This is a genomic window from Enterobacter sp. RIT418, assembly GCF_003057745.1.
Classification (GTDB): domain Bacteria; phylum Pseudomonadota; class Gammaproteobacteria; order Enterobacterales; family Enterobacteriaceae; genus Enterobacter.
The window spans coordinates 56,451-111,535 of record NZ_QBJD02000017.1 but is presented as its reverse complement, the minus strand read 5'-3'; the positions used below and the strand labels follow the sequence as shown (position 1 = coordinate 111,535).

The window sequence follows — 55,085 nt, the reverse complement described above, 5'->3', positions numbered from 1 at the left end:
AACAAATCACTCTGTTTATTTAGAATCAATTAAAACCATCTTCATATACTCCTTCCGTAAGCTGAAAAATAGTATATGATTCACATCTTCAAATTAGGCTAAATCTGACGCTGATAGGCATTTTAACGCGTACCGTTAAAAAAATTGCGGAACATCCTTGTCCGCCAATAAAGCAATGTCCTCACGCTACATGAATAGTCACTTCATTTCGGAGTCGAACCTGTCGTAAACCGTGATTCCATTTCCCCCCGACTCAATCCATGGCCAAAATTTAACATATATCCAGGAAACCACTCTATCAAAAAACGCCACTTAGCCCGTCAGTACTGCGTCAGAATCATCGTTGCCGATGCGGAAAATGATCCGGTAGTAATATTCTCGTAGCTGACCGAAGCCGGTTTCACCGGCGTAAAGCTTAGCGGCACGCTTATACTCCCATTCGTAACGCTGATCTTCTGGCTATCGCCGTTGGCGACCGCATTTCCATTCCAGCGCATTTCCACGGCCAGATTATCATTATTGGTTTTAATCGCCTTATTATTCCACGAAGGAGACATCAGGCTCATCTTGACATCAAAATCCACAGCGTGCGCCGCGTCACAAACAATATTGAAATCTTTTCTCACCGTTTGCGATGACGTCCCGCCTGAGACAATATCCCCGCGCTCAATCTGCCCTAAATCGACGTTAAAGGTCGAACCAGACATCACGCTGCAGGTTGAGGTATTAATATCCGCATCGTTCGACGCGTAGAGGGTCCAGGTATAGTTATGGCGTTCGCCTTTATTATTGGTCTGCACGAATCGCAGGCTCCCCAGCTTATCGCCGGTTTTGATGTGAATCTCCTCCCCGAGCGACGTCAGCTCAAAATAGAGCACCACCGGTAATTGTCTGGATTCACCGTTGTTCAGATCGAAGATTTTCGTTTCGGCTACCGGCGCAGGATGATCGGTTCCCGAAATCGTGACGCCATATTTGAGGTTTTTAAAAATACCGCTTTCAAGCTTTACCCCGTCGGCCCCCATCCACATGGTGTCGATCCAGCCGTCCTGCCCCGCCGTATTCTTGCAGGTAATTTGGGGCGCCAGATCGACGATGCTGTTTTTACCGGTATTCACATCGGAGCTGACGTTAATATGGATATCGGCGTCGCCGCCGTGCCAGCCAATCGTGTCGCATTCATAGGCCGACGCCGCCACGCTTTTCAGCAGCAGAAGCGCCAGTAGCGGCATTGTTATCTTCATAAGATTTTCCCTAAGGATAATTAAGCTCAAACGTCGCCAGCGCGCTAAACTCGCCGCGGCGCAGGGTTTTGTTGGCGAGCGCGCCCGGCTCACCCATCACGTACCCCTCCAGCGTCAGCTCGCTGGTGCCGCTCTGGAGTGAAAAGGCAGGCACCGTCTGGTTAAACGGTAAAGGCGTGCCGTCCGGCAGCGACATGCCGATGGCCAGGCCGCTATCGGCGGGAGACGTCACGGCCAGCAGGCCGGGAAGCTCCCCGCTCTCCGCGCCCTTAAAGGTCACCTCAACCTGGTTGCCCAGCGTCAGGTCGCACTCTTTAAGCCTGATAACGAACGGCTGCGCGTGGGTGCGGGTATGTAAATAGAGGTACGTGTCGATTACCGTACCAAAATCGAGGGTAATGGCCGCGGAGGCGGGATCGAGCTCGCAGGGATCGGCCACCAGCTGGCCGTCAAACCGCAGATTGTTATTCACCTCTTCTAGGCCGCCCTCCGCCGCGTAGGCGGCGTGGGTGGCGATGAGCAACAGTAATCCCAGCGCCCCGCGCCGCGTGTAGAGTGTGTTCATGCTGTTTCCTTACAGGTATTCCGCCAGCAGCGTCGCGGTTGCGCTAAACGCGCCTTCGCTCAGCTCGCTGACGTTCGGATCTTTTACCGGCACCGCCTCCAGGGTTGGCGGATTTTGATAGGTAATATCCAGCGCCTTGTTGATCTCAAACGGCTGCCCGTTCTGCAGGATCTTGATCCCCAGCCCCGGGGCGTTGGTGCTGAGCGCGCTGGCGTCAAAGGAGGCGGCGCTGCCCTTCACAATCATGGTCAAACGCCAGGTCGGATCGATGTCATCGCAAACCAGCTGGTAGCCAATGGTCTGCCTGTAGCGCTGACCGTCCACCTTGTGGATACCGACATTGTCGAAATGAATGCTCAGGTCACGGTCGTTATTGATGTGGCAGGGGTGGATTTTCAGCGTGCCGTGAAACGCGATGTCGCTGCTGTCTCCGGTCGCGGCGGCGAAAGCAGGCCCGCAGGCACAGAGGGCCAGGGTAAAAATTGCGCCGCGCAGACGCGTCCGGCTGCGAATAAAGGGGGTGTGAATCATCGTCTCGCCTCAGTTGTAGGCCACTTTCAGGGTTGCCGTGGCGTTAAACGCCTGGCCGTCCTGAAACCGGGCGCCGCTCGCTTTTTCCAGCACCGCATACAGCGAGGGCGGGCTGCTGCTGTCAAAATCGATCCAGCGATTAAGCGGCAGGGTCGCGCTGCCGTTTTGGATCTTTATCGTCAGCCCGCTGGCATCGGTTTGCAGCCTGCTGGTATCGCCGCCCGCGGCCGTGCCGGATACCTGCATCTGCACCGTTTTGCCGTCCGGGTCGCCCTTGCAGTTCACCTGATACGGGATCGCCTGGCGATACGCGGTCCCCACGATCTCATTGATGTACACATCGCCAAATTCGACCCTAATCGGCTCGCTGCTGGAGAAGGTACAGGACGCGGTCGCAATCACCTCGCCGGTAATGGCGATGTCCACGTTGCTGGCCCCCGGCCCGGCGGTCGCGCCGGCGGCGGCCAGCAGCATCAGCGCGCTCGCGACGCGGCTTAGACGTTTCATGAGGCGCTCCTTAGTCATAGTCCAGTTCAAATCCTACCGTCGCGCGCCACTCGCCGGACGACAGCGCCTGCGCCGTGCGTTCCGGCTGCACGCGGTACAGCAGCGCACCGTTTCCCGGCACGATGAAATGCGGCACGCCGCGCTGGCCGAGACGAACGTCGCGGCCCTCGCTGTCGGTGATGCGCAGGCCCATCCCGCTTACGCCGTTGACCTTGACCAGCTCGGGCGTATCCGAATCGGCGGGAGCAGTAAAGGTCACGCTGACCATTGGCTGCACGCGATCCCAGTAGCGGTTGCCCGTGCGCATATCAAGCATGTTACCGCCGACGTGGACGCAGTCGCGCAGCCGCAGGATAAACGCCTGCGCTTCCCCGCGCGCGCCGGTCTTTTGCAGCAGCGACGTGGTGATGCGCCCCATATCGATCTCCTGATTTTGCGAGACCATATCGAGGCGGCAGGCGCCCTCTACAAACTCGCCATAGACGTGCAGCTCGCCGTGCTGCCCTTCCACATCCCAGCCGTCCGCATCGGCGAAGGCCGGCATTGCCGGGCCGAGGGCGCTGGCGAAAAGCAGCACCGCGGCGCGTGTTGTCGTTTCATTCATCGTGCTTATCCTGCCCTGCTGTCCACAACCCGGCAAACGTCGTGCGCGCAGCTGAACATCAGCTTTGGCCGACCGCCGTAGTCATTAATCCAGGTCATGATGGGCTTACTGCCGAGCTCTCCCGCCTTCACGGTGAGCGGCGATTCAGAAAACGGGGCAATCATCACCGGATCAAACCCGGCAATGGGCGCGCCGCCCGGCTGTTTGTACGCTGCAGCCAGCGTCACGTAGTACGGACTGGGGTTGCTGACGCGGTAGCCTTCACCGTGACGGGTCAGGACCAGCTTTTTCTGCCAGAGATCCGGGGCCTTATCGCGGTCAAGCTGCAGCGCGGCCGGGCGGTAGAAAAGCTTGATGCGCGTTTGCAGCGCAATCTGCAGGGTATTGGCCTTGCTGCTTTTGGGCGGAATTTCGCGCAGGTTAAAGTAGAAGATGGATTCCCTGTCCTGCGGCAGCGACCGGGCATCGTCGGTAAGCTGCAGCTTTACCTGCCCCTTCCCCACGGGCTCTACCCGCTGCAGCGGCGGCAGCGCCGCCAGCGGCCCGCTGATTTTGTTCCCCTTTTCGTCCTCAATCCACGCCTGCGCCAGGTAGGGCAGCGCCTTGTTCTGGTTGGTGATGTTCAGGCTCATCGATCGGTTTGCGCCGTTGAACACGGCCCGCGTGCGGTCGAGCGTAACGGCCGCCTGCACGCTCTGGCAAAGCAGCCCGGAGATCAGCACTGCACCAATCCCCGTGAGCGATAAATGATGATTCATATGGATATACTTGCTGTTGTTGAGCCATCGCAAAGTACGGTGGCCCGGTTGTTTTTCCCGCGGTCGCGGAGGGCTGAAATGCTATATCTGCTGCGGTTGGCAGGTTAACGGCAGAATGCGGACGTCGGTCGGCAGGGGCTTCGGCAGCGTCACGACGCACTGCGTTTGCCCATCCCACATCACCCGCATCGACTCTCCGCTGACCATCCCCGTGAGCCATACCATGCCGTCATCGTCGACGATCCCGGCCTGGCCCTCGCGATGGCTGAGCACCGTCGCGCCGAACGGTGGAACGCTGCCGTTCGCAAGACGCAGCCGCACCATCGCCTTTTCGCCGGCAATCATGCCAAAGCGGCGATAGCCGATGGCCCCTTCCGTCAGCGTCCCCTGCACTACCGACCGCGTTGCCTCGACGTTGTCGGCCAGGTTGTTCACGTCCACGCTGACGCTGCTGCGGTAGCCATTGCTGATATCCGCCACCACCGCCTTGCCAAAGCGGTTCGTCTGCGTTTCCGCGCCGTATCCGCGGACGGGGACCCCGGCAATGCCCGCCGTATCAACCATCATGCGCGTCCCGCCCATGCTGCTCACCCGGTGCATCGCCACGCCCTCCGGCGTCGCCGTCAGGCCGCCCTGAATCGCGCCGCCCCAGGAACGATATCGCCCCTCTTCATAGGTGGTATTGGCGGTCATCTCGGCAACGTCGCCCTTGTGCGTAAAGTACCCGCTGCTGACCGCCCGGCCCTGCCGTGCAACCCCGGCCTTAATCCGGTAGGTATTGTTTGCGTCAATGGTGTCGAAATAGCCGACCGTCGCCCCGTTGCCTGAACTGCCCGCCTGACCGTCGACGTTGAGCGTGCCCCCGTTGCCCCACGGCACCGAGAGGCTAAGATAGGCGCCATCGTCGCGCGTGTGGTTATAAAGGGTGCGGTAGGCCGACAGGGTCAGGCCAAGGTTTTTAAGCTCTCCGGCATCGAAAAAGCGCGATAGCGAGAGGTTGTAGGTATCGTTATCCGGGCGGTCCCAGTAGGTCTGGTGGCTGTAGTTCACGTAGGCGCTCAGCCCCAGCTGCCGAAACTGCTTGTTAAACGCAATGGTGTAGAGCTCTTTGTTGTTATTCCCCGCGATGCCGTGATAGCGCGCGTTTAAATACTCGGCCATGTTCATAAAGTTACGCTGCGAGAAGCGATAGCCCGCAAAGGTGACCTGGCTGTCGTATTCGTCAAAGCGCTTGGAGTAGCTGAGGCGCCAGGAGCCGCCGGACCGGCTGCCGGTCTGCGGCAACACCGCACGCGACTCGGTGAAGTCAAACGAGACCGCCCCCAGGGCCAGCAGGTCACGCCCGACGCCGGTCGCCAGCGCGTTATAGTCGCCCGCCAGCAGGCTGCCGCCGTAGAGCGACCAGCCGTTGTTGATCCCCCACGAAAACTCCCCCGTGGCAAATCCTGGCCCCACGCTGTTGTGGCGGTAGTCCGACGGCTTGCCCAGCGCCAGCTTGTAACGCACCATCCCCGGACGCGTCAGGTAGGGAATATTGGCGGTATCCATCTGGAAATGGCGAACGGTGCCGTCCTGCTCCTGTATCTCCACGTCCAGCGTACCGGAAACCGCCGTGTTCAAATCCTGAATGCGAAACGGACCTGCCGCCACGGTCGTTTCGTGCAGCACGCGTCCCTGCTGGCTAATCGTGACCTTCGCGTTAGTCTTCGCCACGCCGACCACCTCCGGCGCATAGCCGCGCAGGTTGGGCGGCAGCATATTGTCATCCGACTCCAGGCTGCTTCCCGTGTAGCGGAAACTGTCAAACAGCCCCGAGTTGAGATAGTTCTCCCCCATCATCAGCTTCGACTTCAGCGACGGCAGCGCCCGCCACGCGTAGTAGCGACTCCACGCCCACTCGCGCTGGTTGTCCTGATACATCCCGTCGCTATGGCTATAGCGCGCCTGCCAGTCCGCGCGCACCCGCCAGCCGCCGACGTTAAATCCGGTCGTGCCGTTGCCCGTTAGCGATTTCATCTCGCGGCGGCTCCCCGTCGCATACCGCGAGGACTGGCCGTTGAGGTTATAGTCAAAAATGGCCCCGCCAATCCCCTCATCCCAGCTGCCGGGAGGATCCCAATTCTCGGCGGTGTATTCGAGGTAGGCCTGAGGAATGCTCAGGTAAAGGGTGTTTGATCCCAGGTCCGCGCGCTGGCTGGCCCCCGGCAGGCTCGCCAGCTGCAGGCAGGTGCCGTCATGCCACCAGGTGAGCGAACTTTGCAGCGTGGATTTAAGCCCAAGCTGCGCCACGAGGTCGCGCGTCAGGCACGCCTCGCTGCCCTTTGGGTCATCGTCCGGCGCCAGAAAACCGAGCGGCTGTTCGGGCAGCTCGGTTTTGTTCAGGCGAACCACCATCTGGTACTTTCCCGGCATAATAAAACCGGCGCGGGAAAACTGACTCAGGTCGATATGCGCCCGATCGCTGACGTCCAGCACGTCGGTATTAAACTGAATGCTTTGCGCCGCATACCCCTTAGTCATTCCTCCCTGCAGAGCCAGGCTGACCACCACCGCAATGCCCGAAAAGTTAAAAACGTGCCTCATCAAAAATAATCCAGTTTGAAACGCACCGTCGTCTGGTACGCACCCGCGCGCAGCTTCTGGTGGTTACCCACCAGCCGCAGGCTGTAATCAAGGCGCATGGTGCCAGGCTGTAGCTGCCCCGACGAAGAGGCGATACCCGGCTGCATGCGGTTGCCTGCGGCGTCCAGAATTTCCAGACCGATCCCGCGGGCCTCGCCGCGAAGCGCGAAGAGCGAGCCATCGGTGATGGCCCCGTCGAAGGTGACGCGAAAATGTGACCAGTCAGGATGGTTTGGCAGCATCGGCTCCAGCGCGCAGTTCTCGAGGTGAATGCTGAACGGCTTTGATGGCCCGACCCCGGCATTGATGATCTGATCCAACGGCATCGTGATGAGGTCGATCGCCTGATCGCGGCTATCGACCTTGATCGCGCAGGGCGTATCGATAATCGCCCCCTGCATGCTGACCTTGCCATGCCCCTGGCCGGTGGCGTTCGCCGCCGCTGCGCCCGCGCAGACGAAGGGCAACGTCAGCCACAGCAGCCGCACAGGCGTGACAAATGAAGCGCTACGTTTCATAGATTTCCCGCAAAAAACCGAACCAGACGGCCGCTAGGCCAACGTCGTCTTACTGGTAAGCCAGGGTGAAGTTGGCAACCGAGGTAAACTCGCCCGGCACCACGGAGGACGTGGCGCCGTTCCCCTGCAGGTAAGCGGCATAGGTCAGGGTGTTATCACCCTGCTGGGTTTTGGTAGCCGAGCTCGGCGTGCCAAGCGGGATATTGGTGCCATTGTCATTGGTAATGCCGATGGCCGCGCCGCTGGCCGTGCCCACCAGCGCCAGGTAGCCCGGCTGGGCGCTGGATTCTGAACCGGTGAAGGTGATGGTGACCGTTTTATCCGTCAGGCCAGCGAGATCGCAGCTTTCCAGCTTGATATCAAACGGACGCGGACGCGATTTCCCGCCGTTCGCCAGCGCTTTGTTGGAAATTTCACCCAGGTCTACGGTCTGTTCAATGGTATCGGGGGTAATTGAACAAGGGGCGTCGATAATAGCGCCGGTAAATGTGACCTTGCCGTGACCCTGATCGGCCGCCTGCACCTGTCCGGCGAGTACGGTGGTCGTCATGCCGAGCGCCCAGGCCCATTTGGTTAATTGCATCGTTGTTCATTCCTGTAAAAGTTAATAGATAACACCAACACACACGTTATCCGCATAGAGTTAGTGGCTTTAATCTACTTAATTTTTACCGGCACAACTTTCAAAAAACGACACCGTAAAAATAGGCCCTTTTCAGTAAAAAGCGTTTTTTGCAAGAAGCTTGCAATAGCGCATGACACTATACATCCCGTTAGCTAAACCGCTCCTGTGAACGGTTTTATATTTTGATTTAATGCCAAGCGAGGAAATTATGTCGTTAACCGTACGTGAAACAAATCGATTTATTGCTGCCCTTGATAGCCTGGGAACTTCAGAACGGGTGCATAAAAGCGATCTTAAAACCATTAATAAAACGCTGGATAAAATGGGCGGCGTGGCGAACAGTAAAGAATTACTCGCCAGCCTGAGCGATCGAATGAGTAAAAACTTCGACATTAAAGATTCTAAAAACGTCGAGTCATTCATTGAAAATGTTAAGGTCAAGCTTGAGAAGCAGGAATCAAAGATCCACGACAAGAAGCTCGCCCAGCTGAACAATATTGGCGACCGTATTTTCCAGGCTAGCCAAAACATTGAGGTTGAACACCTTAGCAAAGAGATTGCATACAAGACGAAAGCGGCAAACAGCCAGGTTGAAAGCGCCAAATCTGATAAAAACCTGGTGCATGAAATGATTGATAAACGAAATGAAGCAAAAGATTTCGTGGCTGTTGAGAAGCAGAAATTAGAGCAGATCACTCCACAGCAAATTAGCGAAGATCAGGAAAAACGCATTGATAAATTAACCCAAAAAATGAACAGCGACATTGACAGGCTGAAGGTAGACATTCGCAGAATTAATAAACGCGAGCCTGAGCTTGTTAATTTCCTGACTAAACATGGAAAAACCGATGTATTAAATGATTTGGCCAAAGCGCAAACCAATAAATTCCTTAAGGAAAAAATGGCTACGTCTGCGTATGCTGAAAAGATGTTTGGCACCAAGACCATTGTGGTAGAGGGTCGACGCACCTATTCCGCTACGACCACAAAAGAGGTGCTAAGCGATAGCGGCGCAACGTTCCTTACCCGCATTAAGAAATATAATAATGCGCAACATGAGGTCGCGAACATTAAGCATGACATTCGCCGCCTGGAATCATCCCGAGACGCGCAGATCGCGGCCATTAAGGCTGAAGAGCGTTCGCCGCTACAGTCAAAATATGACGCACGAATTGCGCAATATCAGGAAGGTTTCCAGGAGATGGGTGAAACCGGTAACCGCGCGCTGAACACGTTAGCGAAGCGAATTAATTTTATCGATAGCACAATTAATAATGCAGCCGCGCTTAAGAAGGATATCGAAGAAAAAGCCGAGCGTATGGCCGACCCTGAAGTTAAACAGTCAGCTGCGCGTCATGATGACAGCATCAGCAGGCTGGTCGTCAAGAAAGAGAAGCTGGAAAACAGCTACCAGCGACTCCTTGAGGCGGCAAAAACCGGTAATAACTACGTCAGCGACGTTGAGTCCGACAGCGGTAGCGATTACGAAAGCCACGTCTAACCGCGCCTGACCCTCTCCACGAGAGTCACGTTTAAAATCCACGCCCCGGCGTGGATTTTTTTTGTTAATTCCCCTGCGCTCTTATTAAGCGCTAAAGCCTGGACACCCGCTGCTTTTCGGCCTCCCCGCGCCAGTCGAGCAGAAGCGAATACGGCTGGCGCGACATCGCCCTAAAGCCGCCAATCAGCATTGAGTCACACACATCTTTATACCGCGGCGCGCTGGCCAGCGTACGCAGCGCATCGCGCAGGATCGCCAGCGTTTCAGGCGACGTTTTCCCGGAAGTAATCAGCGGCAGCCCCGGCGCGAGCGGCGTTTGCCCCATCACCGCCAGTCCCTCAAGCAGCTGCGGCTCATGCCGCGCCAGCAGCGCCCAGGTGACGCAGTCTACGGCGGCGATATCCCCTCGCCCGCTAATTACGTCGATCAGCGACTGACGGTGGCTGCCGCTGAAGTGAAGGCGTTCGAAAAACCGCCCCTTCACCGCAAGCGGCGCGATCGTCTTCAGCAGCGCGTTGTAGCCGGACTGGGAGTCCGCCGAGTTGCACACCGCCCGCCGCCCGCGAAAGTCGGCAAGCGCGAGGCGCTTATCCTCCTCGCGCACCGCCAGCAGGCTCCGGTAGTCAACGCCCTCGCAGCCGGGCGCGGTGTATTCAAAGCAGCCCACGACCTGAACGTCCGGCAGCGCGGTCACCAGCGGATAGCCGCAGGTCTGGCTCAGGATCAGATCCGGCTGACGCCAGTGGCTCAGCAGGTCGCCCTCCGGCCAGGCCGGGGAGCGCTCGGGAATGATTACGCCGCGCGCCTGCAGCAGGGCGAAAACCGCCTGCCGCAGCGCCAGCGTCTCACTGCGGTTCACCGCGTACATGGGAAAGGCGAGCACGCTACTCATGGTGGTCTTTTTTCACTCTGGGATGAACGGTGACGTCAATGGGTTTTCCCCAGAACTGGCGCAGCCATTCGCTGTAGCCGTTGACGACAAAACCGTGGTTTTGCCGCCGGTACGCTTCACGATTTTGCTCATAAACCGTCTTAAGCCCGTACCAGGGCACGCCGGGGAGATCGTGATGTACTGAATGGTAGTTGAGATTCAGAAAGAGAACGCGCCAGAACGCGCCCGCCTCGTTGATCGCCGATCGTGCCAGCGGATCGTCCGCCGCGCGGTGTTCCATGAAGGATCGGATCTTGGTCAGCGCCAGCGCGGGGTAGCTTACCGCCAGCAGATACCAGACCGGCGAAAAGCCAAGGTGCACCATTCCGGCGAGCAACAGCGCCAGCAGCCCGAGGTGGATCAGCCACATCGCGATGCTCCGCCCGTCGCGCTGGCGAAACGCTGCCGCCGCGCTGCCCAGCGTCTGGATAATATCCAGCAGCGGCGCCAGCAGCAGGCGTCCGGGGAAGGTATTGCGCGCGCGAATGAGCCGCTTGCGCCAGGGGGAAAACCCCGCCCAGCTCCGCTCGGTGAAGTAGTAGGATTCGGGATCGTCCTCTGGGACGGTAAGCGTTTCATTGCGATGGTGCGCCAGGTGGGAATCGCGGTACAGCCCGTAGGGATACCACACCGCCAGCGGCAGCGTGCCGAACAGCTGGTTCAAACGAGGATATCGCGTCGGATGACCGTGGATCAGCTCGTGCTGGAGCGCCATATACCAGGCGGTAAGAACGATCAACAGCAGCGTGGCGGGCAGCAGCCCCAGCGTTTCCCAAACGGCGAGCGTGGCAAACCAGCCGCCGTAAACGGTGAGAATCACGCCCCAGGTCGGCAGCTCCGTGCGCCACAGGAAGCGGCGGGAAAGTCGGTGGATCTGGTTGCGCTGCTGCTCGTCTAAATAGTGGCTCATTCCTTCAGGTGCCCTTCCCGTCAGTGACAATAGCCTCTGACGATCCGGGAACGCGCCTGAATGCACAACGAACTTATATCGCGTTGCTTTGCCGAAAAGCGGTGAAGCCGCGCGTGTGAAGTACCTCAGCCCTTTGGCCCGGCCCCTTTAGCGACCGGGCCAGCCGTTTACGCCGCTTTGACCTTTACGCCCATAAAGACGATGATCATTGCGGTGACCAGCAGCAGGCCGCTTCCGGCAAACACGCCGCTGGCACCGTTGAGGTCGAACACCACACCGCCGCCCGCCGCGCCCGCGCTTATCGCCAGCTGGATAGACGCCACCAGCAGGCCGCCCGCGCTTTCAGCCTCGTCCGGCACGGTGGTCGCAAGCCACGTCGACCAGCCCACCGGCACCAGGCCAAAGGCAAAGCCCCACATCGCCACCAGCAGCCCGTCGAGCATCGCCAGATGACCGAACGCCACCATCATCAGCGCCAGCACGCCCATGGCGAACGGCACCAGCGCCAGCGTCAGGCGCAGGTTGCGCGCCAGCAGATGCCCGGCGATTGAGGTGCCGACAAAGTTTGCTACGCCAAAGCCCAGCAGGATCAGCGAGATGGTTTCGACGCTGGCCTGCCCCACCGTTTCGAGGAACGGGCGCAGATAGGTAAAGAAGGCGAAATGGCCGCTGAAGATCAAAATGGTCGCCAGCATCCCGCCGATCATTCCCGGACGGCGCAGCACGCGGAACAGCGTCGCCAGCCCGCCGCTGCTCTCCGGCTTCATCGACGGCAAAACCCACAGCTGCCACAGCAGTGCCACCATGCTCGGCACGATGCAGAGGATAAAGACGTTGCGCCAGCCGATCAGGCTCCCGAGATAGCTGCCGAGCGGCGCGGCGACCACCGTAGCAATGGAGACGCTGGAGAAAATCACCGCCAGCGCCTTCGGCACCTTATCGGCGGGCACCAGGCGCATCGCCGTTGCGGTAGACATGGCCCAGAAACCACCGATAGCGACGCCCAGCAGCAGACGTCCTAACAGCAGTACGTGCAGCGTCGGCGCAAAGGCCACCAGCAGGCTGGAGATGATTTGCAGCACCGAAAAGAACATCAGCACCCAGCGGCGGTCGATGCTTTTGGTCGCCGAGGTGATAAGCAGCCCCGTGACCAGCGCCACCAGCGCCGTGGCGGTTACCGCCTGCCCGGCCATGCCTTCCGATACGCCCAGGCTTGCGGCCATCGGCGTCAGCAGGCTGGCGGGCAGAAACTCGGCGGTGATCAGGCCAAACACGCCCAGCCCCAGTGAATAGACGGCCCGCCAGGCGGGCTTTGCAGGCGCAATCGCCTCGCTCGCCGCGACACATTGATTCATCTGTTGTACTCCCGTTATAAAAATGTGACTAATGTCGCAAAAGCATAGAGCGTTACCCGTGGACGATCTATGACATATAATCTTCACTTATTGATAATTCGTCCGGAGTTACCTTCATGACCGCCCATTCCCCCGATTTAATTAGCGAACTTCTGCGCGGCATGCGCCTGTCGGGGGTGAAATACCGGCGGATCGAGGCCAGCGCACCGTTTGGCGTGGCGTTTCACCAGTCGCCCGGCAAGGCGCAGTTTCACTTCGTGAGCCGCGGCACGGCGCTGCTGCGCATGGAGAGCGGCGCGACCTTTGCGCTCGGCGGCGGCGACGCGCTGTTTATCCCCAACGCTAACGCTCACGTGCTGCTCTCGGACGAACAGGCCGAGGTGACGCCGGTCAACGCCTTTCCCAGCGAAGCCATCTGCAATACGGTCTGCGCCATCTCCTGCAAGCCGTGCCCGGAGCGCGAGAACACGGTGATTTTCAGCGGCTGCATGGACTTTGAGCTAGGCGGCATGCAGCCGTTAATCAAGGCGATGCCGGAGGTGATGATGGTCAGCCGGTTAATGTCAACCTGGCCGGAGATCCACCCGCTGCTGGCCGCGATGGAGCGCGAGTCCATGACGCGCCAGGTGGGCTATGCGGGCATCCTCGCGCGCCTCGCGGACGTGGTGGCGGCGCTTATCGTGCGCGGCTGGGTAGAGGCGGGATGCGGCAAAGCGACCGGCTGGGTGCAGGTGCTGCGCGATCCGCGCCTGAGCCGGGCGATTTACGCCATGCACCAGCAGCCCGGCGTCAGCTGGAGCGTGGCGGACCTGGCCAGGGAGGCCGGAACATCGCGCTCGGTCTTTGCGGAGCGTTTCCTCTCCGCCACGGGCACCACTCCGGCGAAATACCTTAGCGAGCTGAGAATGCGCCTCGCGGTGCAGTACATTCGCCACGAGCATCAGCCCATCGAAACCGTGGCGCTGCGCCTGGGCTACGGATCGCTGGCCGCGTTTAGCCGGGCGTTTAAACGGATTGTCGGGCACGCGCCGGGCGCGCTGCGGGAATCGATCCCATCCGCGGAGGAAATCTGACCGGGAAATCGTCTGGTTATGTGCAAAATGGGAGATGGAACACGCGAAGCCGCGCAAATTCGTCTAAGGTTTTCAGGTGATTGACAACAGTGGCCACGCTGCTCATCGAATACAGGAGAATAACCGATGACAAGACCTCATACACTCCGCCCCGCGCTTTTGCATCTTGCACTGGGAGGCGCTCTACTGGGATTTTCCGCGTGGGGTTACGCAGACGATCTGCCCGCGGGGCAGAAAAATTCCCCCGACGTTCTGCTCGGTCCCCTCTTTAATGACGTGCAGAGCGCGAAGCTGTTCCCGGATCAAAAAACCTTCGCCGACGCCGTGCCGAACAGCGATCCGCTGATGATCCTCGCGGACTACCGCATGCAGCGCGTCCAGTCCGGTTTCGATCTTCGCCGCTTTGTTGACCTGAACTTCACCCTGCCGAAAGAGGGTGAGAAATACGTCCCGCCCGCGGGCCAAACCCTGCGCGAACATATTGACGACCTCTGGCCCGTGCTGACCCGCACAACCGACAAGGCCGAGAAGTGGGATTCTCTCCTGCCTCTGCCAAAACCGTACGTTGTGCCGGGCGGACGCTTCCGCGAGGTTTACTACTGGGACAGCTACTTCACCATGCTGGGGCTGGCCGAGAGCGGCCACTGGGATAAAATCAGCGATATGGTGGACAACTTCGCCTATGAAATCGACACCTACGGGCATATTCCCAACGGTAACCGCAGCTACTATTTAAGCCGCTCCCAGCCGCCGTTCTTCTCGCTGATGGTTGAGCTGCTGGCAACCCACGACGAGGGCGCGCTGAAAAAATACCGTCCGCAGATGGAAAAAGAGTACGCCTACTGGATGGACGGCGCAGACGCCCTGCAGCCCGGACAGGCTAACAAGCGCGTGGTCAAGCTGGACGACGGCACGATCCTCAACCGCTACTGGGACGACAGCGACACGCCGCGCCCGGAGTCGTGGCTTGACGACGTGACGACAGCAAAAAGCAACCCGAACCGCCCGGCCACGGAGATTTACCGCGACCTGCGCTCCGCCGCCGCGTCCGGCTGGGACTTTAGCTCCCGCTGGATGGACGATCCGCAAAAGCTCGGCACCATCCGCACCACCAGCATTGTTCCCGTGGACCTGAACGCGCTGATGTTCAAAATGGAGAAGCTGCTGGCGCGCGCCAGCCAGGATGAAGGCGATGCCGCCAGCGCCAGCAAATACGACGCGGCGGCAAGCGCGCGGCAAAAGGCGATTGAAAGCCACCTGTGGAACAGCAAGGAAGGCTGGTACGCCGATTACGATCTCAAGAGCAAAAAGGTGCGCAATCAGCTGACGGCCGCGGCGCTGTTCCCGCTTTACGTGAAGGCCGCGGCGCAGGATCGTGCGGATAAGGTTGCGGCGGTTGCCTCCTCGCGCCTGCTCAAGCCCGGCGGCATTTCGACCACCACGGTCAACAGCGGACAGCAGTGGGACGCGCCGAACGGCTGGGCGCCGCTGCAGTGGGTGGCGGTAGAGGGGCTGCAAAACTACGGGCAGGACAAGGTGGCGATGGACGTAACCTGGCGCTTCCTGAAAAACGTGCAGCACACCTATGACCGTGAGAAAAAGCTGGTGGAGAAATACGATGTCTCCTCCACCGGGACGGGCGGCGGCGGCGGTGAGTATCCGCTGCAGGACGGCTTTGGCTGGAGCAACGGCGTGACGCTCAAAATGCTGGACCTGGTCTGCCCGAAAGAGAAGCCGTGCGACAGCGTGCCGGAGAATCAGCCTGCGGCGAATGACGAGGCTGCACCGCAGAAAAGTGCGGCGCAGTAAGCGAGCACTGCCGGGTGGCGGCTACGCCCTACCCGGCCTGCGCTGAACGTTCAGGCCCGGTAGGCATTAGCGCCACCGGGCTTTTTTTTAGAAGCTGTAGCTCGCCCCGAGCTGATACGTCCGGTCGCGCCCGATCCAGCAGTTGGTCGCGTCGTAGCAGGTTAGCGTCTCCTTGTTGGTGACGTTCTGCGCGCTGGCCTTGAGCGTCAGCCCCTTGAGCGAAGGCGAGATTTCCCCCATCTGATACGACGCCGCAAGATCGTACTGCGTCGTTCCGCCCAGCCTGCCCGCGTCGTTGGTCGGCGATATTTCCATCGGCCCGGTGTAGCGCGCGCCCGCGCCCAGGGTCAGCCCCTTCAGCGGCGTGCTGTCGAAGGCGTAGTCTCCCCACAGGTTGAACGCATTTTCCGGCACCTGCGTTGGGCGTTTGCCCTGATACTTATCGTCCTGCGTGTTGATGGCGTGGGTATAGGCGTAGTTAGCAATCAGCGTCAGGCTGTCCGTCGGGCGGCTCACTGCCGACAGCTCAGCCCCTTTCGATTCCACTTCCCCGGTCTGACGGTAGTTCAGGAAGCCCGGATCGGACGTCACCACGTTCTTCTGGCGAATGTTAAACACCGAGGCGGTGAAGGTCGTCGCGTAGTCGGCCAGCAGGTATTTCACCCCGCCCTCCACCTGTTTGCTGGTGGTTGGCTTGACGTCTTTTGCCGTCAGGGTGCCCTGCGGCGAGACGGGCGCAAAGCCTTCCGAATAGCTGATGAACGGGGACAGGCCGTTGTCGAACGCGTAGAGCGCGCCCAGACGCTTGGTCACGCGGTCCTGAGAGACCCACGCCTTGTCGCCGTTTTTCAGGTAGTCGGTCGTGACGGAGCGATAGTCGTCGTAGCGCAGGCTGGCCAGCAGGTTTAATCCGCCAAACTCAATCTGATCCTGAACGTAGTAGCCGTTTTGCTGGTAGCTAAGGCGGTTTTTCTGCGCCGTGTACAGCCCCAGCGCCCCCTCGTCAATCTGTGAATAGTCCGGATTGCGCATATCGATGCCCGGCGTCGCGGCCGACGCGTAGCGGTAGTGGAAGTGCGAATCCATCTTCTGGTAGTCAAAACCGGCCAGCAGGTGGTGCTGCCACTCGCCCAGCGCCACGGTCTTCGTCACCTGGTTATCAATATTGAAGCTCTTAAGATCCTCATCCGTGGTGTAGGCAAAGCGGTTCAGCTCATAAACCTCGCTGCCGGTGCCCGTGGCGTACACGCTGCGCTGGTGGGTATCGACGTCAAAGTAGCGCGCCTTCTGGCTGAATCCCCAGCCGCTGTCGAACTCGTGCTCAAAGCTGTAGCCCAGCATCCACTGGCGCTGCTTAAAGCCGCTCCACTCATCCCCGGCGAAAGCGCGGCGATCGGCGTACTGCGAGCGCAGGTATGACAGCGGCAGCGGGTTAGACGGCGACAGGCTCGGGGTGTTTTGCGCCAGCGCGTCGACGGTGAGCCGCGTTTTGCCGTCCGGCTGCCAGGTTACGGACGGAGCCACCAGATAGTTTTCGTAGCGCGTGGTGTGCGGCTGGTCGTCGTTCTCCGTCGCTTTGCCCAGCAGGCGGTAGCTCCAGTCGCTGTCGGCAATCTGGCCGGTGGAGTCGAGATAGCCCTCCTTCAGATTGCGGTTTCCGGTGGTAAAGCCCAGCTCGGTTTTCGCCGCCTTCTGCGGCTTTTTACTTTGAATATTGACCAGGCCGCCCGGCGAGCCGCCGCCGTACAGCACCGAGGAAGGCCCTTTGAGGATATCGACGCTCTCAATCAGCAGCGGATCAATGCGCGCCTTGGTGTTGCCCGTGACGTTATACGGCAGCTGCAGCCCGTTATAGAACTCTTGGTCGACCGTGAACCCGCGGATTTTGTATTCGCTCATGTAGGAGGTGTTGCCGCGCACTTCTGTCGATACGCCCGGCGCGTAGCGGAGGATCTCGTTCACGGAGCTGGCGTGGCGCTGCTCGATTTGCGGGGCAGAGACGGTATTGATCACCTGCGGCGTTTTACTTTCGGCCACCGCGGACTTGGTGGCGCTGTTGGTCCAGGCGGGCAGGTCGCTTCCCTGCTCTGCGCCGGTAACCAGAATGGTGGATTCTTCAGCGAACGCGGGAATCTGCAATGCCAGCGCTACGGCTCCTGCCAGCGCGCCTGACGCGAAACGAGTGGTATTCATAGTGTCGTCTTGTTATATATAATATTGTGAACGACAATTATTATCATTTCGATTAGCAAATCAAGACAAAACAAAAAAACGGCCCTCCGAAGAGAGCCGCCTGAGATTTTTTATGCGCGCCTGAGCAGCCGAAACACGATCAGGACCACGACGGCACCGACCACGGCCACCAGGAAGCTGTGCAGGTTGAAGCCGCTGATGCTCCCTCCTACGCCGAACATCGTCGCCAGCCAGCCGCCAACAACCGCACCCACGACACCCAGGACACAGGTCAAGATAAAGCCGCCGCCGTCGCGCCCCGGCATAAGCAGTTTGGCGATAGCGCCGGCAATAAGACCAAAAACAATCCAGGCGATAATACCCATAGCGATGCCCTCTTGCAGATGAATGCATGCACAGAAGCCCTTCTGCGCAGGTTACTTAAGTATAGGCCATCGGCAGAAAATCAGTTTCAACTCACCGACTTAAATTGGCCTGCGCATAAAAAAAATCATCGGTTTGTATTAAGTTTCACCCCGCGCTGCCGATAACCCACAGACAGTCCGTCACCTAACGAGGAGCCATCTGGCGTGAGTCATTACAGTGAGCAGTTCCTGAAACAAAATCCGCTGGCTGTGCTAGGCGTGCTGCGCGACCTGCAAAAAGGCGACGTGCCGCTGCGCATCAGCTGGGCCAGCAGCCAGTTCATCAGCAAAATTCTGGACGCCTCGCCGGACGCGCTGATTATCGACCTGGGCAGCCAGGAGCAGGAAAACCGCGCCGCCCTGCGCGCCGAGAACATTTCGGTTACGGCGGAAACCCAGGGCGCAAAAGTCGAGTTCGTCCTGCCGCGTCTTGAGCCGAGCGTCTTTCAGGGGCTGCCCGCCTTTACCTCTTCGTTACCCACTAACCTGTGGTTTATTCAGCGCCGGGAATATTTTCGCATCAGCGCGCCTCTGCATCCCGCCTACTTCTGCAAAGCCAAAATGCCGAACAAAAATGAGATCCGCTTTCGGCTTTTCGACCTGTCTTTAGGCGGCATGGGCGCGCTGTTGGACACGCCCAAGCCCGACGGGCTGGTCGAGGGCATGCGCTTCTCGCAGATTGAGCTGGATATGGGGGGATTTGGCCGCTACTGGTTCGACGCCCAGCTGATTGCCATCAGCGAGCGCAAGGTGGTGGACGGTAAAAATGAGACCATTACCACCCCGCGATTGAGCTTCCGCTTTCTGAACGTGGGGCCTGCGGCCGAGCGTGAGCTTCAGCGCATCATCTTCTCGCTGGAGCGCGAGGCGCGCGAGCGCGCTAATAAGGTTCTGTAAGGCGCGTCGGGCAGGATGGCCGCCCGACGGCGGCATTACATAGCGTCCATCGCTTTCTGCACTTTCCAGATGTAGCGAGGCGCCTGCGGTGCCGGGTGGTTTTTCGCGACGTGCTCGACGAACTCGTCTTTGTCCATGTCGTTAATCTCCTCGATGGCTTCCTTACGATCGGACGAGAAGGTGCGCAGCAGCGCCCCTGCCCCGTTGACGTAGGAGACCACCAGCGCGTACTGCATCACCTCGGGATCTTCAATCCCCTTCAGCACGCCGTGTTCAAGTATGCTCAGATACGCCGTACCCATAGAGATGTTACGCTCCGGGTTTTTCAGCTCGCTGGTCGACGGCTGCCCGCTCCAGCCCATATAGCGGTAAACCTCTCTGCCCGCCGTTGACGCCTTAATCTGCATCAGGCCCACCGCGTTCGATTTGCTCACCAGCGTAGGGTTACCACCGGACTCCACGGCGATGATCGCCGTGATCAGGCGCGGGCTGACGCCCCAGGCTTTCCCGGCCTGCTCGCTGATCGGCATCCACTGCATGGCGCGTTTCACCGGCACCTCAGGATTCCAGGGGGGATTTTTGTAATCCTGCTTTGAACTACAGCCAGCCAGCAGCACAATCAAAAAAGCAAACCATCTCAATTTCACGTCATCTATCCTTATAGCCGGTGATCGCGGTACGCCCCCCTTGAAGCGGGCAGCGGATAAGCGGCATGATATAGACTATTCGCTTCTCATTCAGCAAGGAATTGCCATGTCTCAGATTCATCTTATCGCCCCCTCCGGCTACTGCATCAATCAGGAGGCAGCGCAGCGGGGCGTCCAGCGCCTGCGCGAATCCGGCCACCGGGTGGAAAATCAGGCAATCCTTCCCCGCCGCGCCCAGCGGTTTGCCGGGACGGAAGCGCAAAGGCTGAACGATATCAACGGCCTGGTGAATCTTGAGGGCGCGAACAACATCGTGCTGGCGGTGCGCGGCGGCTACGGCGCCAGCCGCCTGCTGGAGAGCATCGACTGGCAGGGGCTGGCCGCGCGCCAGCAGCGCGATCCGCTGCTGATCTGCGGGCACAGCGATTTCACCGCCATCCAGCTTGGGCTGCTGGCAACGCATAACGTCATCACCTTTAGCGGCCCGATGCTGGCCGGGAACTTCGGCGCGCCGGAGCTTAACGCGTTCACCGAGGAGCACTTCTGGCGAGCGCTGCAAAACCCAACCTTCAGCGTGGAGTGGCAGGGCAGCGGGCCGCAGTGGGCGTGCGAGGGCCAGCTGTGGGGCGGAAACCTGGCGATGCTGGTCTCGCTTCTCGGCACGCCGTGGCTGCCGCAGATTGAGGACGGGATCCTGGTGCTGGAAGACATCAACGAACACCCGTTCCGCGTCGAGCGCATGCTGCTGCAGCTCTATTACGCCGGGGTTCTGGCGAAACAGTCGGCGATTATTTTAGGCAGCTTCAGCGGCTCAGAACCTAATGATTATGACGACGGCTATACGCTGGAAACGATGGTTGATTTTATCCGCTCGCGCCTGGATATTCCGGTCATTACCGGGCTGAATTTCGGCCACGAGCAGCAAACCGTCACCCTGCCGCTCGGCGCGCAGGCCTCCTTTGTGCACGATAATTCCGGCTGCAGATTAACGTTAAGCGGACATCCGGTCATAAAGGCATAAAAAACCAATCATTCCGCCTTAATTAAACGCTGTTCGTGCCGTTAATATGTTAGGGTTTTAATAGAGACAGCTTGATTAAGGTGGGAGTAAAACAACATTGGATGCCGCAGCAATAATTAGCCTTTTCATTATCGGTTCGGTCCTCGTGACCTTTAGCATTTTATTAAGTTCTTTCTCATCGCGCCTCGGCATACCCATCCTTGTGATTTTTCTCGCTATCGGCATGCTCGCCGGTATTGACGGCATCGGCGGAATTCCGTTCGATAATTATCCCTTTGCCTATATGGTGAGTAACCTCGCGCTGGCGGTGATCCTGCTGGACGGCGGAATGCGCACCCAGGCCAGCTCGTTTCGCGTCGCGCTCGGTCCGGCACTGTCGCTGGCAACCGTGGGCGTGCTGATCACCTCCGGCCTGACCGGCATGATGGCGGCGTGGCTGTTTCATCTGGACATCATGGAAGGCCTGCTGATCGGGGCCATCGTCGGCTCGACGGATGCGGCAGCGGTGTTTTCACTGCTCGGGGGCAAAGGGCTGAACGAGCGCGTCGGATCTACGCTCGAAATTGAGTCCGGCAGCAACGATCCGATGGCGGTCTTTCTGACCATCACCCTGATTGAGATGATTCAACAGCACGAAACCGGGCTGAGCTGGCTCTTTGCCTGGCATATCCTGCAGCAGTTTGGGCTGGGGATTATCCTCGGCCTCGGCGGCGGCTACCTGCTGCAGCAGATGATCAACCGCATCTCCCTCCCGGCGGGCCTCTATCCCCTGCTGGCGCTGAGCGGCGGGATCTTGATTTTCGCGCTGACGACCGCGCTCGACGGCAGCGGCATTCTGGCGGTGTATCTCTGCGGCTTCCTGCTCGGCAATCGCCCTATTCGCAACCGCCACGCCATTCTGCAAAACTTCGACGGGCTGGCCTGGCTGGCGCAAATCGCCATGTTCCTGGTCCTCGGCCTGCTGGTGACGCCGTCCGACCTGCTGCCGATTGCCATCCCGGCGCTGATCCTCTCCGCATGGATGATCTTCTTCGCCCGCCCGCTGTCGGTGTTTGCGGGGCTTCTGCCGTTTCGCGGGTTTAACCTGCGCGAGCGCGTCTTTATCAGCTGGGTCGGACTGCGCGGCGCGGTGCCGATCATCCTTGCCGTTTTCCCGATGATGGCCGGGCTCGAAAACGCCAGGCTGTTCTTCAACGTCGCGTTCTTCGTGGTGCTGATCTCGCTGCTGTTCCAGGGCACCTCGCTCGGCTGGGCGGCGAAAAAGGCGAAGGTTGTCGTGCCGCCGGTTGGCCTGCCCGTTTCGCGCGTGGGGCTGGATATTCACCCGGAAAACCCGTGGGAACAGTTTGTTTATCAGCTTAGCGCGGACAAATGGTGCGTGGGCGCATCGCTGCGCGATCTGCATATGCCTGCCGAAACGCGCATTGCCGCCCTGTTCCGCGACAACGTCCTGCTGCATCCAACCGGCAGCACGCGCCTGCGCGAAGGGGATATACTGTGCGTTATCGGGCGCGAGGCGGATCTTCCCGCGCTGGGCAAGCTGTTCAGCCAGTCTCCGCCCGTCGCGCTGGACCAGCGCTTCTTCGGCGATTTCATTCTGGAAGCCAGCGCCAAGTTCGCCGACGTAGCGCTGATCTACGGCCTGGACGAGGGGCTAGAGTACCGCGATAAGCAGCAGACGCTGGGCGAGATCGTTCAGCAGCTGCTGGGCGCAGCCCCCGTCGTGGGCGACCAGGTTGAATTCGCCGGAATGGTCTGGACGGTGGCGGAGAAAGAGGATAACGCGGTGCGGAAAGTCGGCGTGAAGCCGATGGACGAGGAGTCGGAGTAGCTCTTTATTGCCGGGTGGCGCTTACGCTTACCCGGCAGAACCGATGTTACACCGTCACAACCGGCACCCGTGGTGCCAGCGCGGTCAACAGCTCGTACCCGACCGTTCCCGCCGCGGATGCCACATCGTCAATCTTAATTTCATTGCCCCACAGCTCGACCGGCGAACCGATCCCCGCCTGCGGGCACGGCGTTAAGTCAACGGCCAGCATGTCCATTGATACCGTACCGACCGTCCCGGTCCTCACGCCGTCAACCCATACCGGCGTGCCGGTAGGCGCGATGCGCGGATAGCCGTCCGCATACCCGCCCGCCACGATCCCAATGCGCTGCTCGCCCGATGCGCGATAGCGGCTGCCGTAGCCAACCGTGTCTCCCGCCTTCAGCGTCTGCACGCCGATGATTTCGCTGCGCAGGGTCATGACCGGCCTGAGGCCGCTGTTGGCAACGTCCTGCCACTGGCCGGACGGGGATGCGCCGTAAAGGATTATGCCGGGGCGTACCCAGTCGTAATGGGCTTCCGGGTGCCACAGCGTTGCGGCGGAGTTGGAGAGCGAGCGCGGGCAGTCCAGCCCTTCCGCGGCCTGCTCCACCCGCACCATTGCATCGACTATGCCATCCGGCTTTTCCGCATCGGCAAAGTGGGCCATCAGCGTCATTTCGCCCACGTTCTTTAGCCCGCGCAGCTGCTGCCAGACCGTGTGCACCCGCTCGGGCTGAAAGCCCAGGCGATTCATGCCGCTATTGACCTTAAGGTAGATATCCAGCGGCGCATGCAGCTTCGCATCCTGGAGGGCTTTCACCTGCCAGTTGCTGTGCACGCTGGTGGTGAGCCGGTATTTATCCAGCAGCGGAAGGTCGCCCGCGTGGAAGAACCCTTCCAGCAGCAGAATCGGCCCCTTCCAGCCGCGCTCGCGCAGCAGAATGGCCTCCTCAAGATTCAGCAGGGCAAAACCGTCGGTGGCGCCGAGCGCGCTCCAGATGCGGTCGATACCGTGACCGTAGGCATTCGCTTTCACCACCGACCAGACGCGGGAACCCGGCGCGGCGCGGCGGACAATTTGCAGGTTATCCTTCAGGGCTTGCAGGTCCAGCTGAGCCAGAACAGGACGGGACATGACGACTCCTTAGCTATGCGCGCCGTGAAGATGCCGGGCGCGCGAAGGGGTAAACCCCGATTGATAGCGCGCGACGCTGAGATCGTCAAACGGAATTGCCGGCGTGCGTCCGGAAATGAGGTCGCTCAGCAGCTGGCCGGAACCGCAGGCCATCGTCCAGCCGAGCGTGCCGTGTCCGGTGTTGGTCCACAGGTTTTTAAACGGCGTGCGCCCGACGATCGGCGTGCCGTCCGGCGTCATCGGACGTAGCCCGGTCCAGAAGGTCGCCTCCTCAACGGTGCCGCCGCGCGGGAAGAGATCGCCCACCACCATCTCCAGCGTTTCGCGTCGCGGCTGCAGCAGCTCGGTGTTAAAGCCCACGATCTCCGCCATGCCGCCCACGCGAATGCGGTTATCAAAGCGGGTGATCGCGATTTTGTAGGTTTCATCCAGAATGGTGGAGACCGGCGCGCCGCTGTCCTCTTTAACCGGCAGCGTCAGCGAGTAGCCCTTCAGCGGGTAGACGGGAATATCGAGAATGCCCTTCAGCATTGCGGTGGAGTAAGAGCCAAAGGCCATCACGTAGGCGTCGGCCTTAATCACCTCTTCCCCGCACTTCACGCCGTAGATGTTTTGCCCTTCTGACAGCAGCTTGTCCACGGCGGTGTTAAAGCGGAACGTTACGCCCGCCTGCTCGCACATCTGCGCCAGGCGCTGGGTAAAGAGCTGGCAGTCGCCGGTTTCATCGTTCGGCAGGCGCAGGCCGCCGGTCAGCTTGTGCGCCACTTCCGCGAGCGCGGGTTCAACCTGGCCTAGCTGGCTCGCCTCAAGAAGCTGGTACGGGACGCCCGCGTCTTCGAGAACGGCGATATCGCGGGTGGCGTTTTCATACTGCTGCGCGGTGCGGAAAAGCTGAAGCGTTCCGCCCTGGCGGCCTTCGTAGGCGATGCCGGTGGCGGCCCGCAGCGCCTTCAGGCAGTCGCGGCTGTACTCCGCCAGGCGCACCATCCGCCCCTTGTTTTCCATGTAGTGACGGGTGTCGCAGTTGCGCAGCATCTGCCACATCCATTTCAGCTGAAACTGGGTGCCGTCGAGGCTGATAGCCAGCGGCGCGTGGCGCTGAAACATCCATTTGATCGCCTTCAGCGGCACGCCCGGCGCCGCCCACGGAGCGGCATAGCCGGGAGAGATTTGCCCGGCGTTCGCCGCGCTGGTTTCCAGCGCGGGGCCCGGTTCACGATCGATGACGGTAACCTCATGCCCCGCCTGACTTAAATACCAGGCGCTGGTTACGCCAACCACACCACTTCCCAGTATGACAACACGCATAGCCACTCCGTCAATGAGCAAAAGAACAATCTTCTAATTACAGATTGATAACCTAGATGAAAATATTATTCAACATACGGCTTTTTTATGGTGACATACCTCACATCTCTCCCTGCGGGCGGGGATAGCGGTTATTTGGAATCTCCTGCTGCGCGTTATTTTTAACCAGAATAATATTCTGTCGACACGGCGTTATTTGCGGTATCGAAAACGCGAAATCGCAAAGAAAAAATTTCTGCTTAAGCACGCTTTTCAACGCGTTGTTCTATGCTTGAAAAGAGGTTCTCCAGTCAGAGAGAGCCATCCACAATGAGGGCGCGCTAATGGCTACTATTGATTCCATATCCAAGGACAACACTCGTCTGAGCGATGGACCCGACTGGACCTTCGAGCTGCTGGACGTCTACCTCGCCGAGATCGACCGGGTCGCCAAACTCTACCGCCTCGATACCTATCCGCATCAAATCGAAGTCATCACCTCCGAGCAGATGATGGATGCCTATTCCAGCGTCGGGATGCCGATTAACTACCCGCACTGGTCGTTCGGTAAGAAATTCATTGAGACCGAGCGGCTCTACAAGCACGGCCAGCAGGGGCTGGCGTATGAGATCGTCATTAACTCTAATCCGTGCATTGCCTATTTAATGGAAGAGAACACCATTACCATGCAGGCGCTGGTGATGGCGCACGCCTGCTACGGACATAACTCCTTCTTTAAAAACAACTACCTGTTCCGCAGCTGGACGGACGCCAGCTCTATCGTCGATTACCTGATTTTCGCCCGTAAATACATCACCGACTGCGAGGAGCGCTACGGCGTGGACGAGGTGGAAAAGCTGCTCGACTCCTGCCACGCGCTGATGAACTACGGCGTTGACCGCTACAAGCGTCCGCAGAAGATCTCCCTCCAGGAGGAGAAGGCGCGGCAGAAGAGCCGAGAAGAGTATCTGCAAAGCCAGGTGAATATGCTCTGGCGCACCCTGCCGAAGCGTGAGGAAGAGAAAACCGTCGCCGAGGCGCGCCGCTATCCGTCGGAGCCGCAGGAAAACCTGCTCTATTTCATGGAGAAGAATGCCCCGCTGCTGGAGCCGTGGCAGCGTGAGATCCTGCGCATCGTGCGTAAGGTAAGCCAGTATTTCTACCCGCAGAAGCAGACGCAGGTGATGAACGAAGGCTGGGCGACCTTCTGGCACTACACCATTCTTAACCACCTCTATGACGAAGGCAAAGTCAGCGAGCGCTTTATGATGGAGTTCCTGCACAGCCATACCAACGTGGTGTTTCAGCCGGCCTATAACAGCCCGTGGTACAGCGGGATTAACCCGTACGCGCTCGGCTTTGCCATGTTCCAGGACATTAAGCGCATCTGCCAGTCGCCGACGGAAGAGGATAAGTACTGGTTCCCGGATATCGCCGGGTCGGACTGGCTGGAGACGCTGCATTTTGCGATGCGCGACTTTAAGGACGAGAGCTTTATCAGCCAGTTTATGTCGCCGAAGATCATGCGCGACTTCCGCTTCTTTACCGTGCTGGACGACGACAGAAATAACTATCTGGAAATTTCCGCCATTCATAACGAGGAGGGCTATCGCGAGATCCGCTCCCGCCTCTCTTCCCAGTACAACCTGAGCAACCTGGAGCCGAATATTCAGGTCTGGAACGTGGATCTGCGGGGAGATCGCTCCCTGACGCTGCGCTATATCCCGCACAACCGCGCGCCGCTGGACAAAGGGCGCAAGGAAGTGCTGAAGCACGTTCATCGCCTGTGGGGGTTTGACGTGCTGCTGGAGCAGCAAAACGAGGATGGCAGCGTCGAGCTGCTGGATCGCTGCCCGCCGCGGTTGAATACGCTGTAGTGGAGGCTCTTGAGCCGGGTGGCGGCTGCGCCTTGCCGGCCTATGGAGTTTGTAGGCAGCGCCACACGACGAAAAAAAACCTCTCATTCGAGAGGTTTTTCTTTTAGCGCGTCTGAATCGCTAAATCACCCGGCAGGGTCTTCTGCATCCGGTGCCAGATCTCGCCGGAGTCACGTCCGTAGCAACGAACGGTGTCATACACCCGATCGTGCTGGGCGGAGGAACAGAGTTCGCTCAGCTTGTGATAGAACCCCAGCGCCAGGCTGCGGGCTTCCGGGTTGGCAAAATAGTGGCGGCCAATGCGGGTGTAGAGCCCCTTCATGCCGTTAAGAATCAGGCCATAAATGGGGTTGCCGGAGGCGAACGCCAGGCCGCGGAAAATGTTGTAGTCGAGCGTCGCGAACGCATCGGCATGATCTTCCACCTCGTTGGCGCTGGCCAGCACCTTAAGCGCGTCTTCAGGATGCTGGCGAAACGCGGTGCGGATAAAGATAGTGGAGATGTTGGTACGCACAGAGAGCAGGTTATCAATCAGCTGCGGCACGCTCTCGTGGTCAAGGCGCGCGAGCGTTTCAAGAATATTCAGCCCGGAGGTTTCCCAGAAGTTGTTCACCTTGGTTGGCTTGCCGTGCTGAATGGTCAGCCATCCATCGCGCGCCAGGCGCTGCAGCACTTCGCGCAGCGTGGTGCGGGTGACGCCAATCAGTTCAGAGAGTTCGCGTTCAGCAGGTAGAATTGATCCCGCGGGGAAACGATTATTCCAGATGCTTTCAATGATGTACTCTTCCGCGAAACCCGCCGGGCTCTGCGCCTTAATAACCATAGTGAGATTTCCATTACACAGCTTTAGCAAATGGCACTCATCATACCAGAGGCGGGCAGAGGCAGATAGCGCAGCAAGGAGAGAAAAGAGGGATCGTCGTTTCATTTTTATGAAATTTACGCGACGGCGTATACTGATGTTTTGTCTTCGTTGACGGTGAAGGACATCTGTCGTGGAAATTTCTGTTGGACGCGCTCTGTGGCGCAACTTTTTAGGTCAGTCACCTGACTGGTACAAACTGACGCTGCTGGTCTTCCTGGCGGTCAATCCCCTTCTCTTTCTGGTTAACCCTTTCGCTGCCGGGTGGCTGCTGGTGGGTGAATTTATCTTCACGCTGGCGATGGCGCTGAAATGCTATCCGCTGCTTTCGGGCGGACTGCTGGCATTTGAAGCAGTCGCCATCGGCATGACCAGTGCCGAACACGTTAAAGAAGAACTGGCGAGCAATCTTGAGGTTCTGCTGCTGCTGATGTTTATGGTGGCGGGGATCTACTTTATGAAGCAGCTGCTGCTGTTTATCTTCACCCGCCTGCTGCTGAGCATTCCGTCTAAAACAATGCTGTCCGTGGCCTTCTGCCTGGCCGCCGCCTTCCTGTCCGCGTTTCTTGACGCGCTGACGGTGGTTGCGGTGGTGATTAGCGTCGCCGTCGGGTTTTACGGCATTTATCACCGCGTGGCCTCGTCTCGTCCGGGAGAAGATCTTCAGGACGACAGCCATGTGGACGTACACAACCGTGAGGTGCTCGAGCAGTTCCGCGCGTTCCTGCGCAGCCTGATGATGCACGCGGGCGTGGGTACTGCGCTGGGCGGCGTGATGACCATGGTGGGCGAGCCGCAAAACCTGATCATCGCCAAAGCGATGGGCTGGAACTTCGGCGAGTTCTTCCTGCGCGTGGCGCCGGTCAGCGTGCCGGTATTAGCCTGCGGGATCGCCACCTGCATCCTGGTGGAGCGCTTCAAGGCATTCGGCTACGGCGCGCAGCTGCCGGAGCCGGTGCGCCAGGAGCTGGAAAAGTTCGACCGGCAGAGCCGCAGCCAGCGCACCCGCCAGGAGACGCTGCGCCTTGTCGCCCAGGGCGTGATTGGCCTGTGGCTGATTGCGGCGCTGGCGTTTCACCTTGCCGAAGTCGGCCTGATTGGGCTTTCCGTTATCATTCTGGCTACCACCTTTACCGGCGTAACGGACGAGCACGCCATCGGCAAAGCGTTTACCGAAGCCCTGCCGTTTACCGCCCTGCTGGCCGTATTTTTCGCCGTTGTGGCGGTCATTATCGACCAGCAGCTGTTTTCGCCGATTATTGCCTACGTGCTGCAGGCGGAGACGGATGCGCAGCTGACGCTGTTTTATTTGTTCAACGGCCTGCTCTCGTCGATTTCGGATAACGTATTTGTCGGTACGGTCTACATCAACGAGGCAAAAGCGGCGATGGAGCACGGGACGATTAGCGCCGGTCAGTTTGAGCTGCTGGCGGTGGCGATCAACACCGGAACGAACCTGCCGTCGGTAGCAACGCCAAACGGACAGGCCGCATTCCTGTTCCTGCTGACCTCCGCGCTGGCGCCACTCATACGACTTTCTTATGGAAGAATGGTCTGGATGGCGCTGCCGTACACGCTGGTGTTAACCCTGGTCGGGCTGCTGTGCGTCAAAATTACCCTCATTCCCTATACGCAATGGTTAATACAAGCGGGTATACTTGCTGCGCCTTAAACCTTATGTTTCGGGCAGTTCGCTGCCCGTTTGGCTTTTCGCACGATAAACATCCGATTACGCTTTATTTCTTCAGGTTCGGGTGGCGCGAAAAACGAATTGGTTTACACTGCGCTTTCTAAGCATGTTCCAGGGAAATGATTATGTTGAGATTTTTAAACCAGTGCTCCCGCGGTCGCGGAGCGTGGTTGTTGATGGCCCTGACCGCCTTTGCGCTGGAAATGGTCGCGCTGTGGTTCCAGCACGTGATGGGCCTCAAGCCCTGCGTGCTGTGCATCTACGAGCGCTGCGCGCTGTTCGGCATTATGGGCGCGGGTCTGGTGGGTGCCATTGCGCCGAAATCCCCGCTTCGCTATGCCGGTATCGCTATCTGGCTTTACAGCGCGTGGAAAGGCATTGAGCTTGCCTGGCAGCACACCATGATGCAGCTGCATCCGTCGCCGTTCATGACCTGCGATTTCGCGGCCCGCTTCCCGGGATGGCTGCCGCTGGACAAATGGCTGCCGCAGGTGTTCGTCGCGTCCGGTGATTGCTCCGTTCGCCAGTGGGAATTTTTAACGCTGGAGATGCCGCAGTGGCTGGTGGGCATTTTTGTCGCCTACTTCGCGGTTGCCCTGCTGGTGCTGGTTGCCCAGGCGTTTAAACCGAAGAAACGCGATCTGTTCGGAAGATAAAAGCGTAGCGTTTGCGCCCTCTCCCGTGCGAGAGGGTTAGGATGAGCGCATCAGGCCGCACGGCCACAATAAAAAACCCGCCTCGGCGGGTTTTTTCATCTCAACGGGTGGGGTGATTCATGATGTGATCTTCCCAGTCCTGCACCTCGGACTCTTTCACCGCAATGTGGCGCACGGAAATCCGCTCGCCGTGCATCGCCGCTTTAGACCCCGTCAGCAGCGGATGCCAGGCCGGCAACGCCTTCCCTTCCGCCAGCAGGCGGTATGCGCAGGTGTGCGGCAGCCATTCGAACGTCGGCAGGTTATCGCGGGTTAATTTGATGCAGTCTGGCTCAAACTCAAAGCGGCGCTCGTAGTTGCGGCACTGGCAGGTTTTGATGTTGAGCTGCTTGCAGGCGACGTTGGTGAAATAGATTTCGTCGGTGTCTTCATCCATCAGCTTGTGCAGGCAGCACTGCCCGCAGCCGTCACACAGCGATTCCCACTCCGCGTCCGTCATGTCGTCAAGCGTTTTGGTTTGCCAGAAAGGGAGTTCGTTCATCAGGATGTCCACACGTCAAAAGAAAGCGCACCTTATAACGAGTCTGGCACGATGATGCAAGTTTTGCCGCCCTTTCACGGCGGCAAGAGGCTTTTACAGCACGCGGGTTTTCAGCGACAGGCCGTTAAAACTGAGCTCCAGTTCGTCACCGACGCTCAGCGGGCCCACGCCTTCCGGCGTGCCGGTCAGGACCACATCGCCCGGCTTCAGGGTAAAGAAGCGGCTCATGTAGGCTATCAGCGGCACGATCTTGTGGATCATGTCTGCCGTCGTGCCCTGCTGTCGCACCTGGCCGTTGATCTTCAGGCCGAGCGCGGTATTTTGCGGGTCGCCCTCAAAATCTGCCGCAGGAATAAAACCGGAAATCGGGCATGCGTTGTCAAACGCCTTGGCCTTTTCCCACGGCTGCCCCGCCTTTTTCATTTTTCCCTGCACGTCGCGCAGGGTGAGATCCAGCGCCACGCCGTAGCCGGCGATCGCTTTCTGCACATGCTCTTCGGAGGCCTGACGCAGCGTCGCGCCAATCAGCACCGCCAGCTCTACCTCATGATGAACGGACCCCAGCCCCTGCGGCAGTACCAGCGGCTGGCGGAGATCGCACAGCGCGGTTTCCGGCTTGATAAACAGCACCGGCTCTTCCGGCGTCGCACTGCCCATTTCCTGGATATGTTTTGCATAGTTACTGCCCACGCAAACCACTTTGCTTACGGGATAATCCAGCAATGCGCCCTGCCAGTTATGATGTTGATACATGGTCGCTCCCTAAACGGTTGTTGTGTTACGCCCGAACGTCCGCGGATCTATTTCTTTCCGTTCACCTCAAGGTGCTGTTTTAATAAATTCTCGGGCGGGGGTGGAAGCTGTAAATAATAGCCTTGATCGGTTAAGGCCATTTTTACTTTTTCCAAATCAGCATTGACCAATTTTTTACGACCGTCCAGCGGCAGCAGCATCGCCAGCTGCGGGCGCCCGAAACTCTTCATTAATTCTTCAGGCACGCGTGAAAAATCGTCTTTCTTTTCGACATAAAGGTAGGTCTGGTCACGGCTTGTACTTCTGTAGATCACACAAAACATGTTTTTACTCTGAATTAATGGGTGGCGGCTTGCCTCAATATACTCCTGACTATAACATGCCTGATACTCTTCGGAATATCGCAGCGCGTTGCTGCGGTTAATAGCAAATTGAGTAAGGCCAGGATGTCAAACACGCCCATCGAGCTTAAAGGCAGTAGCTTCACCTTATCAGTGGTACATTTGCACGATGCAAAACCCGAGGTTATTCGTCAGGCGTTAGAAGACAAAATCGCCCAGGCTCCCACTTTTCTTAAGCACGCCCCTGTTGTGGTCAACGTCAGCGATCTTCATTCGCCCGTCAACTGGAATCAGCTTCAGCAGGCCGTGTCATCGACAGGGCTGCGCATTGTCGGCATCAGCGGCTGCAAGGACGTTGAGCTGAAAGCGGAAATTGAACGCGCGGGTCTACCGCTTCTCACCGAAGGTAAGGAAAAAGCGCCCCGTTCTGCGCCCGCCGCCGCTCAAACACCGCCGCCTGCGGTACAAAACGTTACGCAACTCACAAAAACGCGATTGATTGATGTGCCGGTTCGTTCCGGTCAGCGAATTTATGCGCCAAACTCTGATTTGATTGTCACCAGCCACGTTAGCGCTGGCGCTGAACTGATTGCGGATGGCAACATACACGTCTACGGTATGATGCGTGGCAGAGCACTCGCGGGCGCGAGCGGCGATCGAGAGGCACAAATATTTTGTACTCACCTGACGGCGGAACTGGTTTCCATTGCAGGTGAATATTGGCTGAGCGATAAAATCCCAGCCGAATTTTATGGCAAAGCGGCGCGTCTGCAGCTGGCAGATAACGCTTTGACCGTTCAACCGTTGAATTGATCCCTTTTTAACAAGGAATTTCTATGGCACGCATTATTGTTGTGACTTCGGGTAAAGGAGGCGTTGGCAAGACCACCTCCAGCGCGGCCATCGCTACAGGTTTGGCCCAGAAGGGAAAGAAAACGGTCGTTATCGATTTTGATATCGGCTTACGTAACCTGGACCTGATCATGGGCTGTGAGCGCCGCGTCGTCTATGACTTCGTTAACGTCATTCAGGGTGATGCCACGCTCAACCAGGCGCTGATTAAAGACAAGCGCACCGAGAACCTCTATATCCTTCCCGCTTCTCAGACGCGTGATAAAGACGCGCTGACACGTGAAGGCGTGGAAAAGGTCCTTGAAGAGCTGAAAAAGATGGAGTTCGACTTTGTTGTCTGCGACTCCCCTGCCGGTATCGAAACCGGTGCCCTCATGGCGCTGTACTTCGCCGATGAAGCGATTATCACCACCAACCCTGAAGTCTCCTCTGTACGTGACTCTGACCGTATTCTCGGCATCCTGGCCTCAAAGTCCCGCCGCGCGGAAAATGGCCAGGAACCGATTAAAGAGCACCTGCTGCTGACCCGCTACAACCCGGGCCGCGTAAACAAAGGTGACATGCTGAGCATGGAAGACGTGCTGGAGATCCTGCGCATTAAGCTGGTCGGCGTGATCCCGGAAGATCAGTCCGTACTGCGCGCCTCTAACCAGGGCGAGCCCGTGATCCTGGATACCATGGCAGACGCGGGTAAAGCGTATGCGGATACCGTTGACCGTCTGCTGGGAGAAGAACGTCCTTTCCGCTTCATTGAAGAAGAGAAGAAAGGTTTCCTCAAACGCCTGTTCGGAGGATAAGTTATGGCATTACTGGACTTTTTTCTCTCGCGGAAAAAAAGCACCGCCAACATCGCAAAAGAACGTCTGCAAATCATCGTTGCGGAGCGACGCCGCAGCGACGCCGAGCCGCACTACCTGCCGCAGCTGCGTAAGGACATTCTGGAAGTGATCTGTAAATACGTGCAGATTGACCCGGAAATGGTCACCGTACAGCTTGAGCAGAAAGACGGGGATATTTCGATTCTGGAGCTGAACGTGACGCTGCCGGAAGCGGAAGAGTCGCGTTAATCCGTTTGTGATTTCGTAGCCCCGGTAGGCACAGCGCCACCGGGTGAATATGCCGGGCACAGCGCCCGGCATATTTTTTAGCGTGGATAACCTTCCAGCAGCGTATTCAGGCGATCGGCCATCAATTCACCCCGCCATCCCGCCACCATCTCCGGCAGCCCGCTCTGCGGCTTCAGCTTCCAGTGCCAGTTCAGCAGCTGGTTAATCTGACGACGCGAGGCCAGCAGCTCCGCGCTCAGCTTGCTTTCCGTTGCCACCGCCTGTACCAGCGCTTTAATGTCCTTAAACGCCTTGCGATAGCCCGGCATATCCATCAGGTTCAGCAGTGGCTCCGGCAGGTCTTCATCCGCCGTTTGCTGCGCCTGCGCCACCAGCGCCAGCAGCGTTTTCCCGTGGAAGCGAATTTCGCTCCCGGAAAGACCGATGCTGTCCAGCTCGCCCAGACTGGTTGGCATATAGCGAGCAACCGCCCACAGATGTTCTTCACGCACAACGAAGTTCACGGCCAGGTCGCGCTCGCGCGCTTTGCGCAGGCGCCAGTCTGCCAGCAGCTGAAGGCAGGCGAGCTGGCGGGTGCGCAGCTGCCACGCGTTGGTGATGTCGCGCCACGCTTGTTTTGGGTCAACCACTTCCTGTCGACGCTGCTGCGTCATGCGGCACTCGTCCAGCGCCGCATCCAGCCAGCCGGAGGCTTCCGCTTCTTTCATTAGCTGTCCGGCAATCGGCAGGAGGTAGAAAACGTCTGCCGCCGCGTATTCAAGCTGACGCTCGGTCAGCGGACGGGCCAGCCAGTCGGTACGGGATTCGCTTTTATCCAGCGCCACCCCCGTGTACTCCTCTACCATCGCCGCAAAGCCCCAGGAGAGCGGGCGATTGCTGAAGGCCGCGAGGATCTGCGTATCGATAAGCGGCTGCGGCATAATGCCAAAGGTATTCAGGAACACTTCCAGATCTTCACTGCCTGCGTGCAGGTATTTGGTCACGGCAGTATCGAGCAGCAGATCGCGCATCGGTGACCAGTCGGTAATGCCGAGCGGATCGATCAGCGACACATGCTTTCCGTCATACATCTGGATCAGGCCCAGCTGCGGGTAGTAGGTGCGCGTGCGAACAAACTCGGTATCGAGTGCGATGGCAGGAAAGTCGCGCGTCACTTCGCACAGCGAAGCCAGCTCGTCGTTAGTGGTGATAATCTGGTAATTCAAAACGGATTCTCTTTTGTTTGCGCCCATAAAAAACGCCGGCATAACCGGCGTCTGGGCGATTAGCGTGAAGCTCAGTCCTTATTGTCCACTTTGGCACGGGCTTCGTCACGTAATTCTCGTCGTAATATCTTCCCGACGTTCGATTTCGGCAGTTCATTCCGGAACTCAACCAGCTTAGGCACTTTATATCCCGTAAGCTGGCGGCGGCAAAACGTGACAAGCTCCTCTTCGGTGAGGGCGGCATCTTTCTTCACCACAAAAATCTTCACCGCCTCTCCGCTGCTGCCGGACGGCACGCCGACGGCGGCCACTTCCTGAACGCCGTGGTGCTGCATCACGACGTCTTCGATTTCGTTTGGATAAACGTTAAACCCGGAGACGAGGATCATATCCTTTTTGCGATCGACGATGCGCAGGAAGCCTTCGTCATCCATCACCGCGATATCCCCGGTGTGGAGCCAGCCGTCCTTAATGATCTCATCCGTAGCGTCCGGCCGCTGCCAGTAGCCGAGCATGACCTGCGGCCCCTTCACGCACAGCTCACCCGGCTCACCCGGCGCAACTTCATTATCGTCATCGTCCACCAGCTTCGCTTCGGTAGAGGGCACGGGCAGGCCAATGCTGCCGCTGTGGTAGTCGATGTCGTGAGGATTAACGCTGACCAGCGGCGCGCACTCCGTCAGGCCGTAGCCTTCCAGCAGATACTGTCCGGTGAGCTTCACCCAGCGCTCGGCGACCGCCTGCTGAACCGGCATGCCGCCGCCTGCGGAGAGGTGCAGCGTCGAGAAATCGAGCTGCTGGAACTCTTTGTTGTTAAGCAGCGCATTGAACAGGGTATTCACCCCGGTCATGGCGGTGAACGGGTATTTCGCCAGCTCTTTCACCAGGCCCGGAATATCGCGCGGGTTGGTGATCAGCACGTTCTGACCGCCCAGCTCGATAAACAGCAGGCAGTTCATGGTGAGCGCAAAAATGTGGTACAGCGGCAGCGCGGTGATCACCAGCTCTTTGCCCGGGTGCAGCAGCGGCCCGTAGGTCGCATTCACCTGCTCAAGGTTCGCCAGCATGTTGCGGTGCGTGAGCATCGCGCCTTTCGCAACCCCCGTCGTCCCACCGGTGTATTGCAGGAACGCGAGGTCTTCAGCCACGACGTCCGGTTTGACATACTGCATTCGATAGCCCGCGTGCAGCGCGCTGCGGAAGGAAATTGCATCCGGCAGATGATACTTTGGCACCAGGCGCTTCACGTATTTCACGACGAAGTTGACCAGCGTCCCCTTGGCCGTTGAAAGCTGGTCACCCATGCGCGTCAGGATAACGTGCTTAACCGGCGTGTTTTCGACGACTTTTTCCAGCGTGTGGGCAAAGTTCGACACAATCACAATGGCGGCGGCACCGCTGTCGTTGAGCTGATGCTCCAGCTCGCGCGGGGTGTAGAGCGGGTTGACGTTAACGACGATCATCCCGGCGCGCAGGATGCCGAACAGCGCCACCGGATACTGCAGCAGGTTCGGCATCATCAGCGCGACGCGATCCCCTTTTTGCAGCCCCAGACCTTCCTGTAAATAGGCGGCAAACGCCCGGCTGCGCTCTTCCAGCTTGCGGAAGGTCATGACCTCGCCCATGTTCACAAACGCGGGCTGGTCGGCGTAGCGCCGCACCGAGTGTTCAAATAACTCAACCAGGGATTGATAACGGTCAGGATTGATCTCCGCAGGGACATCCGCGGGATAACGGTTAAGCCAAACCTTTTTCAATGCATCACCTCTGAAATGAGTGTTCGTCGTCATCACAACCCCGATAATAAACAGTTTGTTAACATTATATTAACTCAGCGTACCAGTTTATTAATTGTTCGGATTTAAGGTTGCGAAGCGCGTCACTCTTTTTTTTCGTTTTATCCGTAAAAAAACAGAGACAGCGGCCGAGCCGCTGCCTCTTTCCTAGTAATAACAGTAAGTTACTCAGTTACAATTGTCTGGACCTGCGCCGGGCCCGGGTTATACCAGCCCCAGCCCGGGTAGCCATAGCGGTACGGGTGCGGGCCCCACATCCACGGATCGATTGGCTGCGGCGGCATCACGACCTGCTGAACAATCCGCCAGCGCTTGTACCCGTTCACCTGCATAGTCATAAATTTATACGGCGTATTGCCGATTTTCCCCTGCGCAGTTCCGGTAATGGGGCCGACAACCGTCACCAGCTGCCCGCGGAAATCAACCGGATCGAGGAACCCGCCGACGTCAGCGTAAATTCGTCCGCGCGAGGGCTCGCCTAACGCTGGCCGCGCGCCGCTGTCCAGCGGCACCGTGGCGATTTCAAGGCGGGTTTTGCCCTGCTGATTGATAACATTGACAACCTTGCCTCCGAAACGCGCCTCCTGCCCAACGTACAGCTCGGGGGCATTCATCACGCGAACCAGATCCTGCTGTGGCGTCGGGCTGCTGCCCTTAATCGCATCAGGAACGGTGACGCAACCGCTCAGCGTTATGGCAAACGCGCCTGCCATCAATAGACGTACAACGTTAGTTTGAACCGTCATGGTGCGACTCCTTTTTCTCAGTTCCTGTTACTGAGATTCACTCGCGGCCCGGAAGTTTCTTCCACGCAACGGTGTTTCGCAAATAAACTGGTTCAGCCTGTTCCACGGCGACGGTTTTTCCTGCCGCCAGCTGCTGGCAGGCAATCGGGAGCATGTCTTCCGCCGCGGGCAGAAGCATTTGGCCATCCACCAGCGTAAGCCCCGCGTCGTTTGCCATCTCCGGCCACGCCGCCCAGCCCGTTCCTACCGTTGCCCATTCGCCGGAGAGCTGCTTCAGGCGTTCGGTCACCGCTTCCGGCTTGAGCACCGCTTCGGTCTCTTCGCCGTGCCAGACGCCCTGCTCGTCGCGGACGTACTCGGCCCAGTAGACTTCGCCCATGCGCGCGTCGATGGCCGCCAGCACGCGGGACGCACCTGTCATACGCCATGCGCCCTGCGCCATCGTAGCCAGCGTGGAGACGCCGATCATCGGCAGATTTGCGCCCAGCGCCAGGCCCTGCGCAATGCCAATGCCAATGCGCACGCCGGTAAAGCTTCCCGGGCCGCGGCCATAGGCCAGCGCGTCAAGCCCGGTCAGGCTGGCGTTTCCTTCGGTGAGGATCTGTTTTACCAATGGCAGGATCCGCTGGGTGTGTTCGCGCGGGCACTCTTCAAAGTGCGCGCAGATAGCGCCGTCGTTCCACAGGGCGACGGAACAGGCTTCCGTCGCGGTATCGATAGCCAGAATTCGCATCAGTTGTCGCGCTCTCGCAATAGTCAGTCACAAAATGGCGCGCATAGTAGCACAGTTACGCGCAAATTACTCCGCCGTTGGGTTCGCCAGGAAGCGGACCGCGCGTTTAATATCCCGCGTGCGGGGCGCGGGCGGCAGGCTTGCGAGGAAGGTGGCGCCGTAGGGGCGCATCACCAGACGGTTATCGCAAATCACCAGCACGCCGCGATCGGTGACGTCGCGGATAAGTCGCCCTACCCCCTGCTTGAGGGTAATGACCGCATCGGGAAGCTGAACCTCATCAAACGGATCGCCCCCGCGCAGGCGGCAGTCTTCCATGCGCGCCTTCAGCAGCGGATCGTCCGGGGACGTGAACGGCAGCTTATCGATGATCACCAGCGAAAGGGTATCGCCGCGCACGTCCACCCCTTCCCAGAAGCTGCTGGTCGCCACCAGAAGCGCGTTACCGGCGGAGACAAACTGCTCAAGCAGCTGGCCTTTGCTGGTTTCTCCCTGCAGAAGAACGGGAAGCGTCATGGTGGCGCGGAACTGCTCGGCCAGGTCGCGCATCATGGCGTGAGAGGTGCAGAGCATAAAGCAGCGGCCGTTGTTGGCCTCGATCATCGGCCTGAGCATCGCCGCCAGATGGCGCGCCGCCCCCGGCTGGTTAGGTAAAGGAAGATTACGCGGTACGCAGAGCAGCGCCTGCTTTTCATAATCAAACGGGCTTGGCAGCAGAAGCGACTCCGCCTGCTCAATGCCCAGACGTTCGGTAAAGTGATGAAGATCGTCGTTAACGGAGAGCGTCGCGGAGGTAAAAATCCAGCTCCCCGGCTTTTGCGCCATCACCTCTTTGAATTTATCCGCCACGGTCAGCGGCGTCAGCGCCAGCGTGAAGTGGCGGGAGGTGCATTCATACCAGTAGCTGTATCCCGGCTGGCCGATCTCTTTCAGCCTTTTCAGCCGCGCACGATAGAGCGTCGCGCGTTCAAAGGCCGCATCCAGCAGGGCCGAACGCCCGAGCGACAGCTTCGCCACGTCGTAACAGAGTTCAAGGGCATCGTCGAGGAGCAGCAGCGCGCGCTGGATGTTTTTGTCCGCCAGCAGCTCGCGCAGGTTGCCCCGGTAGCCCGGCTCGCCGAGCTGCAGGCGGAAGTCCTGTGCGCTTTGCGCCAGACGGTCTGCACACTTTTGCAGCTGCTGGGTGTCTTTGAGCTCCGTGCGGTAGGCAATGGTGAAATCTTTCGCCAGGTCCTGAAGCTGACGGCTGGAGAGCGACTGGCCAAAATACTGGCTGGCGATATCGGGCAGCTGGTGCGCTTCATCGAATATCATGACGTCCGCTTCCGGGATAAGCTCGCCAAAGCCGCTGTCTTTGACCACCATGTCGGCGAGGAAGAGATGGTGGTTAACCACCACCACGTCCGCGTCCATCGCGGTTTTACGGGCTTTCACCACAAAGCAGTCTTTATACAGCGGGCAGTCGCTGCCGAGGCAGTTATCGTTAGTGCTCGTGACCAGCGGCCAGGCGGGTGAATCTTCCGGCACGCTGGCGCAGGTGCTGATATCACCCTCTTCGGTCTGGTTCGCCCATGCGCGCAGCACGATCACGTCGCTCAGGGTTTGTACGGGCAGGTCGCCGCCGGCCAGCGCCTGCTGTTCAAGGCGCTCGAGGCAAAGATAGTTAGAGCGCCCTTTCAGTAGCGCCAGACGGCCTTTGTACTTCAGCGCCTTCGCGACCGTAGGCAGGTCGCGGCTGTAGAGCTGGTCCTGCAGCGCTTTCGACCCGGTCGAGATGATGACTTTTTTCTTCGCCCGCAGCGCAGGCGCGAGATAGGCGTAGGTTTTCCCCGTGCCGGTACCGGCCTCAACCACCAGCGGTTGTGCCTTGTCGATGGCGTGCGCAACGGCATGCGCCATCTGCCGCTGAGGTTCACGCGGCTTAAAGCCGGGAATCGCCTGTGCTAACTGGCCTTCGGGGGAAAAATCGTCTGCCACGGTGCTCTCTCACTGTATTTTTGCACAGGGATTATGTCAGCCCATCCTCTCCTGTGCCAGCCCAAATAGTGACGACGCGACAACAATATGGCAGTCTTGCCGCCTGAATACGCAAAATAACGAGGAAACGTTTATGACAATTGTGCGCATTGATGCCGAGGCACGCTGGTCTGATGTGGTAATTCATAATCAGACGCTGTACTACACCGGCGTACCGGCCAATCTCGACGCCGACGCCTTCGAGCAGACGGCCAATACGCTGGCGCAAATTGACGCCGTGCTGGAAAAACAGGGCAGCGATAAATCCCGCATTCTGGATGCCACGATTTTCCTGGCGAATAAAGAGGATTTCGCGGCAATGAACAAAGCCTGGGATGCATGGGTCGTCGCGGGCCACGCGCCTGTACGCTGCACCGTACAGGCCACGCTGATGAAGCCGGAATATAAAGTTGAGATTAAGATTATCGCGGCGGTCTAGGCCCGATTACTCTTCATCCTCATCTTCAAAACGCGCCACGATCCGCTCGCCGGTATGGGTGGCGCGAAGCTCTTCCGCCACCTGGGAAATCGCCTGCCCGCTGCTCATCCCCTGGGACATCAGTTCCTGGATACGTTCAACCGCTTTCTGCTGTTGGTCATGACTGAGGGAAGGTAAACCTGCAAACATCGTCAACTCCTGCTAAATTATTCGCGCTAATTATTTCACGCTGCCCGGTAGTATGCCACACATGAACATGCGCTTCCCCACTGTTATTACCTTGCCCTGGCGCGCTGACGCCGCCGAGTTCTGGTTTGCCCGTCTGAGCCATCTGCCGTATGCAATGCTGCTGCACTCCGGCCATGCGGATCACCCCTACAGCCGCTTCGACATTCTTGTCGCCGACCCGGTTAGCACGCTGATCACTCAAGGAGACGTTACGCAGACCGCGCGCGGCCCGTCGACGGACGATCCGCTGACGCTCCTTCAGCAGGCCGTTGACGCGCTGAACCTGTCCGCCGCACCACATCCCGATCGGCCGTTCCAGGGCGGCGCGCTGGGGCTGTTTGGCTACGATCTGGGGCGGCGCTTTGAAACGCTGCCCCAGAACGCGGAAAACGACATTTTGCTGCCGGACATGGCCGTCGGCCTGTACGACTGGGCGCTGATTGTTGACCATCAAAAGCAGGCCGTTACGCTCCTGAGCCATAAGGACGTCGAGGCCCGGTTAGCCTGGCTTGAGGCGCAACAACCCGCCGGACGCGATGCCTTTACGCTCACCTCATCATGGCGCTCAAACATGAGCGAGCAGGAGTATGCAAAGAAATTCAGCCGCGTGCAGAGCTACCTGCAAAGCGGCGATTGCTATCAGGTGAATCTCGCGCAGCGCTTCGAAGCCACCTACGCAGGCGACGAGTGGCAGGCATTTACGCAGCTTAATGACAGCAACCGCGCGCCGTTCAGCGCCTTTATTCGCCTGGAGCAAGGCGCCATTCTGAGCGTATCGCCGGAGCGTTTTATTCATCTGGCTGAGGGCACCATCCAGACGCGCCCGATCAAAGGCACGCTCCCGCGCCTGAGCGATCCCGCCGCTGACCGCTTGCAGGCTGAAAGGCTGGCCGCCTCGCCGAAGGACCGCGCCGAAAACCTGATGATTGTCGATCTGATGCGAAACGACATTGGCCGCGTGGCCGAGCCGGGAAGCGTTGCCGTGCCCGAGCTGTTCGTCGTCGAGCCCTTCCCTGCCGTTCACCACCTGGTCAGCACCATTACCGCACGGCTGCCCGCGTCGCGCTCCGCCTGCGACCTGCTGCGCGCCGCGTTTCCGGGCGGCTCCATCACCGGCGCGCCCAAGGTACGGGCGATGGAAATTATTGACGAGCTGGAGCCGCATCGGCGCAACGCCTGGTGCGGCAGCATTGGCTATGTGAGCCTTTGCGGCACGCTGGATACCAGTATCACGATTCGCACGGTCACCGCAAGCCAGGGCAAACTCTACTGTTCGGCGGGGGGCGGCATCGTCGCCGATAGCGAAGTTGGGGCTGAATATCAGGAAACCTTTGATAAAGTTAACCGTATCCTGAAGCAACTGGAGAATTGACGGGTGGAGAAAGAGAATCTGACGCTGGATGATTTTTTATCGCGCTTTCAGCTATTGCGTCCGCAGGTCAGCCGGGAGACGCTCAACCATCGTCAGGCCGCGGTGCTGATCCCCGTCGTGCGCCGCGATCGGCCCGGACTGCTGCTCACGCAGCGCGCGCCGCATATGCGTAAACACGCCGGGCAGGTCGCTTTTCCCGGCGGCGCGGTCGACAGCACGGACGCCTCGCTAATCGCCGCGGCGCTGCGCGAGGCGCAGGAAGAGGTCGCCATTCCTCCTGAAGCCGTGGAGGTGATTGGCGTACTTCCGCCGGTCGACAGCGTGACAGGTTTTCAGGTTACCCCCGTGGTCGGCGTTATTCCGCCCGATCTTCAATACCATGCCAGCGTCGACGAGGTGTCCGCGGTGTTCGAAATGCCGCTGGAAGAAGCCCTTCGACTTGGCCGTTATCACCCCCTTGATATTCAGCGCCGGGGGCACGATCACCGGGTGTGGCTGTCGTGGTATCAGCATTATTTTGTCTGGGGCATGACGGCAGGCATCATTCGTGAGCTGGCGCTGCAAATCGGCCTGAAACCTTGACTATACTTTACATTCACTAATTTGACGTAAGTTTGCGAGGCGCCTCTCAACATTAGTAAATTGGGGGTTACTCATTAGTTTAATTCATGTGAATAGTTAAGCCGACGCTGACGTTCCCTCATACACTATGCGCAGTTAAAACATCGTTACCGGGAAGTCTGGTAACCCTGTCAGGAGTGTGAAAGTGATTAGTATATTCGACATGTTCAAAGTGGGAATTGGTCCTTCTTCTTCCCATACCGTAGGGCCGATGAAGGCCGGTAAACAGTTCGTCGATGATCTGGTCGAAAAAGGATTACTGGAAAGCGTTACCCGTGTCGCCGTGGATGTCTACGGCTCGCTGTCATTAACGGGTAAAGGCCACCACACCGATATCGCCATTATTATGGGTCTGGCAGGCAATATGCCGGACACGGTTGACATTGATGCCATTCCGGCATTTATTCGCGACGTTGAAACGCGCGGTCGCCTGCTGCTGGCAAACGGCCAGCACGAAGTGGACTTCCCGCAGGACGACGGCATGCGTTTTCGCAGCGACAACCTGCCGCTGCATGAAAACGGGATGACGATCCACGCGTTTAGCGGCGAAAAAGAAATTTACAGCAAAACGTACTACTCCATCGGCGGCGGTTTTATCGTTGATGAAGAGCATTTCGGCAAAGACAGCGTTGGCGACGTGAACGTACCGTATCCGTTCAAATCCGCGACGGAAATGCTGGGCTACTGCAAAGAAACCGGCCTGTCGCTCTCCGGCATGGTAATGCAGAACGAGCTGGCGCTGCACAGTAAACAAGAGATCGAAGACTATTTCACGAACGTCTGGCAAACCATGCGCGCGTGCATCGATCGCGGGATGAATACCGAAGGCGTCCTGCCGGGGCCGCTGCGCGTGCCGCGTCGCGCCTCCGCCCTGCGCCGCATGCTGGTCACGACGGACAAGTTCTCTAACGATCCGATGAACGTGGTGGACTGGGTAAACATGTTTGCCCTGGCCGTCAACGAAGAGAACGCCGCGGGCGGGCGTGTGGTTACCGCGCCAACCAACGGCGCATGCGGCATCGTTCCGGCGGTGCTGGCGTACTACGATCACTTCATCGAACCCGTCACCCAGGATATCTTCATTCGCTATTTCCTCGCAGCGGGTGCGATCGGCGCGCTGTACAAAATGAACGCCTCGATCTCCGGCGCTGAAGTGGGCTGTCAGGGTGAGGTTGGCGTCGCGTGTTCCATGGCGGCGGCAGGGTTGGCCGAGCTGCTGGGCGCAAGCCCGGAACAGGTCTGCGTGGCTGCGGAAATCGGCATGGAACACAACCTTGGCTTAACCTGCGATCCGGTTGCGGGCCAGGTGCAGGTGCCGTGCATCGAGCGTAACGCCATCGCATCGGTAAAAGCGATCAACGCCTCGCGTATGGCCATGCGCCGTACCAGCGAGCCACGCGTCTCGCTGGATAAGGTCATTGAAACCATGTACGAAACCGGCAAAGACATGAACGCGAAGTACCGCGAGACGTCCCGCGGTGGCCTGGCAATCAAGGTGCAGTGCGACTAATACTTCCCCTCGCCCATCTGCAAAAGATGGGCGAAATTTCTTCTTACATCTCGTCTCCTTAGGTTTTCCCCACTACACTCACTCTGTTACTTCCGGCTTTTGGGGCTGGTGGCCTGACGGGCGAGCGGTTATGCAAACTGCACAAACGATCATCAAAAAATATCGCCGAAAACGCGTCATCGTCTGCGTCGCGGTTGCGTTTCTTACGCTCATTCTGACGCTGGGCATTCGGTTTATTTCTCAACGAAATATCAATCAGGACCGCATCCTCAACTTCACCAGCCATACCGTCCGCGCGCTCGACAATGTTTTAATCTCGCTAGAAAGCCGTCGCGACATGCTCCTGTCAATGGTGGGAGCCCCCTGCGACCAGGCCCATCTGATCCTGCGTAAGCAGGCCGCCATTCTTCAGACCGTGCGATCGATTGCGCTGATCAAGGACGGCAAGCTGTATTGCTCCAGCGTATTCGGCAGCCGCAACGTTCCCGTGAGTGAGTTTCTTCCGCCCCAGGCCGTCAGCAAGCCGGCGCTGGTGCTGTCGACCGATCGGTGGCTGCTGGAGGGAAGCCCCATTCTAATTCAGTGGTATCCCGTTTCGCCTGACGGCGAAGACGGCGTGGTCGAGGTGGTGAATATCGATCTGATCTCGCGGATGATCCTTGAACCACAGCCGCCGCTCATTACCGATGCGGTTCTGCGCGTCGGAAACCAGTCGCTTCGCTATGGGCAGCAGGTTTCGGATGCCCTGGACATTGACAGCGGCGATACGCATTTCCAGCAGGCCTCTCCCCGCTTCCCCTTTAGCATCACCGTTAGCGGCCCCGGTCCGGGCGAAATGGCGCTAAAAAACCTGCCGACCCAGCTTCCGCTCGCGATGATGCTTAGCCTGCTGCTGGGCTATATCGCCTGGCTGGCGACGGCGCGCCGGATGAGCTTCACCTGGGAGATAAGCATGGGGCTTGCCGCGCGAGAGCTTGAGCTGTTTTGCCAGCCGTTGGTGGATGCCCGCACCCAGCAATGTATCGGCGTGGAGATCCTGCTGCGCTGGAACAATCCGCGCCAGGGATGGATCTCTCCGGACGTGTTTATCCCGCTGGCGGAGGAGCACAACCTGATTGTTCCCCTGACCCGCTACGTGATCGCCGAAACGGTTCGCCAGATTGGCGTCTTTCCCGCCTCCTCAAGCTTTCACATTGGCATTAACGTTGCCGCAAGCCATTTTCGCCGCGCGGTGCTTTTGCAGGATCTTAACCGCCTGTGGTTCAGCGCCGGCCCGTGCCAGCAGCTGACTATCGAGCTAACCGAGCGCGATGCGCTGCTTGACGTGGACTACCGCATCGTCCGCGAGCTGCATCGCAAAGGGGTTAAGCTGGCCATTGACGACTTTGGTACCGGAAGCAGCGCTCTCTCCTGGCTCGAAAAACTTCACCCGGACGTGCTGAAAATTGATAAATCGTTTACCGCCGCAATTGGCACCGATGCCGTAAATTCGACGGTGACGGACATTATTATTGCGCTGGGGCAGAGGCTGAATATTGAGCTGGTGGCTGAAGGGGTTGAAACCGAAGAGCAGTCGCGCTATTTGCGCCGCCACGGCGTACATACTCTGCAAGGTTATTTATACGCGCGGCCGATGCCGCTGCGAGAGTTTCCGAAGTGGCTGGCGGAGAGTTCTTCTCCGCCAGCACAGCATAATGGGCGCATCGTGCCATTAATGCCGTTGCGCTAGTGAAGCTTATTCTTCTTCGTCATGCGCCGATTGCTCTTTAACAATTCGCACCATATCAACGCGGTAGTCGTTAGCGTCGACAATGGTGATATGCAGCGGCGGCATTTCGATGACGTCACCCGTGCGCGGGATCTGACCATTCACGGCGATAACAAGCCCCGCCACGGTGGCAATGTCTTCTTCATCATTCACCACGTTTTCAACGCCCAGCGTATGCGAGAGCGCGTGCAGGTCGGTGGTGCCTTTCACCAGCCAGCCGTCACCGTCTGCGACGATCTCAGGCGTTTCATCGGCGTCCGGAAACTCACCGGCAATCGCTTCCAGCACGTCAAGCGGCGTGACCAGCCCCTGCACCACGCCAAACTCGTTGGTGACGATAACGAAACTGCCGCGCGCGCGGCGCAGCACGCCAAGCAGGTTGATCGGATCCAGCGTCTCCGGCACAACAATCGCAGGTGAGGCGGCAGCGATGGCTTCGACGTTCACACCCTCTTCCAGCGCGACCAGCATCTCTTTCGCGCGCACGACGCCGATAATTTCGTCCAGCTCGCCGCGGCACACCGGGAACAGGCTGTGCGGCGAAGAGAGCAGCTGCTGTCGGATCTCATCCACGCTCAGGCTGGCATCTACCCAGCTGATTTCACCTCGCGGGGTCATGATCCCTCGCAGCGAACGGGAGGCTAATGAGAGCACGCCGTTAATCATATAGCGCTCTTCTTCCACAAAAGCGCCTTCCGGCACCGGCACCGGGTTGCGATTCTCGTTATCAGACTGCACGTTCACCTGGCGACGGCCGCCCATCAGGCGCAGGATCGCGTCTGCGGTACGGGCCCGCAGCGGCTGATTCGACTGCTGCTTGATGAAGTTACGACGCGCAATCTGGTTAAACAGTTCGATCAGGATCGAGAAGCCAATCGCCGCGTACAGGTAGCCTTTTGGAATATGGAAGCCAAAACCTTCCGCAACCAGGCTCAGACCAATCATCAGCAGGAAGCTCAGGCAGAGCACCACTACCGTTGGATGTTCGTTGACGAAACGCGTCAGCGGCTTAGAGGCCAGCAGCATTACCGCCATGGCAATGACAACGGCGGCCATCATCACCGGGAGATGGTTAACCATGCCGACTGCGGTGATCACGGCATCCAGCGAGAAGACGGCGTCAAGCACCACAATCTGCAGCACCACCACCCAGAAGCTGGCGTAGCCTTTTCCGTGCCCATCATCGTGCTGACGGTTCTCAAGCCGCTCGTGTAGCTCCGTTGTCGCTTTGAAAAGCAGGAATATCCCCCCGACAAGCATGATCAAATCACGCCCGGAGAAGGTGTAATCCATGACGGAGAAAAGCGGTTTTGTCAGCGTGACCATCCACGAAATAACAGACAACAGGGCCAGTCGCATAACCAGCGCCAGCGAAAGGCCAATCAGGCGCGCTTTATCACGCTGCTTTGGCGGCAGTTTGTCTGCAAGGATGGCGATAAACACCAGGTTATCAATACCGAGAACGATTTCCAGGACAACCAGCGTGAGTAATCCCACCCAGATTGACGGGTCCATTAGAAATTCCATGACAAGCTCCTGCTAAAGGAATGACAAAACGGTGCCCTGCAAAACGTGGGCAAATCGAAGGCAAACGGCGTTGAAGCGTGGCGAGAATCGCCGGTGTAAGAGGCGCGGGATGGCCTGAAGGATGACTGACGTCGGTGACGGTCCATATAGTGGGCTGTAGCCCTATACTCCTGATCGATTAAACGGAGGCTAAACATATCAGAGAGAATAATCTTTTGGCAAAGATTTACTTTCCTTTGCAATAGATGGAAATGACTAATTTTTCGCCGCGTAATTTCTATGTTACGAAACCTAAATTACGGATCTTCATCACATAAATTATTTTTTCACTGTCTAAAATAAATCGCGGAAGTCTTCGTTAATTTTACCCTAACCCTTATCTGAATCGATTCGGTCAGCGAATACGATTCTCAGTACGACTGCCCGGCAGGCGTATTAATGATAATAAAAGGAGGTAGCAAGTGACCATTGCTATTGTCATAGGCACACATGGTTGGGCTGCAGAGCAGTTACTCAAAACGGCAGAAATGCTGTTGGGCGAGCAGGAAAACGTCGGCTGGATCGATTTCGTTCCCGGCGAAAACGCCGAGACGTTAATCGAAAAGTACAACGCTCAGCTCGAGAAGCTAGATACCAGTAAAGGCGTGCTGTTTCTCGTTGATACGTGGGGCGGCAGCCCGTTTAATGCCGCCAGCCGCATCGTCGTCGATAAAGAGCACTATGAAGTTGTCGCCGGGGTAAACATCCCAATGCTGGTGGAAACCTTCATGGCGCGAGACGACAACCCGAGCTTCGATGAGCTGGTGGCGTTGGCAGTTGAAACCGGCCGCGAAGGCGTGAAAGCGCTGAAAGCCCAGCCGGTTGAGAAGCCCGCCCCGGCTGCGGCTGCGCCGAAAGCCGCAGCGCCGGCAAAACCGATGGGCCCGAACGATTACATGGTTATCGGCCTTGCGCGTATCGATGACCGTCTGATCCACGGCCAGGTGGCGACGCGCTGGACCAAGGAGACAAACGTTAAGCGCATTATCGTGGTCAGCGACGAAGTTGCCGCCGACACCGTGCGTAAAACCCTTCTGACCCAGGTTGCTCCTCCGGGCGTGACCGCGCACGTGGTGGACGTCGACAAGATGATCCGCGTCTATAACAACCCGAAATACGCGGGCGAGCGCGTGATGCTCCTGTTCACGAACCCGACAGACGTCGAGCGCATTGTTGAAGGCGGCGTGAAAATCACCTCCGTTAACATCGGTGGTATGGCTTTCCGTCAGGGCAAAACGCAGGTCAACAACGCCATTTCAGTTGATGCGAAGGATATCGAGGCATTCAACAAGCTGAATGCGCGCGGTATCGAGCTGGAAGCCCGTAAGGTTTCCACCGATCAGAAGCTGAAAATGATGGACTTGATCGGCAAAGTGGGGAAATAAGCCCGCGCCGGTTTTTCACATAAAGATAATGTAATAGGAGAAGTACAATGGAGATTACCACTCTTCAGATTGTGCTGGTGTTCGTCGTCGCATGTATTGCGGGTATGGAATCCGTACTTGATGAATTTCAGTTCCACCGTCCGCTGGTGGCCTGTACGCTGATCGGTGCCGTTCTCGGTGATATGAAAACCGGTATCATCATCGGTGGTACCCTGGAAATGATCGCCCTCGGCTGGATGAACATCGGTGCGGCGGTTGCGCCCGATGCGGCTCTGGCATCCATTATTTCTACCGTTCTGGTTATCGCCGGGCATCAAAGTATCGGTGCAGGCATCGCGCTGGCCATCCCTCTGGCCGCTGCGGGCCAGGTGCTGACCATCATCGTTCGTACTATCACCGTGGCCTTCCAGCACGCGGCAGATAAAGCGGCGGATAATGGCAACCTGACGGCGCTCTCATGGCTTCACGTCTCGTCCCTGTTCCTGCAGGCGATGCGTATCGCGATCCCAGCGGTTATCGTTGCTATCTCCGTCGGTACGAGCGAAGTGCAGAGCATGCTGAACGCCATTCCAGAAGTGGTGACCGGCGGCCTGAACATCGCGGGCGGTATGATCGTCGTCGTAGGTTACGCGATGGTTATCAACATGATGCGCGCAGGCTACCTGATGCCGTTCTTCTACCTCGGCTTCGTTACCGCCGCTTTCACCAACTTCAACCTGGTTGCGCTGGGTGTGATTGGTGCGGTCATGGCGATTCTCTACATCCAGCTTAGCCCGAAATATAACCGCGTAGCGGGTGCTCCGGCGCAGGCTGCTGGTAATAACGATCTCGATAACGAACTGGACTAGCAGGTGAGCGACATGGTTGATATGACAAAAACTACCACTGAGAAAAAACTCACTCCGGGTGATATTCGTGGCGTGTTCATCCGTTCTAACCTGTTTCAGGGTTCATGGAACTTCGAACGTATGCAGGCGCTGGGCTTCTGTTTCTCCATGGTGCCGGCGATTAAACGCCTGTATCCGGAAAACAACGAAGCGCGTCGTCAGGCGATTAAGCGTCACCTGGAATTTTTCAACACCCATCCTTATGTCGCCGCGCCGGTACTGGGCGTTACCCTGGCGATGGAAGAGCAGCGCGCAAACGGCGCCGAGATTGACGACGGTGCGATCAACGGTATCAAAGTCGGTTTGATGGGCCCGCTGGCGGGCGTAGGTGACCCAATCTTCTGGGGTACGGTTCGTCCGGTATTTGCGGCACTAGGTGCGGGTATCGCGATGAGCGGAAGCCTGCTTGGCCCGCTGCTGTTCTTCATTCTGTTCAACGCCGTGCGCCTGCTGACCCGCTACTACGGCGTGGCTTACGGCTATCGCAAAGGCGTGGACATCGTTAAGGACATGGGCGGCGGCTTCCTGCAGAAACTGACCGAGGGGGCGTCAATCCTCGGCCTGTTTGTCATGGGGGCGCTGGTTAACAAGTGGACGCACGTGAACATTCCGCTGGTGGTATCAACGATCACCGGACAGGACGGTCAAACCCGTGTGACCACCGTGCAGACGATTCTGGACCAGCTGATGCCTGGCCTGGTTCCGCTGCTGTTGACCTTCGCCTGTATGTGGCTGCTGCGTAAGAAAGTTAACCCGCTGTGGATCATCGTTGGCTTCTTCGTCATCGGTATCGCGGGCTACGCTGTCGGCCTGCTCGGTCTGTAAGAACGTGTTATAAGCCGGGGGCTTGCCCCCGGCTTTTTTTCGGAGGATGAATGACTGTCACGGACATCGTACTGGTTTTGTTTATTGCCGCCCTTCTGGCTTTCGCCATCTATGATGAATTCATCATGCCGCGCCGCCGCGGCGAAACCCTGCTCTCCCTTCCCCTTCTCCGCCGCAGCCGCGTCGATGGTTTTATCTTCGCCGGCCTGGTCGTCATTTTAATTTACAATAACGTCACCGCGCACGGTGCAATATTAACCACATGGTTATTATGTGCGCTGGCATTAATGGCCGTTTATCTCTTTTGGATACGTACACCTAAAATCATTTTCAAAAGCAGCGGCTTTTTCTTCGCCAACGCGTGGATAGAATATGGCCGAATTAAAGAGATGAACTTATCTGAAGACGGCGTGCTGGTGATGCAATTAGAACAGCGCCGCCTGCTTGTGCGCGTTAAGAATATTGACGATCTCGAAAAAATATACAAATTACTTCTTAAAACTCAATAGTTTAAAAATCATAGCAATGGCTATATATTGCGGTGTTCGCACATAGAAAATATAGCCAAAGCTATAACGCTTGCCTTAATTCACTTATATTTATTAACGGTACCTTCACTCATTTTTCTAAATGAAAATCGTTATCAATTAATCAGATAAAATAAACCACTCTGTTTATTGTTTTATATTCTCAAATTATGTTAAGGTTGCGCCCGTCGTTGGGGAGTAGCCGATTTCCTGTTCGCAGGAAATGTACGTGTCAACATACTCGTTGAAAAACGTGGCACGTACGGATCGCTTTCAGCACGCTTAGCGTGCGGTGCGATCAGGCGAGACCATAGATACATCAACTGCTGTTTACTGGGGGCAGTGGTGTGTCATATGGATATCTCCCGGTCTGGACGCTGTTATGAATATCTCCGCTACAATTCTTCTCGCTTTCGGCATGTCTATGGACGCGTTTGCTGTCTCCATCAGCAAGGGCGCCACGCTCCACAAACCAAAATTTTCAGAAGCGCTGCGCACCGGCCTGATTTTCGGCGCGATCGAAGCGATTACTCCGCTGATCGGCTGGGGGCTTGGCATGCTCGCCAGCCAGTTCGTGCTCGAGTGGAGCCACTGGATCGCGTTTATTCTGCTGGTCTTCCTTGGCGGTCGAATGATGATCGAGGGTTTTCGCGGGAACGGCGGTGAAGACGAGGAGCCGCAGCATCGCCACGGATTCTGGCTGCTGGTCACGACGGCGATCGCGACCAGCCTTGACGCCATGGCCGTCGGTGTTGGGCTGGCGTTCCTTCAGGTCAATATTATTGCAACCGCGCTGGCTATCGGCTGCGCTACGATGATTATGTCGACGCTAGGTATGATGGTCGGCCGCTTTATTGGCCCGCTGCTGGGCAAGCGAGCCGAAATTCTGGGGGGTATCGTATTAATCGGTATTGGTGCCCAAATCCTCTGGGCGCACTTCGCCGGTTAACCCTCGCGCTGCCAGCAGTGGATGCTGAAATCCGTCTGGCAGCGAAACGCCGTCTGCTTCGCTAACGTTTCCCATACCTCCGGCTTTGCCCGCCAGGCAAACGGCGTCATTTGCAGCAAAGCGACGGCTTCATCCCCCGTCAGGCACATTTCATAAGCAACCGTTTTTTCCTGCTTCAGCACAAAGCCTGCCAGCATCTCGGAATGCGGCGCGTGAAGGCGCACTTCATCGTAAATAAGGCCCTTTAGCTCCATCAGATGACGCGGGCCCGGCGTGACGGTGATGACCCTTCCTCCGGGTTTTACCACCCGCGCGAGCTCTTCCGCCTTACAGGGCGCATAGATGCGGACCACGGCCTCCATGCTGCCATCCTCAAACGGCAGGCGGTGGCTGGACGCCACGCAGAAGGTCGCCGATGAATAGCGCTTTGCCGCCGCGCGGATAGCCACCTTCGAGACATCCAGCCCGTAGGTCTGCGCGCCCTTCTCCCCTGCAACCGACGCAAAGGCATTGGTGTAGTAGCCCTCACCGCAGCCGATATCCAGCAGCGCGCCCGTGCCCGGCCTGAACGTTTCTGCCAGCAGCTGCGAAACGCGCTCTCTCAGGGGCAAATAGTGCCCGGCATCCAGAAACGCACGGCGCGCCTGCATCATCTCAGCGCTGTCACCCGGGTCGCGCGAGCGCTTGTGCTGAACTGGAAGAAGATTCACGTACCCTTCCTTTGCCATATCAAACTGATGTCCTTCAGGACAGGTAAAGCTTTTCTCCGCGCGCGTTAGACGGGCATGGCAAAGAGGACAGCTGAAAGACATGAATACTCCGGGACGTGATGTAAAGGGCGAAAGTGTAACGCTATTCGCCCGGGTTATAAACGGCTGGATTAACGCATGACGATCAGGTGGTCAGAATCTGCCGGAAGGCCGTCCGGTTTGACGTTTTCCAGACGCAGCACGTTGCCCATAATCTCACTGAACACCGGCGCGGAAACGGCTCCGCCGTAATAAGCTCCGTTCTGCGGATCGTTAATCACCACCACCAGCGCAAAGCGCGGATTGCTTGCTGGCGCCACGCCTGCGGTATAGGCAACGTATTTGTCGACATATTTTCCATTCTCATCGATTTTCTTCGCCGTGCCGGTTTTCACCGCCACGCGGTAATCCCGCACCGCGGCTTTTACCCCGCCGCCTCCCGGCAGCGCGACGCTTTCCATCATGTGTTCCACCTCATGGGCTATCTCCTCCGACATCACCCGTTGCCCCATGACCGGCGGATCGATGCGGGTGATCGATAAGGGCCGAGAGAGCCCGTAGCTGCCGATAGTCGCGTAAACGTGCGCCAGCTGCAGCGGCGTCACCATCAGGCCGTAGCCAAACGCAAACGTCGCGCGGTCGAGCTGGCCCCAGTATTTACGCTGCGGCAGCAAACCGGCGCTTTCTCCGGTCAAGCCCAGCCCGGTGCTGGTCCCAAAGCCAAAGTTTTTGTAGGTTTCAAGCAGGCGCTGAATGGGCATCGCCAGGGATAGCCGGGAAACGCCCGTGTCGCTGGATTTTTGCAGAATGCCGGTCATCGTAAGTTCGGGGTAATAGCCAACGTCGCGAATGCGGTGGCCATCAAGCGTATAGGGTCGTGTATCGATTACGCTGTCCGGCTGCACCAGCCCCTGCTGAAGCGCGGTCATCAGCACCAGCGGTTTGACCGTTGATCCCGGCTCGAAGGTATCGCTGATCGCCCGGTTGCGAAAGTCATTCAGCGTCGCCCCTTCCCGGTTATTGGGGTTAAAGTCCGGAAAGCTCGCCATCGCCAGAATCTCGCCGGTCTGAATGTTAATGAGCACCGACGCCCCGGACTCGGCCTTGTTCCACGCTACCGCGTTATCCAGCGCGTCTTCAGTGATGGTTTGCAGACGCTCGTCAATGCTCAGCTGGATGTTATGTGCGGGCACGGCAGGCACCTCCGTCAGATTTTCGACCACGTGGCCGTAGCGATCCTTCCTCACCTGCCTGACGCCCGGTTTGCCCGTGAGCTGCGCGTTAAAGCTTTTTTCTATTCCCTCAATTCCCTGCCCGTCGATGTTGGTGAAGCCAATCAGATTCGCCGCCACGTGGCCGGCGGGATAAAAACGGCGCGACTCGTCGCGCAGGCTGATGCCCGGCAAACGAAGCTTATCGATCCACTGCGCCTGTGACGGATCGACCTGGCGCGCAAGATAAATAAATCGCCCCTGAGGGTTACTGTTAATGCGCGAAGCCAGCGTGCCGAGGGAAAGATGCAGCGCATTTGCCAGCGCCTGCCAGCGGTCGTCATAGCCGACGCCCCCCTTTGCCAGCACGGTTTTGGGATCGGCCCAGACGGCCCTAACGGGGACGCTCACGGCAAGAGGTCGCCCTTCACGGTCAACGATCATTCCGCGCGGGGCATCAATCGGCACTTCGCGCAGCGAACGCATATCTTCCTGCTTCACCAGGTTATCGGGTTTGACGATCTGCAGCCAGGCAACGCGGCCCAGAAGAAAGGCAAGACTACAAAAAATGGCAAAACAAAGTAGCGCAAAGCGCACCGGCGTGAAGCTTCCGGTGTTTAACATCGTTTTCTTTTTCACCTGAACCTCAGGACTGTTTATCAACGCCCTGATTTAACGAGAAAAACCTTATGGAAGGAGGGAGGGTAATGCTAATACCTTCGCATATTTGCAACAAGGTGCGAATGAGGCAGGCTTTCGACATACTTTGAAAGATACAGCGCTAAAAAAGCCCCGCTTAAGCGAGGCTTTATGTCTGAGATTGAAGCGCTTACGCCCTTCAGTCAGCAGCGATTCGATCAGATAGCAGTTACGTTAACTGCAGCAGGGCCTTTCTGGCCGTCCTGAATTTCGAACTCTACGTTCTGGCCTTCAGCCAGAGTTTTGAAGCCGTTACCCTGGATT

53 protein-coding genes and 1 riboswitch (1 of these 54 only partly in view) are annotated in these 55,085 nt (G+C 58.2%); of the genes, 22 read left to right on the top strand and 31 right to left on the bottom strand.

The window, feature by feature from the left end; genetic code table 11:
• Positions 1–320: 320 nt before the first annotated feature.
• The 9 genes from DBY73_RS18460 to DBY73_RS18420 form a co-directional block, all read right to left on the bottom strand.
• Positions 321–1,244 (bottom strand): fimbrial protein, encoded by a 924-nt coding sequence (locus tag DBY73_RS18460; RefSeq protein ID WP_112012503.1) that lies wholly within the window; start codon positions 1,242–1,244, stop codon positions 321–323.
• 10 nt (positions 1,245–1,254) lie between these two features.
• Entirely contained in the window at positions 1,255–1,809 is a 555-nt protein-coding gene (locus DBY73_RS18455) for a fimbrial protein (RefSeq protein ID WP_112012502.1), read from the bottom strand.
• Positions 1,810–1,818: 9 nt separating this feature from the next.
• Positions 1,819–2,340, bottom strand: a complete 522-nt coding sequence (locus tag DBY73_RS18450) for a fimbrial protein (RefSeq protein WP_112012501.1) — start codon at positions 2,338–2,340, stop codon at positions 1,819–1,821.
• Positions 2,341–2,349: 9 nt separating this feature from the next.
• A complete protein-coding gene (locus tag DBY73_RS18445; protein ID WP_181573256.1) occupies positions 2,350–2,847 on the bottom strand; it encodes a fimbrial protein in 498 nt (165 codons plus the stop codon).
• Between the two features lie 10 nt (positions 2,848–2,857).
• Complete coding sequence (locus DBY73_RS18440) at positions 2,858–3,451, bottom strand: fimbrial protein (RefSeq protein WP_112012499.1); 594 nt, start codon at positions 3,449–3,451, stop codon at positions 2,858–2,860.
• A 5-nt stretch (positions 3,452–3,456) separates the two neighbouring features.
• The gene (locus DBY73_RS18435; protein ID WP_181573257.1) at positions 3,457–4,215 is read right to left on the bottom strand and encodes a fimbria/pilus periplasmic chaperone; all 759 of its coding nucleotides are present in this window, start codon (positions 4,213–4,215) and stop codon (positions 3,457–3,459) included.
• Between the two features lie 75 nt (positions 4,216–4,290).
• Entirely contained in the window at positions 4,291–6,792 is a 2,502-nt protein-coding gene (locus DBY73_RS18430) for an outer membrane usher protein (RefSeq protein WP_112012497.1), read from the bottom strand.
• The gene (locus DBY73_RS18425) at positions 6,792–7,349 is read right to left on the bottom strand and encodes a fimbrial protein (protein ID WP_112012496.1); all 558 of its coding nucleotides are present in this window, start codon (positions 7,347–7,349) and stop codon (positions 6,792–6,794) included. Before DBY73_RS18425 ends, DBY73_RS18430 begins: the two co-directional genes overlap by 1 nt.
• 49 nt (positions 7,350–7,398) lie before the next feature.
• Positions 7,399–7,899, bottom strand: a complete 501-nt coding sequence (locus DBY73_RS18420) for a fimbrial protein (RefSeq protein ID WP_297120910.1) — start codon at positions 7,897–7,899, stop codon at positions 7,399–7,401.
• Positions 7,900–8,182: 283 nt separating this feature from the next.
• Here DBY73_RS18420 and DBY73_RS18415 point away from each other — a divergent pair, with 283 nt between their 5' ends.
• Complete coding sequence (locus DBY73_RS18415) at positions 8,183–9,475, top strand: hypothetical protein (RefSeq protein ID WP_112012494.1); 1,293 nt, start codon at positions 8,183–8,185, stop codon at positions 9,473–9,475.
• 91 nt (positions 9,476–9,566) lie between these two features.
• Here the strand turns inward: DBY73_RS18415 and DBY73_RS18410 are convergent, their stop codons facing one another.
• The 3 genes from DBY73_RS18410 to DBY73_RS18400 all read right to left on the bottom strand — a co-directional run bounded on the left by DBY73_RS18410 (position 9,567) and on the right by DBY73_RS18400 (position 12,671).
• Positions 9,567–10,367: a PhnD/SsuA/transferrin family substrate-binding protein gene (locus tag DBY73_RS18410; protein WP_112012493.1), complete on the bottom strand. Its 801-nt coding sequence runs from the start codon at positions 10,365–10,367 to the stop codon at positions 9,567–9,569.
• Complete coding sequence (locus DBY73_RS18405; protein WP_112012492.1) at positions 10,360–11,316, bottom strand: fatty acid desaturase; 957 nt, start codon at positions 11,314–11,316, stop codon at positions 10,360–10,362. Before DBY73_RS18405 ends, DBY73_RS18410 begins: the two co-directional genes overlap by 8 nt.
• A 167-nt stretch (positions 11,317–11,483) precedes the next feature.
• Positions 11,484–12,671 carry an MFS transporter gene (locus DBY73_RS18400; RefSeq protein ID WP_112012491.1) on the bottom strand — a complete coding sequence of 396 codons (1,188 nt, stop codon included), beginning with the start codon at positions 12,669–12,671 and terminating at the stop codon, positions 11,484–11,486.
• Between the two features lie 116 nt (positions 12,672–12,787).
• Between DBY73_RS18400 and DBY73_RS18395 the strand changes: the two genes are divergently transcribed.
• Positions 12,788–13,744: an AraC family transcriptional regulator gene (locus DBY73_RS18395; RefSeq protein WP_112012490.1), complete on the top strand. Its 957-nt coding sequence runs from the start codon at positions 12,788–12,790 to the stop codon at positions 13,742–13,744.
• A gap of 126 nt (positions 13,745–13,870) precedes the next feature.
• On the top strand, positions 13,871–15,553 hold the full coding sequence (locus DBY73_RS18390) for an alpha,alpha-trehalase (RefSeq protein ID WP_112012489.1): 1,683 nt from the start codon (positions 13,871–13,873) through the stop codon (positions 15,551–15,553).
• 87 nt (positions 15,554–15,640) lie between these two features.
• Here DBY73_RS18390 and DBY73_RS18385 read toward each other — a convergent pair whose 3' ends face one another.
• Both DBY73_RS18385 and DBY73_RS18380 read right to left on the bottom strand, forming a co-directional pair.
• The gene (locus DBY73_RS18385) at positions 15,641–17,746 is read right to left on the bottom strand and encodes a TonB-dependent siderophore receptor (RefSeq protein WP_112012488.1); all 2,106 of its coding nucleotides are present in this window, start codon (positions 17,744–17,746) and stop codon (positions 15,641–15,643) included.
• Between the two features lie 110 nt (positions 17,747–17,856).
• Positions 17,857–18,111 (bottom strand): GlsB/YeaQ/YmgE family stress response membrane protein, encoded by a 255-nt coding sequence (locus DBY73_RS18380; RefSeq protein WP_112012487.1) that lies wholly within the window; start codon positions 18,109–18,111, stop codon positions 17,857–17,859.
• Positions 18,112–18,315: 204 nt separating this feature from the next.
• Between DBY73_RS18380 and DBY73_RS18375 the strand changes: the two genes are divergently transcribed.
• A complete protein-coding gene (locus DBY73_RS18375; RefSeq protein WP_112012486.1) occupies positions 18,316–19,047 on the top strand; it encodes a flagellar brake protein in 732 nt (243 codons plus the stop codon).
• Positions 19,048–19,082: 35 nt separating this feature from the next.
• Here the strand turns inward: DBY73_RS18375 and emtA are convergent, their stop codons facing one another.
• Positions 19,083–19,694: a membrane-bound lytic murein transglycosylase EmtA gene (gene emtA, locus DBY73_RS18370; RefSeq protein WP_112012485.1), complete on the bottom strand. Its 612-nt coding sequence runs from the start codon at positions 19,692–19,694 to the stop codon at positions 19,083–19,085.
• Positions 19,695–19,800: 106 nt separating this feature from the next.
• Here emtA and ldcA point away from each other — a divergent pair, with 106 nt between their 5' ends.
• Complete coding sequence (gene ldcA / locus DBY73_RS18365; protein ID WP_112012484.1) at positions 19,801–20,715, top strand: muramoyltetrapeptide carboxypeptidase; 915 nt, start codon at positions 19,801–19,803, stop codon at positions 20,713–20,715.
• 97 nt (positions 20,716–20,812) lie between these two features.
• On the top strand, positions 20,813–22,546 hold the full coding sequence (locus tag DBY73_RS18360; protein WP_112012483.1) for a potassium/proton antiporter: 1,734 nt from the start codon (positions 20,813–20,815) through the stop codon (positions 22,544–22,546).
• A gap of 46 nt (positions 22,547–22,592) precedes the next feature.
• Here the strand turns inward: DBY73_RS18360 and dadX are convergent, their stop codons facing one another.
• Together dadX and DBY73_RS18350 are read right to left on the bottom strand one after the other, a co-directional pair.
• Positions 22,593–23,663 (bottom strand): catabolic alanine racemase DadX, encoded by a 1,071-nt coding sequence (dadX, locus tag DBY73_RS18355; protein ID WP_112012482.1) that lies wholly within the window; start codon positions 23,661–23,663, stop codon positions 22,593–22,595.
• Positions 23,664–23,672: 9 nt separating this feature from the next.
• Positions 23,673–24,971, bottom strand: a complete 1,299-nt coding sequence (locus DBY73_RS18350; RefSeq protein WP_112012481.1) for a D-amino acid dehydrogenase — start codon at positions 24,969–24,971, stop codon at positions 23,673–23,675.
• Positions 24,972–25,294: 323 nt separating this feature from the next.
• Between DBY73_RS18350 and DBY73_RS18345 the strand changes: the two genes are divergently transcribed.
• Positions 25,295–26,827 carry a SpoVR family protein gene (locus DBY73_RS18345; protein WP_112012480.1) on the top strand — a complete coding sequence of 511 codons (1,533 nt, stop codon included), beginning with the start codon at positions 25,295–25,297 and terminating at the stop codon, positions 26,825–26,827.
• Positions 26,828–26,930: 103 nt separating this feature from the next.
• On the opposite strand, the gene fadR is transcribed toward DBY73_RS18345, so the two are convergent.
• Positions 26,931–27,650 (bottom strand): fatty acid metabolism transcriptional regulator FadR, encoded by a 720-nt coding sequence (gene fadR / locus DBY73_RS18340; RefSeq protein ID WP_112012479.1) that lies wholly within the window; start codon positions 27,648–27,650, stop codon positions 26,931–26,933.
• A gap of 172 nt (positions 27,651–27,822) precedes the next feature.
• Here fadR and nhaB point away from each other — a divergent pair, with 172 nt between their 5' ends.
• Complete coding sequence (gene nhaB, locus DBY73_RS18335; protein ID WP_112012478.1) at positions 27,823–29,361, top strand: sodium/proton antiporter NhaB; 1,539 nt, start codon at positions 27,823–27,825, stop codon at positions 29,359–29,361.
• Between the two features lie 143 nt (positions 29,362–29,504).
• The gene (dsbB, locus tag DBY73_RS18330; protein WP_112012477.1) at positions 29,505–30,035 is read left to right on the top strand and encodes a disulfide bond formation protein DsbB; all 531 of its coding nucleotides are present in this window, start codon (positions 29,505–29,507) and stop codon (positions 30,033–30,035) included.
• 100 nt (positions 30,036–30,135) lie between these two features.
• Here the strand turns inward: dsbB and DBY73_RS18325 are convergent, their stop codons facing one another.
• From DBY73_RS18325 to DBY73_RS18315, 3 genes are all read right to left on the bottom strand, one after another.
• Complete coding sequence (locus DBY73_RS18325; protein WP_112012509.1) at positions 30,136–30,576, bottom strand: YcgN family cysteine cluster protein; 441 nt, start codon at positions 30,574–30,576, stop codon at positions 30,136–30,138.
• A gap of 93 nt (positions 30,577–30,669) precedes the next feature.
• Positions 30,670–31,329 (bottom strand): fumarylacetoacetate hydrolase family protein, encoded by a 660-nt coding sequence (locus tag DBY73_RS18320; RefSeq protein WP_112012476.1) that lies wholly within the window; start codon positions 31,327–31,329, stop codon positions 30,670–30,672.
• A 47-nt stretch (positions 31,330–31,376) separates the two neighbouring features.
• Complete coding sequence (locus tag DBY73_RS18315) at positions 31,377–31,652, bottom strand: YcgL domain-containing protein (RefSeq protein ID WP_112012475.1); 276 nt, start codon at positions 31,650–31,652, stop codon at positions 31,377–31,379.
• A gap of 123 nt (positions 31,653–31,775) precedes the next feature.
• Between DBY73_RS18315 and minC the strand changes: the two genes are divergently transcribed.
• Genes minC through minE form a run of 3 tightly spaced genes read left to right on the top strand, consistent with a single transcriptional unit; the run spans position 31,776 to position 33,589 of the window.
• Positions 31,776–32,483, top strand: coding sequence for a septum site-determining protein MinC (gene minC, locus DBY73_RS18310; protein WP_112012474.1), 708 nt, complete (start codon positions 31,776–31,778; stop codon positions 32,481–32,483).
• Positions 32,484–32,506: 23 nt separating this feature from the next.
• The gene (gene minD, locus DBY73_RS18305) at positions 32,507–33,319 is read left to right on the top strand and encodes a septum site-determining protein MinD (RefSeq protein ID WP_112012473.1); all 813 of its coding nucleotides are present in this window, start codon (positions 32,507–32,509) and stop codon (positions 33,317–33,319) included.
• A 3-nt stretch (positions 33,320–33,322) separates the two neighbouring features.
• Positions 33,323–33,589, top strand: a complete 267-nt coding sequence (minE, locus tag DBY73_RS18300) for a cell division topological specificity factor MinE (protein ID WP_003859937.1) — start codon at positions 33,323–33,325, stop codon at positions 33,587–33,589.
• 77 nt (positions 33,590–33,666) lie between these two features.
• Here the strand turns inward: minE and rnd are convergent, their stop codons facing one another.
• The 5 genes from rnd to DBY73_RS18275 all read right to left on the bottom strand — a co-directional run bounded on the left by rnd (position 33,667) and on the right by DBY73_RS18275 (position 40,046).
• A complete protein-coding gene (rnd, locus tag DBY73_RS18295) occupies positions 33,667–34,794 on the bottom strand; it encodes a ribonuclease D (RefSeq protein WP_112012508.1) in 1,128 nt (375 codons plus the stop codon).
• Positions 34,795–34,865: 71 nt separating this feature from the next.
• Entirely contained in the window at positions 34,866–36,551 is a 1,686-nt protein-coding gene (gene fadD, locus DBY73_RS18290) for a long-chain-fatty-acid--CoA ligase FadD (RefSeq protein ID WP_146745789.1), read from the bottom strand.
• 203 nt (positions 36,552–36,754) lie between these two features.
• Positions 36,755–37,336: a Slp family lipoprotein gene (locus DBY73_RS18285; RefSeq protein ID WP_112012471.1), complete on the bottom strand. Its 582-nt coding sequence runs from the start codon at positions 37,334–37,336 to the stop codon at positions 36,755–36,757.
• Positions 37,337–37,373: 37 nt separating this feature from the next.
• Positions 37,374–38,069: a tRNA (adenosine(37)-N6)-threonylcarbamoyltransferase complex dimerization subunit type 1 TsaB gene (tsaB, locus tag DBY73_RS18280; RefSeq protein ID WP_112012470.1), complete on the bottom strand. Its 696-nt coding sequence runs from the start codon at positions 38,067–38,069 to the stop codon at positions 37,374–37,376.
• A gap of 66 nt (positions 38,070–38,135) precedes the next feature.
• The gene (locus DBY73_RS18275; protein ID WP_112012469.1) at positions 38,136–40,046 is read right to left on the bottom strand and encodes an ATP-dependent DNA helicase; all 1,911 of its coding nucleotides are present in this window, start codon (positions 40,044–40,046) and stop codon (positions 38,136–38,138) included.
• A gap of 133 nt (positions 40,047–40,179) precedes the next feature.
• Here DBY73_RS18275 and DBY73_RS18270 point away from each other — a divergent pair, with 133 nt between their 5' ends.
• Positions 40,180–40,524: a RidA family protein gene (locus DBY73_RS18270; RefSeq protein WP_023312193.1), complete on the top strand. Its 345-nt coding sequence runs from the start codon at positions 40,180–40,182 to the stop codon at positions 40,522–40,524.
• A 6-nt stretch (positions 40,525–40,530) separates the two neighbouring features.
• Here DBY73_RS18270 and DBY73_RS18265 read toward each other — a convergent pair whose 3' ends face one another.
• Complete coding sequence (locus tag DBY73_RS18265) at positions 40,531–40,713, bottom strand: YoaH family protein (RefSeq protein WP_003859925.1); 183 nt, start codon at positions 40,711–40,713, stop codon at positions 40,531–40,533.
• A 61-nt stretch (positions 40,714–40,774) separates the two neighbouring features.
• On the opposite strand from DBY73_RS18265, the gene pabB reads away from it, so the two are divergent.
• The 4 genes from pabB to DBY73_RS18245 all read left to right on the top strand — a co-directional run bounded on the left by pabB (position 40,775) and on the right by DBY73_RS18245 (position 45,984).
• Positions 40,775–42,124, top strand: coding sequence for an aminodeoxychorismate synthase component 1 (pabB, locus tag DBY73_RS18260; RefSeq protein ID WP_112012468.1), 1,350 nt, complete (start codon positions 40,775–40,777; stop codon positions 42,122–42,124).
• 3 nt (positions 42,125–42,127) lie between these two features.
• A complete protein-coding gene (locus tag DBY73_RS18255) occupies positions 42,128–42,706 on the top strand; it encodes a CoA pyrophosphatase (RefSeq protein ID WP_112012467.1) in 579 nt (192 codons plus the stop codon).
• A 184-nt stretch (positions 42,707–42,890) separates the two neighbouring features.
• On the top strand, positions 42,891–44,255 hold the full coding sequence (gene sdaA, locus DBY73_RS18250; protein ID WP_112012466.1) for an L-serine ammonia-lyase: 1,365 nt from the start codon (positions 42,891–42,893) through the stop codon (positions 44,253–44,255).
• A 130-nt stretch (positions 44,256–44,385) separates the two neighbouring features.
• Entirely contained in the window at positions 44,386–45,984 is a 1,599-nt protein-coding gene (locus DBY73_RS18245; protein ID WP_112012465.1) for an EAL domain-containing protein, read from the top strand.
• Between the two features lie 6 nt (positions 45,985–45,990).
• Here the strand turns inward: DBY73_RS18245 and yoaE are convergent, their stop codons facing one another.
• Entirely contained in the window at positions 45,991–47,550 is a 1,560-nt protein-coding gene (gene yoaE / locus DBY73_RS18240; RefSeq protein WP_112012464.1) for a CNNM family cation transport protein YoaE, read from the bottom strand.
• A gap of 461 nt (positions 47,551–48,011) precedes the next feature.
• Here yoaE and manX point away from each other — a divergent pair, with 461 nt between their 5' ends.
• The 5 genes from manX to mntP all read left to right on the top strand — a co-directional run bounded on the left by manX (position 48,012) and on the right by mntP (position 52,162).
• On the top strand, positions 48,012–48,974 hold the full coding sequence (gene manX / locus DBY73_RS18230) for a PTS mannose transporter subunit IIAB (protein ID WP_112012462.1): 963 nt from the start codon (positions 48,012–48,014) through the stop codon (positions 48,972–48,974).
• Positions 48,975–49,021: 47 nt separating this feature from the next.
• Positions 49,022–49,822, top strand: a complete 801-nt coding sequence (gene manY, locus DBY73_RS18225) for a PTS mannose transporter subunit IIC (protein WP_112012461.1) — start codon at positions 49,022–49,024, stop codon at positions 49,820–49,822.
• A gap of 12 nt (positions 49,823–49,834) precedes the next feature.
• The gene (locus DBY73_RS18220) at positions 49,835–50,686 is read left to right on the top strand and encodes a PTS mannose transporter subunit IID (protein WP_006810994.1); all 852 of its coding nucleotides are present in this window, start codon (positions 49,835–49,837) and stop codon (positions 50,684–50,686) included.
• 50 nt (positions 50,687–50,736) lie between these two features.
• Entirely contained in the window at positions 50,737–51,195 is a 459-nt protein-coding gene (locus DBY73_RS18215) for a DUF986 family protein (RefSeq protein ID WP_112012460.1), read from the top strand.
• A gap of 199 nt (positions 51,196–51,394) precedes the next feature.
• Positions 51,395–51,585: riboswitch (yybP-ykoY riboswitch) on the top strand.
• A gap of 10 nt (positions 51,586–51,595) precedes the next feature.
• On the top strand, positions 51,596–52,162 hold the full coding sequence (gene mntP / locus DBY73_RS18210) for a manganese efflux pump MntP (protein WP_112012459.1): 567 nt from the start codon (positions 51,596–51,598) through the stop codon (positions 52,160–52,162).
• Here mntP and rlmA read toward each other — a convergent pair.
• The 3 genes from rlmA to cspE form a co-directional block, all read right to left on the bottom strand.
• Entirely contained in the window at positions 52,159–52,974 is an 816-nt protein-coding gene (rlmA, locus tag DBY73_RS18205; RefSeq protein WP_112012458.1) for a 23S rRNA (guanine(745)-N(1))-methyltransferase, read from the bottom strand. The two genes, mntP and rlmA, sit on opposite strands and share 4 nt — an antisense overlap.
• Positions 52,975–53,042: 68 nt before the next feature.
• On the bottom strand, positions 53,043–54,761 hold the full coding sequence (gene ftsI, locus DBY73_RS18200; protein WP_112012457.1) for a peptidoglycan glycosyltransferase FtsI: 1,719 nt from the start codon (positions 54,759–54,761) through the stop codon (positions 53,043–53,045).
• A 218-nt stretch (positions 54,762–54,979) separates the two neighbouring features.
• A protein-coding gene (cspE, locus tag DBY73_RS18195; protein ID WP_001062678.1) for a transcription antiterminator/RNA stability regulator CspE crosses the window boundary here: on the bottom strand, positions 54,980–55,085 show its 3' portion. It continues 104 nt past the right edge of the window; only the last 106 of its 210 coding nucleotides appear in the window; its start codon lies off the right edge, out of view — the gene reads right to left on this strand; it ends in the stop codon at positions 54,980–54,982.

Coding starts and splice junctions, on each gene's coding strand:
- minC (WP_112012474.1), top strand. CDS start 31,776: ATGTCAAACACGCCCATCGAGCTTAAAGGCAGTAGCTTCACCTTATCA.
- DBY73_RS18285 (WP_112012471.1), bottom strand. CDS start 37,336: ATGACGGTTCAAACTAACGTTGTACGTCTATTGATGGCAGGCGCGTTT.
- DBY73_RS18390 (WP_112012489.1), top strand. CDS start 13,871: ATGACAAGACCTCATACACTCCGCCCCGCGCTTTTGCATCTTGCACTG.
- DBY73_RS18410 (WP_112012493.1), bottom strand. CDS start 10,367: ATGAGTAGCGTGCTCGCCTTTCCCATGTACGCGGTGAACCGCAGTGAG.
- DBY73_RS18395 (WP_112012490.1), top strand. CDS start 12,788: ATGACCGCCCATTCCCCCGATTTAATTAGCGAACTTCTGCGCGGCATG.
- dsbB (WP_112012477.1), top strand. CDS start 29,505: ATGTTGAGATTTTTAAACCAGTGCTCCCGCGGTCGCGGAGCGTGGTTG.
- manY (WP_112012461.1), top strand. CDS start 49,022: ATGGAGATTACCACTCTTCAGATTGTGCTGGTGTTCGTCGTCGCATGT.
- ldcA (WP_112012484.1), top strand. CDS start 19,801: ATGTCTCAGATTCATCTTATCGCCCCCTCCGGCTACTGCATCAATCAG.
- DBY73_RS18405 (WP_112012492.1), bottom strand. CDS start 11,316: ATGAGCCACTATTTAGACGAGCAGCAGCGCAACCAGATCCACCGACTT.
- DBY73_RS18425 (WP_112012496.1), bottom strand. CDS start 7,349: ATGAAACGTAGCGCTTCATTTGTCACGCCTGTGCGGCTGCTGTGGCTG.
- pabB (WP_112012468.1), top strand. CDS start 40,775: ATGAACATGCGCTTCCCCACTGTTATTACCTTGCCCTGGCGCGCTGAC.
- DBY73_RS18315 (WP_112012475.1), bottom strand. CDS start 31,652: ATGTTTTGTGTGATCTACAGAAGTACAAGCCGTGACCAGACCTACCTT.
- DBY73_RS18270 (WP_023312193.1), top strand. CDS start 40,180: ATGACAATTGTGCGCATTGATGCCGAGGCACGCTGGTCTGATGTGGTA.
- DBY73_RS18215 (WP_112012460.1), top strand. CDS start 50,737: ATGACTGTCACGGACATCGTACTGGTTTTGTTTATTGCCGCCCTTCTG.
- DBY73_RS18220 (WP_006810994.1), top strand. CDS start 49,835: ATGGTTGATATGACAAAAACTACCACTGAGAAAAAACTCACTCCGGGT.
- DBY73_RS18415 (WP_112012494.1), top strand. CDS start 8,183: ATGTCGTTAACCGTACGTGAAACAAATCGATTTATTGCTGCCCTTGAT.
- DBY73_RS18420 (WP_297120910.1), bottom strand. CDS start 7,899: ATGACGACCACCGTACTCGCCGGACAGGTGCAGGCGGCCGATCAGGGT.
- DBY73_RS18440 (WP_112012499.1), bottom strand. CDS start 3,451: ATGAATGAAACGACAACACGCGCCGCGGTGCTGCTTTTCGCCAGCGCC.
- DBY73_RS18345 (WP_112012480.1), top strand. CDS start 25,295: ATGGCTACTATTGATTCCATATCCAAGGACAACACTCGTCTGAGCGAT.
- DBY73_RS18445 (WP_181573256.1), bottom strand. CDS start 2,847: ATGAAACGTCTAAGCCGCGTCGCGAGCGCGCTGATGCTGCTGGCCGCC.
- DBY73_RS18455 (WP_112012502.1), bottom strand. CDS start 1,809: ATGAACACACTCTACACGCGGCGCGGGGCGCTGGGATTACTGTTGCTC.
- DBY73_RS18320 (WP_112012476.1), bottom strand. CDS start 31,329: ATGTATCAACATCATAACTGGCAGGGCGCATTGCTGGATTATCCCGTA.
- tsaB (WP_112012470.1), bottom strand. CDS start 38,069: ATGCGAATTCTGGCTATCGATACCGCGACGGAAGCCTGTTCCGTCGCC.
- DBY73_RS18245 (WP_112012465.1), top strand. CDS start 44,386: ATGCAAACTGCACAAACGATCATCAAAAAATATCGCCGAAAACGCGTC.
- fadR (WP_112012479.1), bottom strand. CDS start 27,650: ATGGTTATTAAGGCGCAGAGCCCGGCGGGTTTCGCGGAAGAGTACATC.
- DBY73_RS18265 (WP_003859925.1), bottom strand. CDS start 40,713: ATGTTTGCAGGTTTACCTTCCCTCAGTCATGACCAACAGCAGAAAGCG.
- dadX (WP_112012482.1), bottom strand. CDS start 23,663: ATGTCCCGTCCTGTTCTGGCTCAGCTGGACCTGCAAGCCCTGAAGGAT.
- rlmA (WP_112012458.1), bottom strand. CDS start 52,974: ATGTCTTTCAGCTGTCCTCTTTGCCATGCCCGTCTAACGCGCGCGGAG.
- minD (WP_112012473.1), top strand. CDS start 32,507: ATGGCACGCATTATTGTTGTGACTTCGGGTAAAGGAGGCGTTGGCAAG.
- DBY73_RS18350 (WP_112012481.1), bottom strand. CDS start 24,971: ATGCGTGTTGTCATACTGGGAAGTGGTGTGGTTGGCGTAACCAGCGCC.
- DBY73_RS18460 (WP_112012503.1), bottom strand. CDS start 1,244: ATGAAGATAACAATGCCGCTACTGGCGCTTCTGCTGCTGAAAAGCGTG.
- DBY73_RS18450 (WP_112012501.1), bottom strand. CDS start 2,340: ATGATTCACACCCCCTTTATTCGCAGCCGGACGCGTCTGCGCGGCGCA.
- DBY73_RS18430 (WP_112012497.1), bottom strand. CDS start 6,792: ATGAGGCACGTTTTTAACTTTTCGGGCATTGCGGTGGTGGTCAGCCTG.
- DBY73_RS18325 (WP_112012509.1), bottom strand. CDS start 30,576: ATGAACGAACTCCCTTTCTGGCAAACCAAAACGCTTGACGACATGACG.
- DBY73_RS18380 (WP_112012487.1), bottom strand. CDS start 18,111: ATGGGTATTATCGCCTGGATTGTTTTTGGTCTTATTGCCGGCGCTATC.
- yoaE (WP_112012464.1), bottom strand. CDS start 47,550: ATGGAATTTCTAATGGACCCGTCAATCTGGGTGGGATTACTCACGCTG.
- DBY73_RS18385 (WP_112012488.1), bottom strand. CDS start 17,746: ATGAATACCACTCGTTTCGCGTCAGGCGCGCTGGCAGGAGCCGTAGCG.
- mntP (WP_112012459.1), top strand. CDS start 51,596: ATGAATATCTCCGCTACAATTCTTCTCGCTTTCGGCATGTCTATGGAC.
- DBY73_RS18400 (WP_112012491.1), bottom strand. CDS start 12,671: ATGAATCAATGTGTCGCGGCGAGCGAGGCGATTGCGCCTGCAAAGCCC.
- minE (WP_003859937.1), top strand. CDS start 33,323: ATGGCATTACTGGACTTTTTTCTCTCGCGGAAAAAAAGCACCGCCAAC.